General features: G+C 63.3%; 55 protein-coding genes and 1 tRNA gene (2 of these 56 running past the window's edge). 8 read left to right on the forward strand and 48 right to left on the reverse strand.

Going from position 1 to position 55,142, the window contains the following annotated elements:
• The 4 genes in view from LW136_RS00565 to LW136_RS00580 are tightly spaced (at most 16 nt apart) and all read left to right on the forward strand, a layout consistent with a single transcriptional unit that may run on beyond the window.
• A protein-coding gene (locus tag LW136_RS00565) for a BufA1 family periplasmic bufferin-type metallophore (RefSeq protein ID WP_014818595.1) crosses the window boundary here: on the forward strand, window positions 1–181 show its 3' portion. Its footprint begins 92 nt before the window's first position; 181 of the gene's 273 nt are visible here — the last part of the coding sequence; its start codon lies off the left edge, out of view; its stop codon occupies window positions 179–181.
• Between the two features lie 16 nt (window positions 182–197).
• Window positions 198–1,025, forward strand: a complete 828-nt coding sequence (gene bufB / locus LW136_RS00570) for an MNIO family bufferin maturase (RefSeq protein WP_234174408.1) — start codon at window positions 198–200, stop codon at window positions 1,023–1,025.
• Window positions 1,022–1,810: an HvfC/BufC N-terminal domain-containing protein gene (locus LW136_RS00575; protein ID WP_234174409.1), complete on the forward strand. Its 789-nt coding sequence runs from the start codon at window positions 1,022–1,024 to the stop codon at window positions 1,808–1,810. The genes bufB and LW136_RS00575 overlap by 4 nt, the downstream gene beginning before the upstream one ends.
• Complete coding sequence (locus LW136_RS00580; protein ID WP_234174410.1) at window positions 1,810–2,271, forward strand: DoxX family protein; 462 nt, start codon at window positions 1,810–1,812, stop codon at window positions 2,269–2,271. The genes LW136_RS00575 and LW136_RS00580 overlap by 1 nt, the downstream gene beginning before the upstream one ends.
• A gap of 21 nt (window positions 2,272–2,292) precedes the next feature.
• Here LW136_RS00580 and LW136_RS00585 read toward each other — a convergent pair whose 3' ends face one another.
• The 48 genes from LW136_RS00585 to LW136_RS00820 all read right to left on the reverse strand — a co-directional run bounded on the left by LW136_RS00585 (window position 2,293) and on the right by LW136_RS00820 (window position 52,912).
• Window positions 2,293–2,499: a hypothetical protein gene (locus LW136_RS00585; protein ID WP_015275145.1), complete on the reverse strand. Its 207-nt coding sequence runs from the start codon at window positions 2,497–2,499 to the stop codon at window positions 2,293–2,295.
• Window positions 2,500–3,089: 590 nt separating this feature from the next.
• Window positions 3,090–4,337: a LysM peptidoglycan-binding domain-containing protein gene (locus tag LW136_RS00590; RefSeq protein WP_102820036.1), complete on the reverse strand. Its 1,248-nt coding sequence runs from the start codon at window positions 4,335–4,337 to the stop codon at window positions 3,090–3,092.
• Window positions 4,338–4,342: 5 nt separating this feature from the next.
• The gene (locus LW136_RS00595; RefSeq protein WP_234174411.1) at window positions 4,343–5,197 is read right to left on the reverse strand and encodes a DUF4123 domain-containing protein; all 855 of its coding nucleotides are present in this window, start codon (window positions 5,195–5,197) and stop codon (window positions 4,343–4,345) included.
• The gene (locus LW136_RS00600) at window positions 5,170–7,269 is read right to left on the reverse strand and encodes a type VI secretion system Vgr family protein (protein ID WP_234174412.1); all 2,100 of its coding nucleotides are present in this window, start codon (window positions 7,267–7,269) and stop codon (window positions 5,170–5,172) included. Before LW136_RS00600 ends, LW136_RS00595 begins: the two co-directional genes overlap by 28 nt.
• Before the next feature lie 15 nt (window positions 7,270–7,284).
• Window positions 7,285–8,793 carry a sigma-54 interaction domain-containing protein gene (locus LW136_RS00605; protein WP_102820033.1) on the reverse strand — a complete coding sequence of 503 codons (1,509 nt, stop codon included), beginning with the start codon at window positions 8,791–8,793 and terminating at the stop codon, window positions 7,285–7,287.
• A gap of 10 nt (window positions 8,794–8,803) precedes the next feature.
• Window positions 8,804–11,395, reverse strand: a complete 2,592-nt coding sequence (gene tssH, locus LW136_RS00610; protein ID WP_234174413.1) for a type VI secretion system ATPase TssH — start codon at window positions 11,393–11,395, stop codon at window positions 8,804–8,806.
• Between the two features lie 12 nt (window positions 11,396–11,407).
• The gene (gene tssG / locus LW136_RS00615) at window positions 11,408–12,415 is read right to left on the reverse strand and encodes a type VI secretion system baseplate subunit TssG (protein ID WP_234174414.1); all 1,008 of its coding nucleotides are present in this window, start codon (window positions 12,413–12,415) and stop codon (window positions 11,408–11,410) included.
• Window positions 12,379–14,169, reverse strand: a complete 1,791-nt coding sequence (tssF, locus tag LW136_RS00620) for a type VI secretion system baseplate subunit TssF (protein ID WP_234174415.1) — start codon at window positions 14,167–14,169, stop codon at window positions 12,379–12,381. Before tssF ends, tssG begins: the two co-directional genes overlap by 37 nt.
• A 54-nt stretch (window positions 14,170–14,223) precedes the next feature.
• The gene (locus tag LW136_RS00625) at window positions 14,224–14,586 is read right to left on the reverse strand and encodes a hypothetical protein (RefSeq protein ID WP_234174417.1); all 363 of its coding nucleotides are present in this window, start codon (window positions 14,584–14,586) and stop codon (window positions 14,224–14,226) included.
• Complete coding sequence (locus LW136_RS00630; RefSeq protein ID WP_101275408.1) at window positions 14,573–15,208, reverse strand: DUF2931 family protein; 636 nt, start codon at window positions 15,206–15,208, stop codon at window positions 14,573–14,575. The genes LW136_RS00625 and LW136_RS00630 overlap by 14 nt, the downstream gene beginning before the upstream one ends.
• Window positions 15,205–17,124, reverse strand: a complete 1,920-nt coding sequence (locus LW136_RS00635; protein WP_234174419.1) for a PAAR domain-containing protein — start codon at window positions 17,122–17,124, stop codon at window positions 15,205–15,207. The genes LW136_RS00630 and LW136_RS00635 overlap by 4 nt, the downstream gene beginning before the upstream one ends.
• Before the next feature lie 11 nt (window positions 17,125–17,135).
• Complete coding sequence (gene tssE / locus LW136_RS00640; RefSeq protein WP_003303358.1) at window positions 17,136–17,543, reverse strand: type VI secretion system baseplate subunit TssE; 408 nt, start codon at window positions 17,541–17,543, stop codon at window positions 17,136–17,138.
• Between the two features lie 4 nt (window positions 17,544–17,547).
• Entirely contained in the window at window positions 17,548–19,026 is a 1,479-nt protein-coding gene (tssC, locus tag LW136_RS00645) for a type VI secretion system contractile sheath large subunit (RefSeq protein WP_023444045.1), read from the reverse strand.
• A gap of 26 nt (window positions 19,027–19,052) precedes the next feature.
• The gene (gene tssB, locus LW136_RS00650) at window positions 19,053–19,559 is read right to left on the reverse strand and encodes a type VI secretion system contractile sheath small subunit (protein WP_234174421.1); all 507 of its coding nucleotides are present in this window, start codon (window positions 19,557–19,559) and stop codon (window positions 19,053–19,055) included.
• A gap of 17 nt (window positions 19,560–19,576) precedes the next feature.
• A complete protein-coding gene (gene tssA, locus LW136_RS00655; protein ID WP_042927626.1) occupies window positions 19,577–21,139 on the reverse strand; it encodes a type VI secretion system protein TssA in 1,563 nt (520 codons plus the stop codon).
• A gap of 359 nt (window positions 21,140–21,498) precedes the next feature.
• Window positions 21,499–22,401, reverse strand: coding sequence for a D-hexose-6-phosphate mutarotase (locus LW136_RS00660; protein WP_234174423.1), 903 nt, complete (start codon window positions 22,399–22,401; stop codon window positions 21,499–21,501).
• A gap of 100 nt (window positions 22,402–22,501) precedes the next feature.
• The gene (locus tag LW136_RS00665; RefSeq protein WP_046617413.1) at window positions 22,502–23,191 is read right to left on the reverse strand and encodes an ABC transporter permease; all 690 of its coding nucleotides are present in this window, start codon (window positions 23,189–23,191) and stop codon (window positions 22,502–22,504) included.
• Window positions 23,188–23,883: an ABC transporter permease gene (locus tag LW136_RS00670; protein ID WP_046617414.1), complete on the reverse strand. Its 696-nt coding sequence runs from the start codon at window positions 23,881–23,883 to the stop codon at window positions 23,188–23,190. The genes LW136_RS00665 and LW136_RS00670 overlap by 4 nt, the downstream gene beginning before the upstream one ends.
• Before the next feature lie 63 nt (window positions 23,884–23,946).
• Window positions 23,947–24,702 (reverse strand): ABC transporter substrate-binding protein, encoded by a 756-nt coding sequence (locus LW136_RS00675; protein ID WP_023444040.1) that lies wholly within the window; start codon window positions 24,700–24,702, stop codon window positions 23,947–23,949.
• A gap of 14 nt (window positions 24,703–24,716) precedes the next feature.
• A complete protein-coding gene (locus LW136_RS00680; protein ID WP_221103598.1) occupies window positions 24,717–25,490 on the reverse strand; it encodes an ABC transporter ATP-binding protein in 774 nt (257 codons plus the stop codon).
• Window positions 25,491–25,779: 289 nt separating this feature from the next.
• Window positions 25,780–27,837 carry a BCCT family transporter gene (locus LW136_RS00685; protein ID WP_045665975.1) on the reverse strand — a complete coding sequence of 686 codons (2,058 nt, stop codon included), beginning with the start codon at window positions 27,835–27,837 and terminating at the stop codon, window positions 25,780–25,782.
• A 156-nt stretch (window positions 27,838–27,993) separates the two neighbouring features.
• Complete coding sequence (locus LW136_RS00690) at window positions 27,994–28,761, reverse strand: substrate-binding periplasmic protein (protein ID WP_234174425.1); 768 nt, start codon at window positions 28,759–28,761, stop codon at window positions 27,994–27,996.
• An 88-nt stretch (window positions 28,762–28,849) separates the two neighbouring features.
• Window positions 28,850–29,152 carry a DUF3325 domain-containing protein gene (locus LW136_RS00695; RefSeq protein ID WP_048512713.1) on the reverse strand — a complete coding sequence of 101 codons (303 nt, stop codon included), beginning with the start codon at window positions 29,150–29,152 and terminating at the stop codon, window positions 28,850–28,852.
• Window positions 29,145–30,662: a PepSY-associated TM helix domain-containing protein gene (locus tag LW136_RS00700; protein WP_234174426.1), complete on the reverse strand. Its 1,518-nt coding sequence runs from the start codon at window positions 30,660–30,662 to the stop codon at window positions 29,145–29,147. The genes LW136_RS00695 and LW136_RS00700 overlap by 8 nt, the downstream gene beginning before the upstream one ends.
• A gap of 2 nt (window positions 30,663–30,664) precedes the next feature.
• Entirely contained in the window at window positions 30,665–30,976 is a 312-nt protein-coding gene (locus LW136_RS00705) for a hypothetical protein (RefSeq protein WP_045665971.1), read from the reverse strand.
• A gap of 42 nt (window positions 30,977–31,018) precedes the next feature.
• Window positions 31,019–33,127: a TonB-dependent receptor gene (locus LW136_RS00710; protein ID WP_234174428.1), complete on the reverse strand. Its 2,109-nt coding sequence runs from the start codon at window positions 33,125–33,127 to the stop codon at window positions 31,019–31,021.
• Window positions 33,128–33,290: 163 nt separating this feature from the next.
• Window positions 33,291–33,770 (reverse strand): thermonuclease family protein, encoded by a 480-nt coding sequence (locus tag LW136_RS00715; RefSeq protein WP_234174430.1) that lies wholly within the window; start codon window positions 33,768–33,770, stop codon window positions 33,291–33,293.
• Window positions 33,771–33,931: 161 nt separating this feature from the next.
• The gene (locus LW136_RS00720; RefSeq protein ID WP_023444032.1) at window positions 33,932–34,711 is read right to left on the reverse strand and encodes a substrate-binding periplasmic protein; all 780 of its coding nucleotides are present in this window, start codon (window positions 34,709–34,711) and stop codon (window positions 33,932–33,934) included.
• Between the two features lie 1,493 nt (window positions 34,712–36,204).
• The gene (locus LW136_RS00725) at window positions 36,205–36,807 is read right to left on the reverse strand and encodes a hypothetical protein (RefSeq protein WP_234174432.1); all 603 of its coding nucleotides are present in this window, start codon (window positions 36,805–36,807) and stop codon (window positions 36,205–36,207) included.
• Window positions 36,804–37,193 carry a hypothetical protein gene (locus LW136_RS00730; RefSeq protein WP_234174433.1) on the reverse strand — a complete coding sequence of 130 codons (390 nt, stop codon included), beginning with the start codon at window positions 37,191–37,193 and terminating at the stop codon, window positions 36,804–36,806. The genes LW136_RS00725 and LW136_RS00730 overlap by 4 nt, the downstream gene beginning before the upstream one ends.
• Window positions 37,193–38,713, reverse strand: a complete 1,521-nt coding sequence (locus LW136_RS00735; protein WP_234174434.1) for a DUF3631 domain-containing protein — start codon at window positions 38,711–38,713, stop codon at window positions 37,193–37,195. The genes LW136_RS00730 and LW136_RS00735 overlap by 1 nt, the downstream gene beginning before the upstream one ends.
• Window positions 38,710–39,630, reverse strand: a complete 921-nt coding sequence (locus tag LW136_RS00740) for a toprim domain-containing protein (protein WP_234174435.1) — start codon at window positions 39,628–39,630, stop codon at window positions 38,710–38,712. The genes LW136_RS00735 and LW136_RS00740 overlap by 4 nt, the downstream gene beginning before the upstream one ends.
• A 4-nt stretch (window positions 39,631–39,634) precedes the next feature.
• Window positions 39,635–39,952: a hypothetical protein gene (locus tag LW136_RS00745; protein ID WP_234174436.1), complete on the reverse strand. Its 318-nt coding sequence runs from the start codon at window positions 39,950–39,952 to the stop codon at window positions 39,635–39,637.
• Window positions 39,949–40,221, reverse strand: coding sequence for a hypothetical protein (locus LW136_RS00750; RefSeq protein WP_234174437.1), 273 nt, complete (start codon window positions 40,219–40,221; stop codon window positions 39,949–39,951). Before LW136_RS00750 ends, LW136_RS00745 begins: the two co-directional genes overlap by 4 nt.
• Window positions 40,218–40,679, reverse strand: coding sequence for a hypothetical protein (locus LW136_RS00755; protein WP_234175302.1), 462 nt, complete (start codon window positions 40,677–40,679; stop codon window positions 40,218–40,220). Before LW136_RS00755 ends, LW136_RS00750 begins: the two co-directional genes overlap by 4 nt.
• On the reverse strand, window positions 40,676–41,005 hold the full coding sequence (locus LW136_RS00760) for a hypothetical protein (RefSeq protein ID WP_234174438.1): 330 nt from the start codon (window positions 41,003–41,005) through the stop codon (window positions 40,676–40,678). Before LW136_RS00760 ends, LW136_RS00755 begins: the two co-directional genes overlap by 4 nt.
• A 1-nt stretch (window position 41,006) precedes the next feature.
• Window positions 41,007–41,225, reverse strand: a complete 219-nt coding sequence (locus LW136_RS00765) for a helix-turn-helix transcriptional regulator (protein ID WP_234174439.1) — start codon at window positions 41,223–41,225, stop codon at window positions 41,007–41,009.
• A gap of 99 nt (window positions 41,226–41,324) precedes the next feature.
• Window positions 41,325–42,308 carry a hypothetical protein gene (locus LW136_RS00770; protein WP_234174440.1) on the reverse strand — a complete coding sequence of 328 codons (984 nt, stop codon included), beginning with the start codon at window positions 42,306–42,308 and terminating at the stop codon, window positions 41,325–41,327.
• A 99-nt stretch (window positions 42,309–42,407) separates the two neighbouring features.
• Window positions 42,408–43,616, reverse strand: a complete 1,209-nt coding sequence (locus LW136_RS00775; protein WP_234174441.1) for a tyrosine-type recombinase/integrase — start codon at window positions 43,614–43,616, stop codon at window positions 42,408–42,410.
• 209 nt (window positions 43,617–43,825) lie between these two features.
• Window positions 43,826–43,901 (reverse strand) — tRNA-Phe (locus LW136_RS00780).
• 92 nt (window positions 43,902–43,993) lie between these two features.
• Window positions 43,994–44,266, reverse strand: coding sequence for an oxidative damage protection protein (locus LW136_RS00785; protein WP_003280779.1), 273 nt, complete (start codon window positions 44,264–44,266; stop codon window positions 43,994–43,996).
• Window positions 44,263–45,330: an A/G-specific adenine glycosylase gene (gene mutY, locus LW136_RS00790; RefSeq protein ID WP_042927514.1), complete on the reverse strand. Its 1,068-nt coding sequence runs from the start codon at window positions 45,328–45,330 to the stop codon at window positions 44,263–44,265. The genes LW136_RS00785 and mutY overlap by 4 nt, the downstream gene beginning before the upstream one ends.
• Window positions 45,327–47,549, reverse strand: coding sequence for an AsmA family protein (locus LW136_RS00795; protein ID WP_234174442.1), 2,223 nt, complete (start codon window positions 47,547–47,549; stop codon window positions 45,327–45,329). The genes mutY and LW136_RS00795 overlap by 4 nt, the downstream gene beginning before the upstream one ends.
• A 185-nt stretch (window positions 47,550–47,734) precedes the next feature.
• The gene (gene panM, locus LW136_RS00800; RefSeq protein ID WP_041015118.1) at window positions 47,735–48,133 is read right to left on the reverse strand and encodes an aspartate 1-decarboxylase autocleavage activator PanM; all 399 of its coding nucleotides are present in this window, start codon (window positions 48,131–48,133) and stop codon (window positions 47,735–47,737) included.
• An 89-nt stretch (window positions 48,134–48,222) separates the two neighbouring features.
• Window positions 48,223–49,005 carry an ABC transporter ATP-binding protein gene (locus LW136_RS00805; protein WP_003296263.1) on the reverse strand — a complete coding sequence of 261 codons (783 nt, stop codon included), beginning with the start codon at window positions 49,003–49,005 and terminating at the stop codon, window positions 48,223–48,225.
• 11 nt (window positions 49,006–49,016) lie between these two features.
• Window positions 49,017–49,886 (reverse strand): nitrate ABC transporter permease, encoded by an 870-nt coding sequence (ntrB, locus tag LW136_RS00810; RefSeq protein ID WP_041015038.1) that lies wholly within the window; start codon window positions 49,884–49,886, stop codon window positions 49,017–49,019.
• A 26-nt stretch (window positions 49,887–49,912) separates the two neighbouring features.
• A complete protein-coding gene (locus LW136_RS00815) occupies window positions 49,913–51,244 on the reverse strand; it encodes a CmpA/NrtA family ABC transporter substrate-binding protein (RefSeq protein ID WP_234174443.1) in 1,332 nt (443 codons plus the stop codon).
• A 357-nt stretch (window positions 51,245–51,601) separates the two neighbouring features.
• Window positions 51,602–52,912, reverse strand: coding sequence for a nitrate regulatory protein (locus tag LW136_RS00820; protein WP_234174444.1), 1,311 nt, complete (start codon window positions 52,910–52,912; stop codon window positions 51,602–51,604).
• Window positions 52,913–53,041: 129 nt separating this feature from the next.
• On the opposite strand from LW136_RS00820, the gene hisB reads away from it, so the two are divergent.
• The 4 genes in view from hisB to hisA are tightly spaced (at most 36 nt apart) and all read left to right on the forward strand, a layout consistent with a single transcriptional unit that may run on beyond the window.
• The gene (gene hisB / locus LW136_RS00825) at window positions 53,042–53,635 is read left to right on the forward strand and encodes an imidazoleglycerol-phosphate dehydratase HisB (RefSeq protein WP_003282885.1); all 594 of its coding nucleotides are present in this window, start codon (window positions 53,042–53,044) and stop codon (window positions 53,633–53,635) included.
• Complete coding sequence (hisH, locus tag LW136_RS00830) at window positions 53,635–54,273, forward strand: imidazole glycerol phosphate synthase subunit HisH (RefSeq protein WP_015275172.1); 639 nt, start codon at window positions 53,635–53,637, stop codon at window positions 54,271–54,273. The genes hisB and hisH overlap by 1 nt, the downstream gene beginning before the upstream one ends.
• Window positions 54,274–54,534, forward strand: coding sequence for a DUF2164 domain-containing protein (locus LW136_RS00835; protein ID WP_041108768.1), 261 nt, complete (start codon window positions 54,274–54,276; stop codon window positions 54,532–54,534).
• A 36-nt stretch (window positions 54,535–54,570) separates the two neighbouring features.
• Window positions 54,571–55,142, forward strand: partial view of a 1-(5-phosphoribosyl)-5-[(5-phosphoribosylamino)methylideneamino]imidazole-4-carboxamide isomerase gene (gene hisA, locus LW136_RS00840; RefSeq protein ID WP_234174446.1) — the 5' portion only. The gene runs 172 nt beyond the window's last position; 572 of the gene's 744 nt are visible here — the first part of the coding sequence; the start codon lies at window positions 54,571–54,573; its stop codon lies off the right edge, out of view.

The following is a 55,142-nucleotide window of genomic DNA, read 5'->3' on the forward strand; positions in this document are numbered from 1 at the left end:
GAAATGCTACGGCGTCGCGCTGGCCGGGCAGAACGATTGCAAGGCCGGTGCCGGCACCAGCTGCGCCGGCAGTTCCAAGCGCGATTACCAGGGCAACGCCTGGAAACTGGTGCCCGCCGGCACCTGCACCTCGATCGAGACGCCCAAGGGGATGGGCTCGCTGACGCCGGTCGAGCGCTGAGCGTAGCGTGCCGGCCATGCAGATTCTCGGAGCCGGACTAGGGCTAAAACCCGAGCATTACACGGACGCCTGCGCCTGCGTGTCGGACGGGCTGTGGTTCGAGGTCCATCCGGAAAACTACATGGTCGGCGGTGGCCCGCGGCTCGACTGGCTGGAGGCAGTGGGCGCGCGGCACCCGCTGTCGCTGCACGGTGTGTCGCTGTCGCTGGCTGCCGACTGTGCGCCGGACGAGACGCACCTGCAGCGACTCAAGGCGCTGGCCGAGCGTGTGCGGCCGGCGCTGATCTCCGAACACCTGGCCTGGTCGAGCTGGCGCGGCAACTACCATCCCGACCTGCTGCCATTTCCGCGGACAACCGCGGCATTGAGGCGAATCGCGGCAAACATCGAGCGCACCCAGGAGATGCTTGGGCAGCGCATCGCCATCGAGAATCCCAGCCATTACCTGCGCTTCGAGCAACATGAGTGGGACGAGATCGACTTTCTCGTCGAGCTCAGCCAGCGCACCGGCTGCGGCCTGCTGCTGGACGTCAACAACGTGCAGGTCAGCGCACACAACCTGGGTTTCGATGCCGACGCCTACCTGCGGCGTTTTCCCGCCGCGCCAATCATGGAGGTCCACCTGGCCGGGCACAGCCAGGATGACGCATCCTCGCTGCTGATCGACTCCCACGATGCACCGGTGGACGCGGCGGTCTGGGCGCTCTATCGGCACCTGATCGAGCGTATCGGCCCGCGCCCGACGCTGATCGAGCGCGACGACAAGCTGCCGGCCTTCGAGACGCTGCTGGCCGAGCGCACCCGCGCCCAGCGGGTGCTCGATGAAGTGAGGGCCTGGCAATGAATGGCTCGCTGGCGGCATTTCAGGACGCCTTCGTCGCGGCGCTGTCAGGCGCGCCAGCTAGTGCGGGGGGCGAGGTCGCTGCGCTGGTCGGGCAGCCGGGTTTCGCGGTCTACCGCAATACGCTGGCCAAGGGCTGTGTCGATGCGCTGCGCGCCAGTTTCCCTGCCGTCGAACGACTGGTGGGGGAGGAGTGGTTTGCCGCCGTCGCGACGCTGTACGCGCGCGAGATGCCACCGCGCAGTGGCCCGTTGCTTGAGTACGGTGAGGATTTTCCGGCCTTCCTGCAGGATTTCGAAGCGGCGCGCGCGCTTCCCTATCTGACTGGCGTCGCGCAGCTGGACCTGCTCTGGCTCGAGGTTTTCAGCGCCGTGGAACAACCGGTCCTTGCGCTCGCAGCCTTGGCGGCACAAAGCCCGGAGCAGCTTGCCCGGCAGACCCTTATTCCGCGCGCTGCGCTGCGCTGGCGGTGGTTCGCTGAGCTACCGGTGTACAGCATCTGGAGCTGCACCCGCGAGCAGCGCGAGGTGTCGCCGATGCTGGTCTGGCAGGGTGAAGGGGCGCTGCTGAGCCGAAGCGCCGGCCGCATCGGCTGCCAGCCACTCGAGCGCGGCGGCTGCGTATTTCTCGATGCCTGTGCCGCTGGCCGGTCGCTGGAGCAGGCCTCGGAACTGGCGCTAGCGGCCCAGCCGCAACTCGACTTCAACGACCTGCTCGGCCGACTGCTGGCGGCGGGCGCGTTCGCCGCGCTGATGCCGACAACGCAATCCACATTGAGGAAACCGTGATGGACGCCATGCACAACCTGCCGCTGCGTCTGCGTCAGCAATGGAACGCGGTCGCGCAGCGGTTGCAGCAACTGCTCGGCGATTCGCTGCTGAATCTGCTGGCACGCTTGGCCATTGCGGCGATCTTCCTGCTCTCCGGGCGCACCAAGGTGAGCGGGGTGCTGGACATAACCCCGGGCACGTTCGAGCTGTTTCGCAGCGAATACGCATTGCCTTTGCTGCCACCGTCTATCGCGGCGCATCTGGCGACCTATGCCGAGCACCTGTTCCCGCTGTTGCTGGTGCTCGGCCTGTTCACGCGGCTGTCGGCGTTGGCACTGCTGCTGATGACGCTGGTGATCCAGCTGTTCGTCTACCCCGACGCCTGGTCGACTCACCTGAGCTGGGCGGCGCTGCTGCTACTGCTGATCGGCCGTGGCGCCGGCCGACTCTCGCTCGATCACCTGTGGGGGATTCGCTAGCGCCAGCCTGGAGTCGCCACGTCAGGCAGGCACGACGTCTTCATCCTCGGGAATCTCATCGGTGACAAACACGGTGGCGTGATCGCTTAGCGCGTCGTCGATGCGCAGGCCGAAGTAAAGGGCATCATTGGCGTCCCAGAACGCCTCGACCTGCTCAAGCGAGGCCTGCTCCAGCAGGACCTGGCCGGTGTGTTCGAGGATGATGGAATAGCGTCGATTGGCGGACATGAAAGTGACTCTGATCATCGGAAGGGCTGCACCCGCAGCTGTGATGTCATTTTGTCACTTCAGCAGGCTTAATCCCTGCCCGTTCATCGGCCGCCAGTGTTTGGCTGCCGAACGGTTGTCTCGTCTCGTCGGCTGGTTCTCAACCGCGTGGATATTGGCTTACTGAAAAAGACGTATGCTAGATCTGGATGCATATGTAGATCCGTTAAAGCGCTGGCTACGGGAAGTTTCTTATAAAGACCTAGCTATGAGAGTGGGCCGATTTTGAAGTATTTTCCAGCTGCTGCCAGGCCTAAGCTGACCCATATGCAGGCAAGGCTAAAGCTAGAAAAATACAACCAAAGCGAGATAGCCTTATTAACTTTTGGGCGATTTATCCCAAATGAATATAGAAAGCTGTATTTGTGGAGCCGATATAAGCTCTCAAATGGGCTATTGGATTCCCAGTTAGGATCATGTTTTTTTGAAAAATAACGATCTAACCTATGTATCGCAAAAAAAGATACGTACAGGTTGTTAACGGTGCCGAGTGTCAATATGGAAAATAATGCATATAGCATTATTGCTTTGAGGGAGATTGCAGTGGGCATTTATTGCACCCCTTCGTAAATTACTTCGCCTAGCATTTCGCCGAGTTCGCCTCCTTCACTCCCACCATAATAGGCGCCAAGACCGGCACCAGCTAACCCCACTACGAGTAAAACTGGTGCTCCTACAGTTACGCCGAGAGCTAATGCAATGCCACCAACAATGGCTGTGGCTGCTTGTGCAGTTAGAAAGCCGCCTATCCCTCCGACACTTGCGCTACCAACGAACCCGCCGATTTGTTTAAAGCTGACTTGCTTGCAGCTGCCGCTATCCTCTAATGAACAGGCGTCGTGGATTCTGTTCAACCGAACGCCGCCGTCGATGGCGATGCCCAAATAGCCTAAGCGGCTAGCACCCTTCGCCCAATTTGAAACCGTATTGATCCGGTGCCCAAGCTGCGGCACCTCGCCTCTTTCAGTAATCGCAGAAGCGTTATGCAGGATCGATTTTGTAGATAGGCCGAGCGTGGTCTTGATGCTGTCGTAATTACGGATATTGACAGTTGAGAGGGTCAGACGGCCAAGGGAATGATTCAGCTGGCCGAACAGCTGCTGACGCTTCGCATAGAACTCCGGCGAAAATCGGTTGGGGTTTCCGGTGCGGCTCAGCTCGTCGACATACGCGACGTTGATCTTTTCCAGCGTGCTCTTTACGTCTCCTAGCTGTCGTCCGGCTGCGGCACTCAGTACACCCAGCGCGGTGCTCTGGTGGGATGCAACGGTTTCCAGCGAGACGTAGTCCAGAACTTCCAGGTGTCGCTTGACCGTCATGGCTTCGGCGGGTGTCAGCTGTTGGATGCCTTCACTTGCAAGCCGCGCCTGTTCCCTGAGGGCTTCCAGGCGTTGTCGGTCGGCGTCGGTGCGCGGCATGTTGGAGATGATCACGATCTCGCCAGGCAGTACCGTCTCGTTGAGATGCTCGTTGTTACGCTGGAACAACGAGCGGTGGAGGAAGTGCATTTCACGTCCGTAGATCGCCTCATAGATCGCCTGGCGGCTCTGCACGTCTTCGTTCCAGTAGAAGGCGACGTCGAATGCAGCCCCGCTGCATTGGCTGTCCTGCATGATCTGACCCGCGGTGCAGCCGGGGCGTGCCGGGCTGCTCGTTGCAGGCATGCGTAACATCTGGCCAGCCTGGATCTGGTTGGGGTCTTCAATCTGCGGGTTCAGGCGTAGCAGGCTGCTGACGGTGGTGCCGTGATCGCTGGCGATCCGGGTCAGGGTGTCGCCCCTCTGTATCGTGTATTCCATTCGCTTTATCCATGCAGTCCAAGCAAGCCGGCTTCGATTCGCGCCAGCCGGTGCTCGGCAGGTTCTTCCATGTTGGCCAGTCCGGTGTGTATCTCAGGACTGTCGATGGCCTCAGGAAATTGCAGCGCCAACTCAACGTAGGCGAACAGCTGCTGCTCGGAGCTGATGCTGAGCGTCTCAGCTTCCGCTACGCGCTGATCAACGATCACTTCCAGTTCCGAGGCCGACTTTCCATGAAAGTCGTCTGCAGAGAAGTGGTTTACCAGGCGCTGGTTGAAGCGCTGTCGCTCCTGTTGTTGCCAATGAGCGAGGTGCTCGGGATGGATCGAAAACCAGCCCTCGTCGTCAGCAGTTCTGCCGGGAGAAATCTGGTTTGTGGTGAAACCTCGCCATTCGCTCTGCTCGGTGGTCAGTAAGATGCCGCTGACAGGGCCGAGCCAAGCGCTCAGCTCCTCTTGCGTGAGGCTGTCGAAGAAGCGTTCGCTCAAGGCCGGGTCGTAGAATCGGCAGAACGCCAGTTCACCGGAGGGCAGACTGACGCTCAGCAGGCTGCGCAAATGGTTCGCCAGGTCATTGATGCTTGCGGCGCTTTCCAACAGTAGCCCTGCCGATTGCCAGCGCTCCCGGTTCTGCCACATCAGATGCTGCCCCGCGAGGCTGTACAGGACGGGGCTGCATTCCAGCATGGACTCATGGCGCGTACCTCGGTACAGCGGCTCCAGGCGGGGTTCGTCGTCGTGCTGGTAGATGATCTGCAGAGCCGGTAATGCGGCACCATCGAGCAGCAGGTAGAGGTCGTCTCGCTCGATATCCGGTTCTTCTACAGCCTGCATCAGGCGGTGCTCGCGTTCTTGCCGCATGGGCAAACCTCCAACTGGCATGAGCCATCGGCTTGCATTCCGCACTGCTTGACCAACAGCAGTTTGGCGGCCGCGGCCTGTTTGAGTTGCCGCGACATGTTGATCAGGGCAGGCAAGGTGAGGCTGCCGGCAACGGCGCTGGTTGCCAGCCATGGCATTACCGGCGCCAGAATCTTCAGCCCCGAGCCCTTTCCGGCAGCGCCACCCGAATTCATCCGGATCGTCGCACCGCTCAGCGTCACGCCGCTGGGGTCGAGCTTGAGAAAACTGCCGCCGCCGGAGGCGGTGAGCTCCATGCCGGCGTCGATGACGACCTTGCTGCCGGCGTAGTAGTGGATCTCGTTGCCCGCCTCGATGAATTGCCCAGTGCCGATCTTCAGGTGCTGGCTGTTGCCGACGGTGAGGTGGTCGTTGGCGCGGATTTCTGTCTTGCGGTCGGCGTGGGTGGTGCGGTGTTCTTCGGCGCGGAATTCGCTATAGCTGTTGGCTTCCACCGTATCGTGGCGTTCGTGGCCGACGCGGATCTTCTGGTCGTGCTCGATGTTCTCGTCCCAGTCGCGCTGGGCGTGAATGTAGATCTGCTCGGCGCCCTTGCGGTCTTCGATGCGCAGTTCGTTGTAGCCGCCACCGCCCGGGCTGCTCAGGGTCTTGAACACCGTGCGGGTCTTGTTCGCCGGCAGGTCGTAGGGGACCTGATGCTCCTTGTGGTAGAGGCAGCCGGTCACCAGCGGTTGGTCGGGGTCGCCTTCGAGAAAGGTCACCAGCACTTCCATGCCAACGCGCGGGATGGCGATGCCGCCGTAGCGGTCGCCGGCCCAGCTGGACGACACGCGCAGCCAGCAGCTGGTCTTGTCGTCGGCCTGGCCTTCACGGTCCCAGTGGAACTGGACCTTCACCCGTCCGTACTCGTCGCAGTGGATCTCTTCGCCAGCGGGGCCGGTGACCACGGCGGTCTGGCTGCCGAGCACCTTCGGTTTCGGATGGCGAAGCGCCGGGCGGAAGGGGCTGTCCCAGGGGGTGGCGCTGAAGCGGTTGCGGTAGCCCTGGACGAAGCCGTCACCGCTATCGACATGTCTGGTGATGGGCTCCTCCAACACCTGCGGCTGTTTGCCTTCGTGCAGCACTTCGTTGAGTAGCCAGAGCTGGTTCCAGTCGCTGCGGGGGTGTTCGCCGAGCGGAAGGAAGTGCCCGCTCGCCAGCCGCGGCTGGTCGCTTTCGCCTTCGGCCAGTTCGTAGTCGTGGCGGTGGCGCTCCAGGGTGCGTTGCGACAGGTGCTTGCCGCGGGCGCGCTCGGTGAAGCGGCCGGGGTAATCGTAATCTTCAAGGTCGGGCTGGAAGTCGCTGTGGAACGCGGCCTCCATGGTCAGGCGTGGCTTCTCGAAATCGTAATCGCGGCGCGTGACGCGGCTGGTGCGGGTTTCCAGGCGCAGGCCGAAGCGTTTGATCACCGGCTGGTCGGCGACCAGACCGCTGTCCTGCTGATAGGCGGTGGCCGCGAGCCTGGGGAAGACGGTCTGGTCATCGCCGAAGACCAGCACATGACCGCTCGCACCGTGCTGGAAGTGATAGTGGATGCCCTCTTCCTCGCACAAACGCTGGATGAAATGCAGGTCCGATTCGTCGTACTGAACGCAATATTCGCGCGGCGGGTAAATCACCGGGCCGAGCTGGAAGCGGTAGGCATCGGCCTGGATGCCATGCTCCTCGAGCACCTGGGCGACGATCTGCGGCACGCTCAGGTGCTGGAAGATGCGCTGGTTGGTGCGATGGGCAAGGTAGGCCAGCTGCGGCACTAGCGTGAGCCGATAGCGGGTCAGGCGCTGGCCGGACTCACCCTGGGCGGCCTGATGCACCAGCCCGTGAACACCACTGCCATCCGGCGCGAAGGTGAGGAAAGCCGGACGATGCAGCAGGCTTTCCAGATCCAGATCGGGGCGCTCGCTGACCAGTTCCAGGTCGAAGCGATAGGGCTGGCTGATGGCCTCGCGGCCCTGGAATTCGAGCACCTTGAAGTCGTGCTCGATGCCTTCGAGAGAAAGCGTGAAGTGGGCCTGGTTGGCGGGGTTGAACATGGCGTCTTTCCTTCCTTAGAGATCGGCCGGGCTGATATTCAGCCGTTCCATGCGATACAGCAGCGTGCGCCGTGGCAGGCCTAGTTCGCGGGCGGCCTGGCTCTGGTTGCCGCCGTTCTTGCGCAGGCAATCCATGAGCAGGCTGCGTTCGACCCGCTCCATGCGCTCGCGCAGGTTCAGGCTGCTGTCCAGGCTCGCTTCGACATGCAGGTTGAAGTGTTCCGGCAGCAGCTCACCGCCCTCGCAGAGCAGCACGGCGCGCTCCACCAGACCCTTCAATTCCCGCACGTTGCCGGGGAAGGCATAGCCTGCCAGACGTTCGAGCGCGGCGTCGGACCAGCGACACAGATCGCGCTGGAGGAAGGCGCAGGCCTTGTCGGCGAAATGCCGGGCCAGGCGCAGGATGTCCTCTTCACGCTCGCGCAGCGGCGGCAGTTCGATGGGGAAGTGCGAGAGGCGGTAGAACAGATCCTCGCGAAACAGGCCGTTCTCCACCTGGCTGCGCAGGTCACGGTGGGTGGCGGCAACGACGCGCACGTCGACCTTGTGGGTTTCGGTGGAGCCCAGCGGGCGCACTTCGCCTTCCTGCAGCACGCGCAGCAGCTTGGCCTGCAGCAGCAATGGCATGTCACCGATTTCGTCGAGAAACAGCGTGCCGCCGTTCGCCGCATCGAGCAGGCCGCTGCGGTCGCGGTCGGCGCCGGTGAAAGCGCCCTTGCGGTAGCCGAACAGTTCGCTTTCCAAGAGCTGCTCAGGCAGCGAAGCGCAGTTCTGCACGATGAAGGGCTTGCTACGGCGGAAACCGCAGTCATGGATGGCGCGCGCCACCAGTTCCTTGCCGGTGCCGGTTTCTCCGGTGAGCAGCACGTTGACCGGGCTGTGCAGCACCTTGCCGATCAGCTGGTAGACCGTGCGCATGCGCGGGCTGTCGCCGATCAGGCCGTAACCGCTGGCGCAGGGGCTGACCGGTGCGGCGGGCGGCGCGGTGCTGCCGGGTGAACGCAGGCGCTGGAGCAGATGCAGCTGGGCGAGGCCGAAGGCGCCGAGTTGGGCCAGCGAGCCGCTGAAACCGTGCAGCTCGCGCGACTCGGTACTGGCCGTGAGCAGCAGGCCGGCGACGCGCTGTTGCTCGTCCTGCAGCGGCAGGCAGAGCAGGCTACGCCACGGTTTCGGGCTATCCGGCAGGAAACCCGAAGCATGCAGGCTGCTATCCAGTTCGCTGAGGCAAAGGGTCTGGTTCTGGCACAGGCAGTATTGCAGCAGCTGCTCACCGTCATAATCGCTCGGCAGACTGGTGGCTTCGCGTGGCTGCAACAGGCCGTTGTGCCACTCGGCCGAGAGCGTCAGGCGGGTATGGGTGGCGTCCAGCAGATAGAGCTGGCTGAGCTGGCAGTCGCTCAGCTGCGCCGCGGTTTCCACCAGCCCACCGAGCAGGCTGTCGGCGTTCGCCGCGCGCGCCAGTTCGGCGAAGCGGCCCAGCAGGGCCTCGGCATAGCGCAGCGGCTGTGGCACCTGATTGAACATTGCGGACATCTCAGGCGAACTCACAGACCAGCGCGCCGTCGCCATCCAGCGTGGCATGCACCCGCTGCAGCGGCTCGCCACTGGCCATGGCATCGAGCAGGCGGTCCACCACCAGTGGTTGCAGGTGCTGCTCGATCAGATGGTCGATCAGGCGCGCACCGCTGTCGCTATCGCAGCAGCGCTCGGAGAGGTGCGTGACCAGCGCCGGGCAGTGGCTGAGCTGCAGCTGGCGACGCTGCAGGCGCTCACCGAAGCGTGCCAGCTTGAGCGCAACCAGCTCGTCGAGCACCTCACCAGCGATCGGGTAATAGGGCACCACGCGCATGCGCCCGAGCAGGGCCGGCTTGAAGTGCTGCGACAGCTGCGGACGGATGGCCAGTTCCAGGTCCTCGGCCGTCGGCCGCTGCCCGGCGCTGCAGAAACTGGCGATGCGCTCGCTGGCGAGGTTGCTGGTCATCAGGATCAGGGTGTTGCGGAAGTTGATCTCGCGGCCTTCGCCGTCATTCGCCACGCCCTTGTCGAAGATCTGATAGAAGACGTTCATCACGTCTGGATCCGCCTTCTCCACCTCGTCGAGCAGGATCACCGAGTAGGGTTTCTGCCGCGCCGCTTCGGTGAGCATGCCGCCTTCGCCGTAGCCGACGTAACCCGGAGGTGCGCCGATCAGGCGGGAAACGCTGTGTTTCTCTTGGAACTCGGACATGTTGATCACGGTGAGGAAGCGCTCGCCGCCGTACAGCAAGTCGGCCAGGGCCAAGGCAGTTTCGGTCTTGCCGACGCCGCTGGGGCCGACCAGCAGGAACACGCCCACCGGAGCGTCGGGCTTGTTCAACCCGGCCGCTGCCGCGCGCATGGCACGATCCAGCGCTTCCACGGCCTGCTCCTGCCCGCGCACCCGGGCGCGCAGATCAGCGGCGAAGTTGGCGACCTGTGTGCTGTGCTCCCGGGCCAGCTGCGCCAGCGGCACGCCGGTCCAGTGGCTGATCACCTCGGCCACCAGGCGCGGACAGACCTCATGGCTGACCAGTCGCTGCTCGGCCTGGGCTGCGGCGAGTTCGGACTGCACGGCGCGCAGCTCGGCCTCCAGCTCATCGAGCGATGTGGCCACGTCGTCCTCGATCGCAGCGCCGCGGGCTTCGGCCGTGCGCTTGCGCAGGTCGAGCAGGCGCTCGGCGAGCTGGCGCTGCTTGGACCAGCGAGATTCGAGCAGCTCGATCTCGCCCCCCGCCACGATCAGGCGTTGCTCCAGCCGCTCCAGGGCAGCCGTGTCGACCGGCAGGCCGGCGGCCAGATCACGGCGCATGGCTTCACGCTGGCGCTCGCCTTCAGCGATTTCGCCACGCAGACGTTCCAGCGCCTCGGGCGCGGCGGCGAGGCTGATGCGCACCCGCGCGCAGGCGGTATCCAGCACATCGACGGCCTTGTCCGGCAGCTGCCGGCCGGCCAGGTAGCGTGCCGACAGTTCGGCGGCGGCCGTGACCGCATCGTCGCGCAGGTAGATGCCGTGGCTCTTTTCATAGACCGGCGCCAACCCGCGCAGGATGGTGACGGCTTCCGGAACGCTCGGCTCGTGCAGTTGCACCGGCTGGAAGCGCCGGGCCAGCGCCGGGTCCTTCTCGAAGTATTTCTTGTATTCGCTCCAGGTTGTCGCCGCGATGGTGCGCAGCTCGCCGCGTGCCAGGGCCGGCTTGAGCAGGTTGGCCGCATCGCCACTGCCGGCCTGGCCACCGGCGCCGATCAGCGTGTGCGCCTCATCGATGAACAGGATGATCGGCTTGGGCGAGCCTTTCACCTCGTCGATCACGCCCTGCAGACGGCGTTCGAATTCGCCCTTCACGCTGGCGCCGGCCTGCAGCAGGCCGAGGTCGAGGCACAGCAGCTCGACGCCCTTGAGTGCCGCCGGCACTTCGCCGGCGGCGATGCGCAGTGCCAGGCCTTCGACGATGGCAGTCTTGCCGACCCCGGCCTCGCCTACCACGATCGGATTGTTCTTCCGCCGCCGGGCAAGGATGTCGATCATCTGGCGGATCGCCGAGTCGCGGCAGAGCACCGGATCGAGCTTGCCGTCGCGGGCCTGCTGGGTGAAGTTGTGGGTAAAGCGCGCCAAATTGGATTCGCCACTGGCTGCCGGCTTGCCGTTCGCAGTCTGCGGCTGCTGGCTGAGGGCGAACTCGCGCAGGCGCTCGGCATCCAGCCGGGCCAGCGATGGCTGGTAATGACTGCCGGCATAGCGCAGCGGATTGCGCAGCAGCGCGAGAATCAGCGCGGCCTGGTCGATCTGACTCTGGCCGAGTTCCAGGCTGGCCACCAGCAGGGCATCCTGCAGCCATTGCACCAGCTCGGTGGAAAAGACCGGGTTGCGCGACTCGCTGTGCTCACCTCGCGGTTGCAGCGCCTGCGCCAGTGCGCCGGCGTCCACCTCGGCATCCAGCAAGGCTCGCTTGAGCAATCCATCGGGACGCTCGAGCAGGCCGAACAGCAGATCCTCGACGAGAATCTTGCTGCCGCCACGTACCACGCAGCGTTCGGCGGCGCCTTCCAGATCGTGCTTGGTCTCGGCGTCCAGCGCCTGTACCAGCTGTTGCAGATCGACATTGATCATTTTTCATCTTCCTTAATGGGCCTGGCTGCCGAGAGTGACCAGGCCGTCGGCGCATTCGCGTCCGAGCCAGCTGGTCCAGCCGAGGCGGCAGTTGTTGTCGGCGCCGATGCGCAGTTCACGGATCTCGTCCGGGCGAAGCTCCAGGCGCAGGTCGTAATCCAGCGGATCGCGCAGGGTGAAGCGCACCAGCGCACAGAGCGGCTGGTAGCCGCTGCCGATGGGCAGGAATTCGTGGAAGCGATTCCAGTCCAGCTGGCGGATATGGATGCGGAACTTGCCGCCGCGGTCGCGGACCCGCTCGCCGAGCACCAGGCTCTCGCCCAGCTGGCTGTTGGCCTGGCTGAGGCGGTTGCGTTGTTCGCCGAGGATTTCCACCTGGCGCTCCAGGCATTGTTCGATGTTCAGCTCGGCGTGCTTGAAGTAGTAGCGCAGCACCGATTCGATCAATGCCGCCGAGTGCGCGCGCAGGCTGAGCAGGCCGAGATAGGGCAGCAGGCGCTTCCAGTTCAGCTCCGGCGCGTTGCGGATGGCCTCGCCGCTGAGTCCGACCAGAGCGAACAGCTGCTCCGAGAAAGGGTCATGGGCGCCGCTGGTGAAGCGGGCCCGGTAGCGGTATTTCTGCCAGATCGGCAACAGCAGGCGCTGCAGGCGGTTGTTGAACAGGTCGAGAAAGTCGCGGGTCGGGTTACCGTCCTCGCTGTCGCCAAGTGCCTGTTCACCGTAGAAGGCCGGTAGCGGCGAGCCGGCGCCGAACAGGCTGACCAGGTTGATGCGCAGGCGCGCGCGCCACTCGCCGTGCTCCTGGAAGAACTGCACCTGCTCGATATCACTGCCGGGAAAGCCCAGGCTCGGGTTGGCCTGGAACTCCAGGCGCTCGTAGAGCGACTCTTCGTCCAGGCCAGGGTTGAGCTGGCGCAGGCGATCGAGCACCAGCAGCACGCCCTGGAACAGGCTGTACTCGCGGATGCCGCGGTTGAGCGGTCTCAGAGCAGCGGTTGCTGACCCATGCGCGGCGTCCATTGGTACACCTCTCCCTGTGTGCTCTGCACGCGCAGCTCGTGATACGAGTTGAGGCTGGCGTAGAGGGCGAAGAATTCGTTGAGCACCGAGGCGAAGAGGAACAGGTCGCCCTCACCGATGAAGCCGTCCTGGTTCATGGTCAGTTCGGTACGTACGCCGCGCACCGGCAGCCCGCGATGCAGGCGATCGACGTGCTGGTGGGCGATGTGAGTCAGGCCGCCGAGGCGCCGCCGGCTGACGTTCTCGGCGTGCTTGTCGTAATAGCGCGGCAGGTCGTAGGTCTCGAGGATCACCTTGAGCGCCTCGACGTTGGCCAGCGACAGGTAGTTCAGCGACATGTTGCTGATCAGCTTCCACAGATAGTCACGCTGCAGCGGCGGCGCGTAGCTCGGGGTGACCGCCGAGATGTTGCGGAAGCTGAGGAATTCCGGCGTGTCTTCGCAGGGCTTGCAGATGTCGCCGAGCTTCAGCTGGCGCGGCAGGTTCTGGTTGGTACAGGTCAGCTCGATGGACAGCGTCTCGTGCTGGTCGAGGTTGCGCAGTCCGAAGCTGAGCCAGGTTTCCTGTCCTTCTCCGAGCAGCGAAGGTTGCTGGCGCACGCTGTAATGCGGCCGCGCCACCGGCACATCGAAGCTGGCGTCGTGCTCGAAGGATTCGAACGGCACGTATTCCTCGTAGCCCATGCCGCCGGGTTTCCAGCCGGTCACCCGATCCACCGAGAACACACCGCACTGCTGCGAATCGTACTCGGCGGGTAACAGCAGGTACTGGTCCTGCTTGCCGTCCAGGCGGATCGGGATGGCATCGTGCGGGAACAGGTTGACCACCGGCGTGCAGTACAGGCACACGTTTTCCAGCGTCGGACGTATGCGCTGCACGCCGGCCTTGTGAATGTCGAAGCGCAGCTCCAGGCCGCGGGCCTGCTTGAGCAAATCCTCGGGGATGCGCTGGATGACCTCCAGACCCTTGAGGTCGACGAAGAGAAATTTGTCCGGGAAGGCGAAATATTCCTGCAGGTAGCGATAGCCGCGGAATGTATTGAGCGGGTAGGGGATCAGCGCCTCATCCTCGGCGAATCCCACCGGCTCGACCTGCTTGGCGTTGAGCTGCAAGGGCGTCAGCGGCCGGCCATCGGAGCCGGTCAACGGTTTGCCCTGGTCGTCCAGCGGCACCAGCTCGATGCCACCCAAGTGGCGCAAAAGGCTGAGGTAGAGCAGTTGACTGATGTAGGGCTCGCCCGCCAGGTGCAGGCGCAGATGACTGAGGCCGATCTCGCCGAGATGGCCATCGGCGCTCATCTGCAGGCGCAGGCTGAGCAGCGCACCGGTGCCCTTGACCGAATACTCCAGCGCCTGCAGCGCCAGAGGCAGCACCTCGGTGGCGTAGGCGGTACGAAAGCAGCAGCTGACGCCCTGCACCGGATTGGATTCCACCGGCGTATTGCGCGGCACCGTCAGCGCCGGGCCGGGGCGCTTCAGCGGATCGAACTGCAGCATGCTGAACGCAGGCAGCGGGCGCATGTAATTCGGCCACAGCAGATGCATCAGCGAGTGAGTCAGCTCCGGCAGCTCGTCATCGAGCTTCTGCCGCAGCCGCCCGGTGAGAAACGCGAAGCCTTCGAGCAGCCGCTCGACATCCGGATCGCGCCCGGCCTGCCCGAGGAACGGCGCCAGCGCCGGGCTGCGCTCGGCGAAACGCTTGCCCAGCTGGCGCAGGGCAGTGAGCTCGCTCTGGTAGTAATGGTTGAAAGACATGTCTAACGATTCATCCTTGTCGTTTCGTGTCCGGCGCGCTTGCGCGGCGGTCTCCTAGCGTCGGCGGTAGCATCCCGTGGAGGTGTCCATGTTCACGAGCAGACAGTTGCCGTGTGGCTTCAGCCTCATCTTGTCGAAGAAGGCCCTCGGCCCTCGTTCGCGCAATTCGACTTGCCCGTCCACCATTACCCAGCGCCCTCGACCCTGGATGTCGAGGCTGCCGTAGTAGAGCACCGCCTCGAACGTGCCTTGCTCATGGAGCAGCAGCTGCGAGCCCATTTCCACCACGCCGACCAGTTCGTAGCGCCCGGCCAGTTCGCGCAGCGGCGGGGAAGTGTTGGTGCAGGCGGCCAATATCAGCGCGAGGGCCGCGAGCGCCAGGCGGGCGCAGCGTGAGGAGGGTTTACCACGAGCCATAGGGCACCCCGTGTTGCTCGATATAGGCCTTGGCTTTGTCCGAGAGTGGACGATGTTCTCCGTTGGATTTCCCGCCGTACGGCCCGACCTTGCTGATGGCCGCTTCGAAGCGACCTATTTCGATGGATTGCAGGCAGGGTCCGCCTACCCAGGCCTTGGCGATGCCTCCAGGGGCCACGCCGATGGTTATAACCCTGCGATACATCCCTTCGACGACTCTTTTCTCGCCACGGCAGTAAGGAGCCTGAGGCTTGAGCATCTCCTCACGCACCCATTCGGGAACATTGATGCGCACGTTATAGGTCTGCGGTTCGACCAGTGATTGCCAGCGCACAAAAATGATCTCCGGTAGGTCGATGCCACGTAGGCCCTTCCCGGCGGTTCCGGCCGGATGCGATGGCCATCCGGTTACGACGCTTGCATAGGATGGCACGCCGCCACCGACTCTTTCGTAAGCCAGCCCACGGCGGTCGATTACATCCACGCTCTCCACCCAGACTTCCATATGGTCGGGTGCGATAACGCCTGCATACCAAGTGTCAAACGGCAGTCTGGGTTGGGCTTGGCTGCTCGCGCATCCACTGAGCAGGACGAATGCGCAGGCGAGAAAGAGACTCTTCATTCGGGATAGCCTTGCTGTGGCTGGTTGTTGTAGATCAGACGGACGTTGGGTGCTGGCTTGCTGATAAGCAGACCGCCAGAGGGCTTCCAGTTCGCTGACAGGTGGATGTAGTTTCTCCGAAGCAAGCGTTCTTCATTTTTATCCAGGCCGTAACGGCCTCCTTTGGAAAAAGCCATCAGCTTATCGGCAATTTTCTGAAGCTCCTCGGGCAGTGCGGTTGCTCTTTCTCTTTCATCGATGAAGTCGAAAGGAACTCCTTGCTGCACTGCTAGTTCCCGCATCACACGCAAATACACCAGCGCCAACTCGCCGCGTATCTGACGGTCAATAGTTACCAGGCCTAATACCCAGTCCTCCGGTGGATGGTTGACGCCGCGGGGGTTGAGTTTGCGGATGCGGCGAACCTCTTTTTTAAGCTGATCTTCCGGTAGCCCGAGAGCCATCCACTTCTCGTATTGACGGCTGGTTTCACGCCAGGCGTGCGTGTTTTCAATAGACGTCCCAGCGGGCACCGTGGAGCTGACAGGACGACTCAAGATCAGCTTTTCCCGGGCAATCGGAAGATAGCCACCACCGATATCCGAGTGCGCGCCGGGAAGGGCTATCTCCTGGTGATGCGGAGCCACGCTATTGAGCGCGAAGTTCCAGCGCATCTCATCACGAGCCGTGAGCTGGACTACCTTGCGTGCGCAACCCGGAGGCAGGTACAGGTTGACGCCTGGATTTAGGTGGTCCGCAGGGCTGAAGTCCCACCTCATTGGGTCGGCCACGGCTGCTACCGTATCGAACAGCCCGATAAAGTTGATGCAGGCGTGGCCGCTCCATTCGAAGTCTTCTGACAGCCCGAACTGGCCTGGGCGCAGGAGGCCAGCCAGCACCCCACCGTTGGCTTTGAGCAATTCATTGGCGAAATGGCGAGCTGCTGCTGCGCCGCGGCTGAATCCGAAGATATCGAATTCCAACGCGTCGACCTGCACTTCGGGATTGCTTTCCGTAAATAGGCCCAGCTGTAGGCTGATCGTGTTGGGGCTCTGCATCACCCGGGCTACTACGCCGGTATCGCCCATCCCAGTAGCTTGCCCGTATACCGAATCTTCCTCGCCGCTGCTGGTGCCGATGCCTTCGAGATACGCCTTGATGCTGGCGCTACGCTCGTCCTTAGCCAGGCTCCGGGTCGCATCGTCCTGGTACAGGTCGAACAACCGCGCTACGTTGCTCGGCGCGTTGCCGTAGCTGTTGTCCGGTGTCTGGGTAAAGAAGCCGTTGCCTTCGCTACCGCCGAAACCATGCGCCCTACAATACTCGACGACCTCCCCGAGGGTGCGCTCGTCCAGCAGGGTCAGGTCGTCCTGACGACACTTTTCGGTCACGGCAGCATTAGCCAGGTTGTTGCCGGTGCCATCGAAGAACACGCCGATTCGCAGGGTGATGCCCTGGCGCGCCTGTTGCTGCGGCTGATCGACCAGCTCCTCTTCTTCGTCTTCTTCTTCCAGGCCCAAAGGCGCTAGGTCCCCCGGCTCTTCCTGCCAGGCGCGGGCCACCGGTGCAGATGAGCGAAAGGCCTCGGCGGCAGCGGCCGCTGCAGTAACTGTCTTGGCAACTCCAAGGACGGCAGGCGCGAGGAAGGGCGCCGCGCTATGGCTGCTGCCGATGACCACCGTACCCGAACCGGCGGTGACGACATTGCCGTGGTTACCCACACTGCCCACCACCGCCGCCGGCTTGCCGTCGATCAGCACATTGGGAATCACGGCGCTGGCCATTGCGCCGCCGCAGGCGGAGGCGTCGCCCATGCGTGCGGCCGGCAGGCCGTCGAACAGCACGTCGGGTGAGCCGACGGCGATGGGGTTGGTGCCGTGGCCCGTCTTCGGGCAGGCGGTAGGATCGCCGAGGCGGGCTGCGGGTTTGCCGGACATCCGTTGTCTCCTTACTGGACCTTGACCTGTCCGCTGCCATCCAGGCTGGCGGAAAAGCTGACCTGGCGCTTGAGGCCATCCACTTCCAGCAGGCCTTCGATGGTGAAGGCGAGGGTCAGTGGATCGTGGGTGCGCGGCAGCGACAGCACGCGCACCTGGGTCAACCTGGGTTCGTACGCTTCGATGAAACGTTCGATGGCGATACGCGCCTGCTGCAGCGAGTCGTGCAGCGACAGGCGCATATCGTTGAGATCGGGCAACCCGTAGTCGGGCAGCGTCTGCACGCTGCCCGCTCGGGTGCTGAGCATCTTGGCCAGATGGGCAGCCACCGAGGCCATCGCCGCGACTTCGCGGCTCCAGCCAGAGCGCCGTGCGGCGTCACCGCCGAGGCGTTCGAAGAGGCTGCCGTATCCGTTCAAGTGCTTATTCCTTGTCCAGCTTGCCGACCAGCGACAGGGTGAAATCCGCGCCCATGTATTTGAAGTGCGGACGCACGCTGAGGCTGACGCGGTACCAGCCCGGTTCGCCCTCGACGTCGCTGACGTTGACCTGGGCGGCGCGCAGCGGACGACGGCTGCGTACTTCGGAGCTCGGATTCTCCTGGTCGGCGACGAACTGGCGGATCCACTTGTTGAGTTCCAGTTCGAGGTCGGTGCGCTCCTTCCATGCACCGATCTGCTCGCGCTGCAGCACCTTCAGGTAGTGCGCCAGGCGGTTGACGATGAACAGGTAGGGCAGCTGGGTGCCGAGCTTGTAGTTCAGCTCGGCGGTCTTGCCTTCCTCGCTATTACCGAAGAACTTGGGCTTCTGCGCCGAGTTGGCGGAGAAGAACGCGGCGTTGTCGCTGCCCTTGCGCATGGTCAGGGCGATAAAGCCTTCCTCGGCCAGCTCGTACTCGCGACGGTCGGAAACCAGCACTTCGGTTGGGATCTTGGTCTCGATCTCGCCCATGCTTTCGAAATGGTGCAGCGGCAGGTCTTCCACTGCTCCGCCGCTCTGCGGGCCGATGATGTTCGGGCACCAGCGGAACTTGGCGAAGCTGTCGGTCAGGCGGCTGGCGAAGGCGTAGGCGGTGTTGCCCCACAGGTAGTGTTCGTGGCTGCCGGCGACGTTTTCCTTGTAGACGAAGCTCTTCACCGGGTTGTCTTCCGGATCGTAGGGGTTGCGCAGCAGGAAGCGCGGGACGGTCAGGCCGACGTAGCGGGCATCTTCCTGTTCGCGGAAGCTCTGCCACTTGGTGAACTGCGGGCCCTCGAAGTGATCCTTCAGGTCCTTCAGGTCCGGCAGGCCGGTGAAGCTTTCCAGACCGAAGAACTTCGGGCCGGCAGCGGCAATGAATGGCGCGTGGGACATGCTGGCGACGCTGGCAACGTACTGCATGGTCTTGACGTCGGGTGCGCTGGGATCGAAGAAGTAGTTGGCGATCAGCGCACCGACCGGCTGGCCGCCGAACTGGCCGTACTCGGCGGTGTAGATGTGCTTGTACAGGCCGGACTGAACGATCTCAGGGCTGTCTTCGAAGTCGTCGAGCAGGTCCTGCTTGGAGGCGTTGAGCAGCTCGAGCTTGATGTTCTCGCGGAAGTTGGTGCGATCGACCAGCAGCTTCAGGCCGCGCCAAGAGGACTCCAGGGCCTGGAACTGCGGGTGGTGAAGGATCTCGTCCATCTGCTGGCTGAGCTTGGCGTCGATCTCCGCGATCATGCGGTCGACCATGGCCTTCTTCACCGGCTCGTTTTCGTTCTGCGGCTTGAGCAGTTCTTCGATGAAGGCCGAGACGCCGCGCTTGGCGATGTCGTAGGCCTCGTCGTCCGGGGTCAGGCGGGTTTCGGCGATGATGCGGTCGAGGATGCCGCCTTCGGCGAGGTGGTTGCCGTGCTCGACGGCGGCTGCGCTAGTGGTCATGTAGATGTGCTTCCTTGTCGGTGATATCAGGCGTCCAGCTTCTCTTTGGCCGCCAGGCCCAGTTCGCCGAGTACGCGGTCACGCGAATCGTCGTCGGCGAGTACGCTTTCGATGGCCTTGCGGAAGGCCGGGGCGTTGCCCAGCGGGCCTTTCAGGGCGACCAGGGCGTCGCGCAGTTCCATCAGTTTCTTCAGCTCCGGGACCTGCTCGACCAGATTGGCCGGGTTGAAGTCCTTCATCGAATTGATGCGCAGCTGCACGGCCAGCTCGTCATCGGTCTGCTCGTCCTGCAGACGGTTCGGCACGCCGAAGGTCAGGTTCAGCTCCTGCTTGGCCAGGACCTCGTCGAAGCTGTTCTTGTCGATGGCGATGGGCTTGCGGTCGTCGATCTTGCGATCGTCGGCGCGCTGGGTGAAATCGCCCAGAACCATCAGCTTGAGGGGCAGCTCGACCTCTTCCTGAGCATTGCCGGTGGCCGGCTTGAACGTGACGTTGATGCGTTCCTTGGGTGCAACCGAGCCTTCTTTGGCCATGGTGTTCTCCTTTGCGGTTAATCCAGCACCACTTCGAGATCGAGGTGGCACAGCCTGCGGTAAATCTCATCCTTGCTTTCACGCACGGCGTGGTTCTGCGGCAGCAGCTCGCAACAGCTGTGCAGCAGGCGCAGTACCTCGAGGGCGAGATCGGGTTCCCAGCTGCCCAGGCCACTGGCTTCGAGCTGCTGGTCGAGTGCTTCGAGCTGGGTTTTGGCCAGCTCGTATTTCTTGGCCTGGTAGCACAGGCGGGCGAGGCTCAGCTGCCAGAAGAAGCGCTCGCGGCCACCACGGGCGCGCGCCAGGCCCTGTTTGAGCTGTTGCACTGCGGGCTTGAGGCCGTCCTTGCGCAGTAGCGGCACAGCTTCCTGCAGCGCGAGCTCCCAGCTCGGTTGCAGGGTGCCGGCTACGGGCGGCTCCTCCTGTCTGGCGGCCGTTGTCGGCTGCACATGGGGCATGACCTGGCCACTGATCCAGGCACGGGTTTCGGCATCGGCAAACGGCGTACCATCGTGAAAGCACAGCTCTTCCAGACGCGGTACGCGTTGCAGGAACAGCGCGAGCTGGATCTCCACTTCGCGCATGGCCTGCGCGGCGTCCAGCTCCTGCAGGCACTCCCAGGCCAGGCGCTGGCCGTCCAGCCAGAACGGCGCGCGCGCGGTGCTGTTTTCCAGGTCCACCAGCAGGTCGGCGTACTGCCCTTGAGCGAAGCGTTCGCGGTAGCTGGCGAGCTTGTCGGCGGGTACGCCACGTAGCGCGGTAATCTGCTCGCTGTTGTGCTCCGGCAGGCTGTCGATGCTCAGCCAGAGCAGGGTTCGCGCGAGGCGCAGGGGGCGCAGATCGCTGGTGCGCTGCTTGAGCCACCAGGCGGTCAGTGGGCGCGCCTGCTCCTGCAGGTTGCGCACGGCCTTGAGCGCTTCCTTGTCGTTCTCTATCGGCGAGCCGGGAGCGAAGACCTGGCTGGCGACCTGCTTGACCTGGGCAATGGCCGCCCCCACCGTACCTGGCTGCGCCTGTCCCTGACTGGCGCGTTTGACCATGCCGTCGAGCTGGCGGCACAGCGGCAGCAGCAGCGGTGCGTCTTCGCCCAGATGGCCGGACAGGCACTGCTCCAGCGCATGCAATTGCTCGGCGAGGCTGCGAAACAGTGGCAGCTGTTCGCCAACCGGCACGTCTTCGGAAAAGGTCTGCTCCAGGCGCGGCAGCAACCAGTTGATCGCGGCGGCGCGGGTGCGTGGCTTGCGTGGATGCAGTTCGGCCCAGTGATTGCTGCACAGGTACTGCAGCAAATTCAGCCCCGCCTGTAGCCCGGCGAACGACTCGCGCTGGAACAGGCTCCATGTGAGCCAGGCGGCGGCGCGCAGATCCTTGGACAGCGAAGCGAGCAGCACTTCGCTGCCTTCGCGGACCTTCTGCCAGTCGATGCCGGTGGTCTGATGCAGTGCCCCGGCCTTGGCAAGTTCAGCCTCGAGCAATTCGAATTCGCTGCTGTAGCGAATGTCGTCGCCAGCGAAATTGCTGTCATTGACCGGCTTTCTGGCAAGTTCCAGATAATGCTTGCTGAGTGCGCTGGCGTGCATTGGGTCTTCCGTGACGCTCAAGTTCGATCCGTGAACTTTGAAACATGCCGCCAATATCAAAAGCGGAACGTTTCCGAGAAAAGGGGTGCGCAACTTCTTGCACACCGTCCTTGCGCAACAAATTGAACAGGGCCTTATGGGGTGGGCATCCTAGACGTGGGGTATGTGTCGTTCAAGGCGAGAAGTGTGATCTCCGTTGCAGCTGGGAATATTAAGCAGCTGGCGACGGAACTAATTCAAAACGGGGGATTAAGTTGCCTTTGTATAACAACTTACTTCGTAGGAAATATACCGGTTGCTTGTAAGAGAATACTTACGTGCAACTTTCTACCCGGTCACAGAATTGGGAGTGATTAATGTTATAGGCCGCTGGAAGTTGCCGATATGGACACAGCCAGGGTGTGGCGCTGACCCGGCTGGAGCACCACCGCGTCGTCCAGCACATTGGCCGTCTCGATGCACAGCATCCGCTGCCAGGCATCGTCGGCGAAGCTCGTCAGACGCTGTGCCTTGTCGATCCACGGATTCCATAACACGGCGGACATCGACCCGCTGGTGGTCAGTCGGATGCGCCGCTGCCACGCCGGATCGACAAGATTCAGGGTGGCCGGCAGCTGCTGGTAGACACGATCGGTTTCGCCGCTGAAATGCAGGTCGTCCTGTTGCTGGCATTCTTTCCAGCTCAGCAGCGTGTCGATGTATGGGCAGCCGGCGAGGCCCTCCACACGCACCTGATGGATGTCGCTGACGGCGAAGTAGCTGTGCAGCGCCTGACTGATGGCAACGCTTTCGTCGCCGTCGTTGCGGCTGCTGAGGCTGAGCTGGAGATCATCGGCGAGGCGAATCCGCAACGTCAATTCGACCCGGTGCGGCCAGCCCGGCAGTGCGTCGAGCGCCTGCGGGCAGTGGAACTCGAGAGTCGCCGTATCGCCTTCGCCGTGCTGCTTCCGCAATTGCCAGGGCAGGGCGCGCACCAAGCCGTGGAAGGGCGCGGGTTGCTCGCCGTGGTAGCTCGCCTGGACCTCTTGTGGGTTGCGCGCCAGATCGCCGAACCACGGCCAACACACGGGTACGCCTCCGCGTACCGATTGGCCCTGTTCGAAGGCGGCCTCCTCGCTGAGCCAGATGATCGGCGGCGCATCGCCCTGGCGATAGCTGAGGATCTGCGCGCCCTGTTCGGCGATCAGCAGTTCGTCCTCACCGCGGCGTACTCGCCAGCAGGCGAGCTGGTTCATTTCGATGCGTTGGATATCGACAGGCATGGGGAATCTCGTAAGGGTTCGGGATCTGCGTCTGACCGCAGAGTGAAGGCGGGATTCAGAAAGGGTCACTGCCTCCTTGCGCAAGGAGGCAGTGCGGGAATCAGCGTCCCTGGCAGGCGTCGACCCGCAGCCAGCGCTCCAGCAGTTTGAAGCCCTGCATCAGCACGAAGGCGATCAGCAGATAGATCAGGCCGGCGGTGAGGAACATTTCCTCGTGCAGGTAGGTGCGGGCGGCGATCTTGCGCGCCATGCCGGTCAGTTCCAGCAGCGTGATGGTGCTGGCCAGGGCGCTGGCCTTGAGCATCAGGATCACTTCGTTGCTGTAGGCCGGCAGGCCGATGCGCGTCGCGCGCGGCAGGATGATGTGCAGCAGAGCCTGCGCCCGTGACATGCCCAGCGCCCGTGCGGCTTCGACTTCACCCGGCGGCACGTTCTGGATCGCTCCGCGGATGATCTCGGCGATATAGGCGGCGGTGTGCAGGGTCATGGTGATGATCGCGCACCAGTACGGGTCACGCAGGTACGGCCAGAGCGCGCTTTGGCGCACGATTTCGAACTGCGCCATGCCGTAGTAGACCAGGAACAGTTGCACCAGCAGCGGGGTGCCGCGGAAGAAGAAGATGTAGCCATAGGGCAGCGCGCGTATGGCCAGCAGGCGGGAGGAGCGGGCAATGCCCAGCGGCACGGCGAGGATCAGCCCGGCGACGACCGAAACACCGACCAGTTGCAGCGTCAGCCAGGCGCCTTCGATGAAGCTCGGCAGCCACTTGATGAAGATTTCCCAGGTCATGCTGCGCTCCGCACGAAGCCACGGCCGGCACGTTTTTCGAGGAAGTGCATGCCGATCATGGCGACGATGGTCAGGCACAGGTAGATGAAGGCCGCGACCAGGAAGAAGGTGAAAGGCTCCTTGCTGGCGGTCACGGCGATCTGCGAGCGGCGCATGATCTCTTCCAGGCCGATGACGGATACCAGTGCCGTGTCCTTCATCAGGATCATGAACAGATTGCCCAGACCCGGCAGCGCCAGGCGCCACATCTGCGGCAGGATCAGCCGCGTGAAGATCTGCCGTTTGCCCAGCCCCAGGGCCAGGCCAGCCTCACGGTGTCCCTTAGGAATGGCCAGCAGCGCCCCGCGGAAGACTTCGGTGGCGTAGGCGCCGAAGCACAAACCAAGGGCGATGGTGCCGGCGGCGAACGGGCTGAGGGCCAGGTTCTCGATGCCGAACAGCTCGCCGATACCGCGAATCAGGCTGATGGTGCCGAAATAGATCAGCAGTACCCAGAGCAGTTCGGGTACGCCGCGCACAATCGTCGAATAGGTGCCGCCGAGCCAGCGCAGCGCGCTGTAGGGCGAGGTCTTGGCGAGAGCGCCGAGCAGACCGAGCACCAGCCCCAGCGCCAGGGAGGCGAGGGCCAGTTGAATGGTCATCCAGGTGCCGGCGATAAGCGCCGGACCGAATCCGTGAAGGTCAGGAATCATAGAAGCTCAAACACCGAAGCCCGGTCGGCCAGTTTCAGGCGACCGGGCTTCGGCTCGGTTGGATCAGTAAATGCTGAACGGGAAGTACTTGTCGTTGATCTGCTTGTAGGTGCCGTCAGCGATTATCTCGGCCAGCGCCTTGTTCAGCTTCTCACGCAGCTCGTCGTTGCCCTTGCGCACGGCGATGGCGATCTTGTCGTCATCGAATACCGGCTCGCCCTTGAACTCGAAGCCCTTGCCAGCATCGCTCTTGAGCCATTCCCACTGCACGAAGGTGTCGGCCAGGATGCCGTCGACGCGGCCGGAGGCCAGGTCCAGATAGGCGTTTTCCTGAGTGTCGTAGAGCTTGATGTCGACCACGCCGTCCAGGTTGTCTTCCAGCCAGGTACCGGCGATGGTCGCGCGCTGGGCGCCGATGACCTTGCCGTCCAGGTAGTCCTTGTCGGTCTTGAAGTCGGTGGACTTGGGCGCCACGAACTGCAGCTTGTTGGTGTAGTAGTGGTCGGTGAAATCGACGGCGTTCTTGCGCTCTTCGGTCACCGACATCGAGGCGGCAAGGAAGTCGAACTTGCCGGCATTCAGCGCCGGGATGATGCCGTCCCAGTCCGAGGTGACCACTTCGCACTCGGTCTGCATCTTGGCGCAGAGGGCGTGGGCAATGTCGAGGTCGAAACCGACCACCTTGCCGCTGGCATCGATCAGGTTGAAGGGCGGGTAGGCGCCTTCGGTACCAATCCGTAGTTTTTCCGCGGCGAATGCCTGGGTGCCGATGATCAACGATGCAGCAGCGGTCAGCAGGATCTTCTTATAGCTCTTCATGCGGTGTTGCTCCATTAGCGATGGCTGGACATGAATTGTTTACAGCGCGCCGATTGAGGATTGTCAAATACCTGCTCGGGCGTTCCTTGCTCCTCGACCAGGCCCTGGTGGAGGAATACCACTTCGCTGGATACCTGCTTGGCGAAATTCATCTCATGGGTGACGAGCAGCATGGTGCGGCCTTCTTCGGCGAGCGACCGGATCACTGCAAGCACTTCTTGTACCATTTCCGGATCGAGCGCCGAGGTGGGCTCGTCGAAGAGGATCACTTTTGGCTGCATCGCCAGCGTCCGCGCAATGGCCGCGCGCTGCTGTTGACCGCCGGACAGCTGGTTGGGATAGACGTGGCGCTTGTCGTCGATACCGACCTTGGCCAACAGCGCCTCGGCCACTTCGGTGGCTTCGGCCTTGCTCTGGCCGAGCACGCGGCGCGGCGCCTCGATGATATTGTCGAGGATGGTCATGTGCGGCCAGAGGTTGAAGTTCTGGAACACGAAACCCAGTTCGCTGCGAATCCGATTGAGCTGCTTGCCGTCGGCGGCGACCAGGTCGCCCTGCTTGTCGCGCTTGAGCTTGAGCTGCTCGCCGGCCACCAGAATCTCGCCCTCATGGGGGTTTTCCAGCAGGTTGATGCAGCGCAGAAAGGTGGATTTTCCGGAGCCTGAAGAGCCGAGGATGGAAATCACATCGCCATCGCGGGCGGTCAGCGAAATGCCTTTGAGAACTTCCAGATCGCCGTAGCGCTTGTGCAGGTTGCGGATTTCCAGTGCAGGGATGGCCTCGGCCATGAGGGGTCCTCTTACAGACCGGCGAAGGCCGCCATGGTCTAGATATCTGATGGTGCGCTCCGCGCGAACTGCTCGCCGTCCTGGCGAGGCGCAAACCTAGCATGCGATGCGGCATGCGCCAAGCGCGATGCGGCGTTGAGCACTGTGACCGATCGGTCACGTTTCGCTGGCCACCGATGCGCCCCTATCTATATAGATGAAATCGGCGCTGTACGCGCAGGCACACTCCGGTGCCTTGCGTAAACGGCAGGCTTGGTCCGCTTCCGTGCGGCGCGAAGCGGCCACGGTCTCAGCTCGCTTCCGGCTTGGGCGTGTTTTGGTCGTCGGAGAGCATTTCGTCGTGCTCGGCCATCTTCCACGGCAAGCTGCCCGGCGAGATGTGCAGGAAGTGCAGGTACTTTTCGAACTGGTCGAGTATGTCGCTGATGATGTCCGCCTGGTCGTATCCGTAGACGTCGTAATGCTGGCCGCCGCGGCGCAGGAACACTTCGGCGCGGTAGTACTGCTCGTCGGCCTCCGGCCCTTCGGTCAGCGCGAACGCCGGCATGGCGTAACCGACCGCACGGATCTCGTAGATGAAGTCCACCTGGTCGTCCTTGATGACCTCCAGGTAGAGCCGCGAGTGGGCTTCATCGGTGTGCACTTCGGCAGCCCATTCCTGGCCACTGAGTTCGCGCTGCACGCGGCGCATGGCCTTGAGCACCGTGGTGCTCATGAAGCTGTCGACTTCTTCCCGACTGGGAAAGCTGACCATCCCCGCCAGGCGCTTCTTCCACAGGCCGGGACCGGCGTTGCTCGCCAGCCGGCTGCCCTGCATGTGGCTTTGCAGGCTGGTTTCGTGGTGGCCTTCGATCACCAGAGCGCGCCACATGCCCAGCGCGGCGATCATCATGATGATCGCGAAGGGCAGCGCGCTGGCGATGGTCATGGTCTGCAGCGCGCTGAGGCCGCCGGCCAGGAGCAGGGCGGACGCAACTACGCCCTCGATGCTGGCCCAGAACACACGCTGCCAGACCGGCGTGTGCAGCGCGCCGCCGGCGGCCAGCGAGTCGATGACCAGGGAGCCGGAGTCCGACGAGGTGACGAAGAAGGTGATGATCAGCACCACCGCCAGGAACGAGGCGATGGACGTCATCGGCAGCAGTTCGAACAGTTTGAACAGCGCGATGGCGTTGTCCGCCTGCACATCCGAGATCAGCGAGGTGTAGCCTTCGACCATGATCATGTGCAGCGCGGTGTCGCCGAATACCGAAAACCAGAGGAAGGTGAAGATGGTCGGCACGAACATCACGCCGAAGACGAACTGGCGAATGGTCCTGCCGCGGCTGATCTTGGCGATAAACAGGCCGACGAAGGGCGACCAGGCGATGGTCCAGCCGAAGATGAACAGCGTCCAGTTGCCGATCCAGTCGCTGCGGCTGTAGGCCTGCAGGTTGAAGGTGCGCTCGATGATGTTGTTCAGATAGCTGCCGGTGTTCTGCAGAAACGTTTCGAGGATGAAAATGGTAGGCCCGACCAGAAACACGAAGAGCATCAGGCCGATCGCCAGGATCATGTTCAACAGCGACAGGTTTTTCACGCCCTTGTCGAGGCCGGCGACCACCGAGCAGATCGCCAGGCCGGTGATGATCGCGATGGCGATGATCTGCACGTTGATGCTGATCGGTATCGACGGCCAGAGGTAGTTGATGCCCGCGTTGATCTGGGTGACGGACAGGCCCAGCGTGGTGGCAATGCCGAACAGCGTGCCGAGAATCGCGAAGACATCCACCACATGGCCGATCGGCCCGTAGATGCGTTCGCCGATGATCGGGTACAGCGCCGAGCGCATCGACAGCGGCAGGCCGTGGCGGAACGAGAAGTACGCCAGCACCAGACCGGTCAGTCCGTAGATGGCCCAGATATGAAAGCCCCAGTGGAAGAAGGCGATCTGCATGGCCTGCTTGGCCGCGTCGACGGTTTCCCCCGCACCGGCGGGCGGCGAGGCGTAGTGCAGTACGGGTTCGGCCACGCCGAAGAACAGCAGGGCAATGCCGTAGCCGGCGGAAAAGAGCATGGCGAACCAGGCCGGGAAGCTGTACTGCGGCTCGGCGTGATCCGGGCCCAGCTTGATGCTGCCCCAGGGCGTCATCGCGATGCCGACGATGAACACCAGGAAAAAGGCTACCGAGAGCATGTAGAACCAGCCGAAGTTGGTCGTGATGAACGCCAGCGTCGAGCTGAACACCTCACCGGCCAGCTCCGGATTGCTGATGGTCCCGATCACCAGCAGCAGCGTGACGATCACGGCTGGAATGAACACGGGGAACAGGATGATGGCCTTGGGCATTTTCTTGGCGGCGTCCATGGGCGGTCAGCCTCCCTTTGCGAATGGGTGATGAGCGGGATGTACGCGGCGAAACCTCCGGAGAGCCCGAACGCTGCCTCTGGGGTAGACGGCCCGAAGCACCGAATGATTCAGCGAAAAGATGGGTTGGGTGTCGATTGATCTATAGTGCCGGTGCTAGAACGCGGGCTCCAGGCCATGGCGCCGCAGAATGGCCGCAACGCTGCCGTCGGCGATCAGCGCTTCGAGCGCGTCGTTGAAACGTTCGAATTCGGCTTCGCCGACCGCGGCGCGGGAAAGGCCGATCGCGTAGGAAACTCGTTGCAGCTCACCCGCCTCGTGAATGTCGGAATGCCTTTCATGATCGATCAGGTGCCAGGCGACGTCCTGATTGACCACGGCGACGCCCTGTTCGCCGAACCTGCCGGCCTCCAGCATGCGCAGCAGCCGCCGGTTATCCGCCTCCAGGATCAGCGTCACGTCGCCGACCTCGGCCAGATGCTGGCCGAGCACGAAGGAGGTTCCGGAGGGCCCGTACACGGCGACGCTGCGTCCGGCCAGGTCCTCGGGGCGATGGAAGACGAAGCGGCTCGCCGAACGCGCATAGACCCCATAGCGGGAGGTGACCAGCATGCGAGTGAGGTGAAACGCGCGCTCGCGATCCGGTGAGCGGATCACTGTGAAGATCCCCTGCGCTTCACCGTCCTCGGCCAGCGCCAGTGCGCGTCGCCAGGGCAGCAGCTGCACCGGACAGTCGATCCGAAGTCGCGCGCAGACGGCTGCAACGATCTCGACGAAAGGCCCGGCTGCACGGTCCTCGGTGCCGGTGGCCGTCGTGGCATAGCTGAACGGCGGGAAGTCCTCGGTTACGAAGCGCAGCTCATCGGCCTGGCAATTGCCCATGAGTGCCAGGCCGACGACTATCGCAATCCATCGAGTGGGCATGCTGCAAGCTCCAGGCGATCGGCAGAGCGGCAATACGCTCCACGCCCTTGCAGGCTAGCGTGTCGCCGTCCGCGGCGCGACCCCCGAATCAGGGTAGCCCGCGCAGCAAGCCCGGTCGCCAGGTGAGGGTAAGGCTGACCGCTATAGCGGCGGCCGCCATCAGCAAGAACCAGAGCAGTACAGCAAAGCCTGGCCCCTCCACCGTCATCAGGGCCGTGGGCGCGCCGGCGAAGGAAATCGCGGCGACGCTTCGGCGTAGCCATCGCTCGCGTGCGGGCGCAGGTGCAGCTGATCGCCAGACCTTCTGGCGATGAGATTGCTGCAGCAGCGCGAGCTGGGCGAACGCCAGGTAACACAGGATAAAGACGCCCAACTGCGTGACTTCAGGCATTGGTAATGCGCCGGTTCAGGCGTCGTGCTGCAGCCAGCGTCAGAAGCGCCAGCAACATGAGCAACAGATCCATGCCGGCAACCGCATAGCGCCCTTGCTGGAGGCTGTGCAGCAGATGATCGCCCGTGGTCAGCCAGTTCAGCAGCACCGCTGCCGGTGCGGCGACGCCGATGGCCAGCAATTGTCCGTGCCAGGCACCCGCGCCACGGATCAGCGCATGGACCAGAGTCGACGCCCAGATCAGAAAGAACGCCCAGCCTTCGAGGGCGGCGCGGTCTATCTCGAAGCGGCCAACGTCGGTCGGCAACGCGCGATTGGCGATGAAGAAGCCAAGCGTGGCGAGGATCAGACCGCTGCAGCTGCAAACACAGATCGCGTCCAGCAGGTGCGCGCCGGTATGCCCGTGCCGCTGATGTCGGGCGCGGCGGGCGCCGGTCCAGAACAGCAGGCCGGTGGCGATCATTATCCAGCCGGACAACCCGCCCAGAAAATACAGCCAGCGCAGCGTCCAGTGTTCGAACTGAACGAAATGCAGGCCGCTGAAGAATCGCTGGATGGCGGCCACCGGCCCGGTCCGGTGATCGAGCAGGAGGGCTCCACTGCTGCCGTCAAAGGTCATGCGATCGACGTTCATGGTCACCTCGCGGGCAAAGCTGCGGCGAACCTCCACGTATGCCTGGGCGTCTCCGGGATGCCATATCCGCAGCATGTAGGGCTCATCACCCCAGGCTCCGCGTGCACGGTCGCGCATGGCGTCCAGTGAGGCCAGCGTCGCGGGCTCGGTGGATGCCTGCCGTGTGTAGTTGCCGAATGCCTCGGTGCTGAAGGCAGCCGGATTGCCTGGGTAGATTCGTTCGATGACCGTCGGAAAGTAGATGGCAAAGAAGATGATCAGACCGGATAGGCTGATCAGAAAATGAAACGGCAATGCGACGACGCCGGTCAGGTTGTGCAGATCCAGCGTGGCGCGTTGCGTGCTCTTGTGCGGCCTGAAGGTGAAGAACTCGCGAATAATCTTGCGATGGATCACCACGCCGGACATCAGCAACAGCAGCATGCCCATGCCGGCGATGCCCAGCAGCCAGTAGCCGACATTGCGCCAGCGCAGATGCAGGCTGTAGTGGAACGGAAAGAGGAACCCGGTGGCTGCCCAGCTGCCATGGTCCGGTAGCAGCTCGCCGCTGGCAGGATCGATGAAGCGGCGCGTCGATACGCCCTCGGCATTCGGGAACTCCAACTGGATGACCGGTGTGCGCTCGCTGGGCAGAGTGATGCTCCAGCGCGCCGCCGTGCCGGCCAGCCGCTGGGCATGCGGCACGACCAGGCGATCCAGGGAAAGGTCGACAGGTGGTGAGCCGAGCCGCGTCGAAGGCAGCATCCAGCGGTCGATCTCGCGATCGAAGACCACCAGGCTGCCGGACCAGAAAACCGCCAGCAGCAGGCCGCCGAGCAGCACGCCGGCCCAGGTGTGCAGCCAGCTCAGCGAAGCACGAAATCCGTTCCCGGGCATCGTCAACCTGCACCAGCGATAAGCGGCCGCGCTGCCAGCGGGCCGAACTGCAGCGCCAGGTCGCTGGCGATGCCTAGCAGCAATAGCAGGCAGAGACGCCACAGCCGTGGTTCGACGAACGCCCAGAGCAGCAGGCCGAGGTAGATGACGAAACCCAGCATGCAGGCGATCAGCACCGCCTCGTGACCGGCCAGCCCGATTAGCTGCACCAACAACCGGGCGCTGGCCGAAGCCAGCGCTACGGTACAGGCGAAGCCGCCGCCGATGCCCGCAAGAACCCGCAGCGCGAGACTGGCGTGGTGGCGCCAGTCCATTTGGTGCTGTTGCCGCCCCTGATTGGCCGCTGAGTGCATGTCTTAGAAGCTGACCTGATAGCCAAGGGTGAACGTCCGTCCACGACCATTGAAGACGCGGCCATTGCGGGTTGCGGGTGCGCCGGTGTTGGCGGCCTGCGAGTAATAGGTCAGATAGTCCTCGTTGAACAGGTTCTCGATCCCCAGGCGGGCTTCGCCGACCGGCAGGCGATAACCGAGCGAGGCATCGACCAGGGTGTAGCCGTCGAAATCCAGGCCCGGCTGGTCAAAGCCCCGGCTGGCATAGTGGTTGGCCTGCAGCAGGCTGTGCAGCTTGTCGTTCCAGTTAGCCTGCCAGCTGATGCCGTAACGATCCGGCGAGATGTTCGCGCCATCGAGGTCGGTATCGACCTTGCCGTCGTCGTCTGTGTCGGACTGGCCGTTGACCTGGGCATACATCAGCTTCAGGCGGTGCGCCTTGTTGATCTGCCAGCCGCCGGTGAACTCGATGCCATCGATTTCGGTGCGCTCGCGGCGAACCTGATAGACCCCGCCCACGCTGTCCAGACGCGAGCCGAGGTCGGCATCCGACTCGTAGTAACTGATCTCCGCGTCGAACGGCCCGTGATTCAGGCGAAGGCCGATCTCGCGGTTTTCAGTAACCACCGGTTGCAGGTCGAGGAAGTTGTCGACGCTGGTGCCCGGCGTGCCGATGCCCCGCAGCACGCGACCGACATCCGGCATGCCGAATCCTTCCGAGTAGTTGGCGAACAGTTGCGCCCAGTCATTCATCTGCCAGACCAGGCCGGCGTTGTAGAGCGTTTCCTCGAACGTCGGGTTGCCGCCTTCCACATCGACGCTACCCACCGGTTTGGTCGAGGCAATGGTGCGGAAGCTGTCGACGTCGAGATCGGCGAACTCATGCCGCACACCGGCATGCAAGGTCAGCTGGTCGAGCGCGCGGATCTCGGCCTGGAGGAACGGCGCATAGTTGCGGAACACCGTTTCTGGCACCCATTCCCGATCAGTGAGAATCAGCTGCTGGCTGGTGGTGTCCTGCAGCACATCGAGTCCGCCGGTGAGCATCAGACGGTTGTCGAGCATGCCATCGCGGCTGATCGTCAGCTTGCCGCCGATCTTGTCCGACTCGTTCTGCGACTGATCGAACAGCGTTCCCGCCGGCGCGATGCTGGGGTCCTGGAAGGTGGCATTGGTGCCGCCACCGAAGCGGCCGCGGAATCGCTGGGTATAGAGCTGCAGGCCCAGCTCGTTGCCATACAGATCGGCATGCTTGTAGGACAGGCTGGTCGCGAGTACTTCATTCTGCGGTGCCTTGCCCTGCGGGTCGCCCTTGCGCGAGGTCGCGGGTATCTCCGCGTCGGCGTCACCCGGCACGTTGACGTACTCGTGTTCGCCTTCGACTTCGTAGCGATTGACCATCAAACCGATGTTCTGATTGTCGTCCAGCCAGTAACCGAGCTTGAGCAGCAGATCGGTGCCGGTCGAATCCATCACGTCGCCCTGGGTGTCGTCGACGCCGATCAGATCGCCGTTGGCATCGTAGAACATGCCCTGGGTCTGCCAACTGGCGGCGGCGAGGTAATCGAGGTCACCCTGGGTGCCTTCCACCCGGTAATCGAGCTTGTAGCCCAGTCCCTCGGACTCGTAGTCGCCCGGCGCGGTGAAGCTGACGCCCGCGTGCTGACGCAGCTCGCCGCTTTCAGGACGGCGGGTGACATAGTTGATGATGCCGCCGGTAGCGCCCAGGCCGTGCTCGGCACTGGCGCCATGGATGACTTCGATGCGCTCGACCATCGACAGGTCGATCACATAACCGTCGCGCTGGCTGTCCCGAAGCGGCGTGGACTGTGGCACGCCGTCGATGAGGATCAGTGCCGAGCGGCCGCGAAAGGTCTCGCCGGCGCTGCTCATCTTCTGCCGGCTTGGCGAGTACGAGGGGATCAGGTTGCTCAGGATCGCGCCATGGTCCGAGGTGATCGCCAGTTGCTGCTCGATTTGCTCGCGGCTGATCACCGTGATTTTCTGTGGCGTCTTGCCCGCTTCGCTTCTGGCCCGTGTCGCACTGATCGTGACTGCTTCGAGCTCCGTCGCTTCATCTGCCGCATTGGCCGGCAGGGACGAGAGGGAAAGGGATGCAAGAGAGATAGACAAGCACAGGCTGGTTCTGCGAAACACGTGAAAGCTCCCGGTGTTGGATTTGTTCAGGGAGCGCGAATGTAAACTAAATGTAAATTACTTTCATTAAGCTTTGGCTGTTTTCCGCCGGTTATGGCCGCTCCGCCCGTTACCCACAGGGCTGAGCCTGCGGGCCGGGCTAGCGGCTCTTGCGCATCTGCTCGCGCCATTCCCATGGCGGTTGCTGTTCGGTCTTGTGCAATGACCACAGGCCGCGCCGGAACTCCCGGGCGACCGCCTCCAGACCGAGCAGCGAGCGGTCGTCAAGGTGACCGCGATACGCCCAGGCTGCGCCAGACCTGACCATCTCCGAATTGACGTCGATGTTGCCAACGCCGACTCTCGCCAGGGTCCGTCCCAGGTCATCGCGGCCCTTGACTACGAGCGTCACGTTCTTGCCGAAGATGTGGTCGGAGAGCGCTTGCCGGGCCTGGCTGCCGTAGGGTTGCTTGAGCTCCGGGGTGTCGATTTCCGCCAGCCGGACCCTGAACCGTTCACCCACGTTGGTCCGGCAGCTGAAGGTGTTGCCATCGGCGATGCCGATCACCCGGCAGTCGAATGATTCGGCAGAGGCAGGCATGGCAGTTATGAGCAGGGCGGCAAGCAGGTAGCGCAGCATGAGGGCATCCATGCGGTTCGGGGCGGGCGAGGGTAGCAGGCCGGTCGCTGCCCTGATCGGCGCCAGGTCTCAGATGAACCGTCAGCGTTGACGAAATGGCGGCCGATCACGCATGCCGAGAAATACGCCGAACCGCCGCCTTGCCATGGCGCGCTTAACGCTCAGAAGGCGGCTTCGAGTTGATGCCGGCGCAGGATCTTTGGCACCGTGCCATCGGCTATTGCCGCGTCCAGCGCCTGCTCGAACGCTTCGAACTGTGCCGCGCTCACCGTCTTGCGCGAAAGACCGATGCCATAGCTGATCGGGCCCATTTCGCCAGCCTCGCGCACATCGGCAAGTCGCTCTTCCTCGATCAGGTGCCAGGCAACATCCTGATTGAGCACCGCCAGGCCGTCCACACCGAAGCGCCCGGACTGCAGCATGCGCAGCAGTCGGCGATTGTCGGTAGTCAGGTGCAGGCGTACGTCGGGCACCGACTTGAGGCGCTCGGACAGCACGTAAGAGGTGCCGGATGGGCCATAGACGCCAACCAGCCGGCCCGCCACATCACCTGGTTGGTTGAAGACGAAGCTGCTCTCGGCCTGGGCGAAAACACTGTAGCGAGAAGTGACCAGCATCCGGCTGATGTGGAACATCTGCTCGCGCTGCGGTGAAGGTGTCAGTGTGAATATTCCGTCCACCTGTCCCTGTTCGGCCAGGCGGAATGCGCGCTGCCAGGGATACAGGGTGATCGTGCATTGGTGCTGCAAGCGTGCGCAGATCGCATGTACCACCTCTACAAACGGGCCGGCCGCACCAACGCCTGCGGTTTCGCTGGCCGGGGCGTCAGCCGGATAGGTGAACGGCGGGAAGTCTTCGGTCACGAAACGCCACTGCGCCGCGCCGGCCGGGGCGGCGTTCGACAACAGCCATATCAGCAGAATCGAGAGAATCCTGTGCACCGTTCGGCTCCTTGCGCTGTGCGGCATTCCTTGGCAGTTCACGCGGCCGGGCAACATCCGGCTCTGGCCCGCCCAGTTAGCAGCAGCCTAGCGCAGAATGAAGTCGGAGCGATGAAGTGATAAGGCCTGGCCGTGCATGCGTGGCTTGCGGTTGTCCCGCGTGGCGTGGCGTGGCTGCCGCTCGGTATCCGAGCTTCAGCCGGTGAGCGGCTTGCGGAAGATCACAGGATGCCAGCGATGCTGGGAGGATGCTTCCGTGTGAATGCCGTCAAGCCATTCCGGAAGGCGGGGCTGGAGCGCAGCGCGCCGCTGGCACAAATCGCAGGCAATAAAAAACCCCAAGGAGGTTAATTTCGCTTGGGGTTTTTCGGTATTAGTGGTGCCAGGGACGGAACCGAACCGTGCGCTGAAAGTGGCGCTATATAAGGCTTTCGGTAGTGTGCGGTAAATTATCTACGCACAAATCTACCCGCTTTTTCTTTTGCTGCCCCTGTTTTGGGGTTTCTGGTCGCTGTTGTGCCTTGGTGTTTTCTTAGCGTGCTCCGGCCTGCTGTCAGGGGATTGGAATCTAAACCTGTCTACTTTGGAAACCGTGCCGGGGTGCCTGAAATCCATTGATTGTTTTTCAGTCTCCCCCTTGGGGCAACCTTGGGGTTCCTCCCCGTAATCGCCCCGTTACCCTTACCGTGACCTTACCGTATCGCCTTGCGGTGATCTTGGGGTTACCTCGCCCTAATCTCGTCCCGTCCTACCGCTGCGACTGGTCACCGCGAATGGTCACTGACCGGTCACCCTTGCACTAACCTTGCCGTAATCTTGCCGTTCGCCTCACCCTGATATCACCCTTCCTGCCTCGCGTGCGTGCGCGTACTGGTCACTAAACCGGCTTTCATGGGGTTGATTCCCCGAAACGGGGTGCTGCGTGGAAAGTGCGCGTGAAAAATGCGTGCTTTCCGTGCGTACCAGCTTGCGTACCAGCTTGCGCACCAGGACTGCGAACCAATAGCGCGAACATTGCGAACCGCTGCCACGGTCGTCTTATCGGGTCATGCGGGAAATGCGAATTTTGGGGAAACAAGAATGTAGCTCCCTCTATCGTTCGGGAAAGCAAAGCGATGAACTTTCAACCCACCCCTCCCCGCACCGGGTCCTTTCGGTAGGGCGGCACGGGTGCGGGTATTTCGTGCCGTGATCGTTCGCTATATACGGCGCTGGCTGGCGGGTTGGTTGTTGTTTCGTTGTCACGCTCCAGGCTTCGCAGGCCGGGCGCTGGTGCCGGGTGATAGGCCAACTGGTGCCAGGGCGTTTCCGCATTGCTGGTGGCCGCTGCGGCGTGCTGGCGGGGCTTTCGGGGGAAAGCGGAACCGGAAGCGGGGGCAGCCCCAAAAAATCCGTATGAAGCGAAAGGGCGGGGCCCGAATCACCCGTGATGGGGGTGGGGTGGGGAAGGACCCAAAGGGGGGAGGGGGTAGCGCCGTCCGTGGCGCTGGCGATCAGACCACGCGCAGCACGGGCGGCAGCTTCGGTCCGAAGGGTGCGCCGGGTGCGAACGGATCGGGTAGCGCGTCCTCTGGTGCGTTGCGGATGAAGTCAGCCATTGCCAGCAGGCAGGCTTGATACAGCGGCCAGCCATCGCCCCAGACTAAGCCGCGCTCTGTTGCGCTGTCCTCCAGGCAGGCAATAAAGACCAGCGCTGCTATGTTGGTGTCACCGTCGCGGATCGCTTGCGCTCGATGCGCCGGGTTCACGCTCAGCAGATCGCACAGCCGGTCGAAGCCAAGTGCCGCCGTGGTGCTGGCGCTTTGCAGAATGACGGCGCGGCCTATGCCGATCAGCGCCCGGTTCATACCTTCCAGCGATTCGGCTAGATGGTCGCTGGCTTGCTGCTCCAGGTCTGCAACGGCTGCGGCAGTGAATGGCAGAAAGGCTTTCAGCTTCGCCGCTTTGCGTCTCAATGCGCGGCGCTCTTGGTGGATCGTTGCGCGCTCATGACAAAAAAGGCGACATATCCGGCGCGTGGCGATCAGTTGCGCACTCACGCTGGCGTCTGGCTTGTCGGCTATGTTGGCGAGTGCTCGAATCTGGCTGGCGTTCATGGGTTCGGCTCCATTGGCGTTCGGTCGTATTGCGCGCGCAGCTCGGCACCAGCAGCGCAGTAACGGGCTGTCGGGGCGTAGCAGGCGCGACAGGCCATTAGGTGGCTTATGTACTGGTCACGGCTCTGGCGCCATTCAGGCGAAGCGGTGGCGGCTGTGAGAACGTGCCGGGTCGGGTAGGTGGCGGACTGCTCGGTTGGGGCTGGTGCCGCTGGTGGGTGTGTCGAGTCATTGGCCGCGCTCAGTTCGGCCAGCAGCTCGGTAACGTGCTCCCTTATGAACTGGCGCATGGGGTCGGTGATGCGATCAACCGGCGAGACGCGCAGCCGGTCGGCCACGCTCTCGACAGTCAGACCAGCCCGGCGCAGGTGGTCCAGGGCGGCCATTATCCGAAGTACTCCGCGTTGTCTTCGGTCTGTACCCTGTCTTTGTCCGTAACATCGTCACAAGCCGCGCCATTGCTTGCTTTCAGCCTGTTTTTATCCGTAACGATGGGCGCTTGCGTTACGCCTTTAAAACCGCTGTAAGCCGCGTGGTTGCTGGCTTGTGACGGTGTTACGGCTGTCGCGGGGGTGTCAGCGGACAGATACCGTTTGAACGCTTCGGTGAACTGCTCCCGCTTGTAACCCTTGGCAACCTTGTAGCCGATGCGGTGGGTGCTCGGCTTGATCCCAAACTCAGAAAGTCGCTTGGAAAGCTGGTGCGGTGTCATGGGTTTGCCTCGGTTCCACGCAGCCCACGGCGCTTCCTCATCTTCGGCCAGTGCCTCCAATAGATCGGCGGTCGCCAGACGCTCGGCGCGGCGGGTGTCGAAAGCGTCGCGGATCGAAGCCAGCAACTCCGCGCCGATGCTGGGGGTGTCTTCCTCCAGGCCGTGAAGTGTCGCGGCAGCATTACGGGCTATGCGCGGCCAGTTGCCCCCGGCCACTTCCGCGACGGCTAGCAGCGGTTCCCAGCAGTCGTTGGCGCGGTCATTCAGGCCGTCCACTTCGGCGGGTCTGGCTGTGCGGACGGCCTCTCGGTTGTCGATAGCGAAGCGTGCCAGCTTGCTCACAAGCTCGGCGAAGGCGGCGGGGTCGGCGTGACGAATCTTTACCGTACGCTCCCCCGGTAGCTTGCGGCGCAGGCGTAGCTGAATGCTCCGGTCGGACAGGGTGTCGGCAATCTTCCCGATACCGCATAGCGCCTTTGCGCCCCACACATTGAACCGGGTGGGCATGTGGTCATCGCCAACGCAGCGAATCACGAAAGCGGAGTCACGCGTAAACCCGGCATTGAGTATGCCTCGTGCTTCCTCGTGTTCGGCCAAGAAGGCGTCCACCTCGTCAATCAACAGGGTTGGCGTCCACAGCTCCAGGGCGCGGAACAACGCAGCCGGGGCGATGTTGGAGACGGCCAGCGAGCGGCAGGCTAGACGTGCCAGCACGCCAAGCATTACCGTCTTGCCGCAACGCTTCTCCGGGGCGGTGATGTTGGCAATCGGTGCCACGTTCACCACGTCCACAAACCATGTAAAAGCGGTCCACAGCGCAGCGGCGTGAACGGTGGCCGGGTCGGCTATCACATGGCGGCGAATGATCGCGGCCAATGCTTCCAGCAGCTCGGCAACGTCCACTAGATCAGGCCATAGCGTGACCTCGGGGAATAGCTCATCGGTGCCCCCGGCAGCTTCGTTGGCTGGGCTGGTCAGCTTGTCCAAGTCGACCATGCTTACCGTCTTGGCTTCCTTCACCGCGTGACGAACGCGTGCCCAGCGAGCAGGGTCGGCGTCTCTCACCTGGCGCAGCAGGGCCAGCACTTCGGGTTCGAAGATCGCTCCGGGATCTTGCTTGCTCCTGGCGAGTGCGTCCGCGATCGGGTCGGGTGCCGGTACGGGTTCGGGGATCAGTTCGGCAAGGTTGCTCATTGATTCGCCTCCCGCCATTGGCGCAGGTCGTTGAAGTCGGAAAGGCTCGGCGGCTCGGCTCCGCTCCAGGGCGGCAGGACCAGCCCACATTCCAGCGCGGCGGCGGCTTGGGTGGCTGCGGTGCGTCCGGGGTTGCCCTCGGTCTGGCGGTCATCGTCACCCGCGATAATCAAAGTGCTGTCCGGGTAGTGCCGCTGTAGGTGGCGCCCGACTTCCAGCAGATTGCCCGCATTCATTGCGCAGGCGACGGCGGCGCCTTTGGCTTCGTGGATAGTGGCGCCAGTTGCCCAACCTTCGCAGATGTACAGCGGCTGGCCTGGCTCCAGTGTGCCGATTGGTGAATAGCAACCCTTCACCCGGCCACCAGACAGAAACCGCTTGTCGCCGTCCGCTGCGATGCGTTGCAGGTTGACCAGCACGCGCCATAGGTAGAGCGGAACCAACAGGACTTCGCCACGCTGGCGCAGCCCATGGGAATTGCAGCCCTTGGCGCTCAGGTATGGGTGTCGCGGGTCAGCCGGGGCGCTGGTGTTCCATAGCCGTTGCGCCTCGATGGCTGCGGCTTGCTGGCGCTGGTGCTGCTCCGCTTCGCGCTGGTGGCGTGCCTGCTCGATGCGCTGGCGGATCAATTCGGTTTCCATCGGGTCGGCTGGTTTGCGGCTGCTCCAGGTGCTTGAGCCTCCCGCCTTCCAGCTGCCGAACGCACCCGATGCGATGCCGTCCAGGTGTAGGACGTACCAGCCGTTGAGCGATCCGGGCTTGTCGTCTGGCACGCGGAAACGGTGAATGGTGCCGTCTGCTACAGGTAGCCAATCCAGCGGCCCGAACGTGGCTTGCAGCGCGTCGCGGAAGGCCAGTTCGGCTTTCTCCAGACAAGCCGGTCCCCTCGGCGTATGGACGCCGTTTTGAATGGTCATCGTGCTAGCCCTCTGCGGTCGGGTGGGGTGCGTTGGCCTTGCGGCGCTCCAGCTCGTACTCGGCGCCGTTCGCAACGTCCACGAGCCTGCCGGATAGCGTGCCCAGCGAGTTGATAAGCCAGCCGATGTTGCGGGCTACATCTTTATCCAGCTCGCCAGCGTCGGCAGTCCAGGCCAGCAGCTCACCGATAGCGGAAATGCCGTGCGCCACGGTCAGCGCCTCGCATTCAGCTGTGCGCTCGATGGCGTCCAGATCATCAGTGGACAGACGGCCCATGCGCAAAGGATCGGGCAGCAGGTGACTCCAGCAGACGGCGCTCATTGGGCACCCCCTACGGCGTCGGCCTTCTCTTGCAGCTCACTGGCGCGGCAATCCATGTAGTTAGCCAGATCGTCGGCCAGGTACTGCCCCAAGCTGGCCAAATCCTGCACACGGCTTGCGCGTGCCTCCAGCAGGGCGGGGCTTGGCTCAAGCTCCCGGTGAATCGCAGTCATCAGCGCGGCAAGCCAGCGGGCGTGCTCCTTCGCGTAACGGACCTGCTCGATTGCGTCGTCTGCGATGCTGGCCATATCGGCGATGCGAGTACTCATTGCACACCCCCTACGGTTTCCAGGGAACGGGCGCGGGCCATCGCTTCGTTGTAGCGGCGCAGGCGGACGGACAGGGACGAATCAGAACGCAGCGCAGCGAAGGCGCGGGCCTTCCAGGCGGCGGCATGGGTGGACGGATTGCGGGTGGTTTTCATGGGTGGTGCTCCAAGTTTTATTGAGGAGCTGCCACCTACCTTCTCACGGGTAAGGGTGGCAGACCGTGCCGGGGTGAGAAACCGGGAAACTTGGAACCCGGCCAGGCCAAAGCCTGCCCAGCACGGCCCGCCATAAAGCGACATTGCGGGCACAAAAAATGCGCCTGCAATGGTATGGGGGCGCATGTGCGCCAAGTTTTCCAGAAGGGTTCTCACGCCCTGAGTCGCAGACTTGGCTGCGACCTGCGGCGAACCATAGCGCCGCTGGTGCTGGCTGGCAAGGGTGGGGAAGGTAATCATCATTCGGCCCCCTTCTTGCGCTGCTCCAGTCTCACCAGAACGTCACGGGCGTGGCGGCGGTGGCCTTCGGTGATGCTGTAGCGGGTGACGGGATTGCGAGCGTGCGAAACCTTCTCCGGGGTGCGCTTGATGCTCAGCCCGTACTTGTTCGCCAGATCGGAAATGGTGCTGTGCAAACTCCAGTCGCCCAACTGCTTGGCGGCTTCGTACTTGTTCAGCGATCCATCGAAAATCAGGTACGCCAGCACGGACGCCAGCAAGGTGGGGGAGGTGTTATGCTGGCCTTGCGACTGGCTGCTCAGTTCTTCGGAACGGGTGGCCTTTTTCATTTCAGGCCACCTCGCGCTGTGAGGCCATCTGATCGCACCAGGCCAATACTTCCGATTCGACGAAACAGCTTGATTTCGGCCCCAGCTTTACCTGTTTCGGGAAGGTTCCGGCAGCAATGCGCCGGTAAATTTCGGATGTGGAAAGGCTGGTGTAGTCCTTCACCTTGGCCAGCTTGATAAAGCGGCGGGGTGCTGCGGTGGGAGTAGTTTGCATTGCCATCGCTAGTGTCTCCTTGGGTTATGTGGGGAGCGATGGCTGCAATGCTGCGGGGTGGGGTGGGGGTGACAGCTAGGGGTGACTTGGTGTCCAGTCGCCCTGTCACCCTGTTGTGTCCGGCCATGAGTCTGGCCTGATAGCAGTCGCAAGCGCTTTCGTTTTGCGTGGTGGATCGCCGTTCTTGTCCATTTTTAGGCCCAAGGCGTCGCATAGCGCTTTCTGTATTGAAAGTTGAGTTGGCTGGCGTTTATCAGGTGTTAGGTTAGCCCAGTGCTCTGAGGCCACTTTACGCATGGCCTCCAGCTCCTTTGTGCTGTAGGGAAACTGCAATCCGTTGACCGGATCGGCTGACGGTTCCGTCAGTCCGGTGGCCAAGTGGTTTCGGTACGCTTCACCTGCCCTGTATTCCTCATCGGCTTTTTGTGCGTGATAGGTGGCTTCCATCTCTTGCCGCAACTTGGCGGCAGCAGCTTCGGCTTTCTTCGCTCGTCTCTCAGCCGACAGCCTTGCTTCACGCTCCGCACCGAGTTCGTCTCGGAGGTCAAGTATCTCGCCTTCCGCTACATATCGCCCCGCGCTTTCTAGCTCCAACTGCTTACGCAGGTTTTCCGCCTCGGCGGGGAGTTTAGTGCCACCGTTCATCTTGTCCGACAGAGACTCAATATCTGTGGTCTTAAAGTGAACGATATGAGAGTTGGGTGGCAGCGCGCTCCAATGTTGAGATAAGTGTTCTTTTGCTCCGGCGGCGCATCGAGTAACTACTGGACCTTCAAGTTCTATCCACTGAGTCGGAGCAACATACAAAAGAGGCTGTCCCTTTTCGTCGTCACTGAGAGTCAGCGGTTTCAAAACTGCTGGTTGTAAAATTCTGCTGTAGCCAGTCCCGCTCACTGGGTAGCCAATACCAGGCTCATCGCTTTTGATAAAACCTTCTAGGCCTCGGCAGTCCAGGTATACGGGGCACTTCTCAGCCAAGCAAATTGCTCTTAACAGGCTAGGCGTGAAAGGTGTTCCGGTCAGAGCTTCTAACCAATCTATAACTTGTGCAGAGTCAAGCCAGTCTAATAGTCGATAGACCTTATCCATTATTCGCCCTCCCAGGCGCCCCACTTCCTGAATCAATCGGCTGGCCAGGCGGGTGGGAAATCCGCTTTTCGCTCCGTCGAGCTAGGCCAGCCAAAACTCTTAAGCCTTGCGCTTGATACTCACCACGTTGGCGCCGCCGCATTGCGCGTCTGTCGAATCGGCCCAGGCTTGCATCATTTCCCGGCGCTGCTCCAGATAGGTTGCATGGTTGTAAGTGTCGCGGATTTCGTCGTTGTCGCCGTGTGCTAGCTGGCGTTCGATCCAGTCGCGGTTATAGCCGCGCCCGTTTAGTTCGGTGCTCAGCAAGTGACGGAAGCCGTGGCCGGTCTGGCGCCCTTCGTAGCCCATCAGGCGCAGCGCCTTATTAATGGTGTTCTCGCTCATTGGCCGGTCGGGGTTTTGCTGGCCTGCAAACACTAGCGGGTAATCGCCCGTGATTTCCTTGAGCTGGCGCAGGATGGCAACGGCTTGGCGGGGCAGGGGCACTACATGTGGACGGCGGGCTTTCATGCGCGCTTTCGGAATGGTCCAGGTGGCGCCGTCCAGATCGAACTCCGACCACGGCGCCTGTCTCAGCTCACCAGGGCGAACGGCTGTCAGCACCAGCAAACGAATGGCGCAGCGGGTTAGGGTGTTGATGTTGGTCGTGTCGATCTTGCCCAGCAACTCGGGCAGTTCGGCAAAGGCAACGTGAGGATGATGGCGGGTCGCTTTTGGCGGTGCGGCTACCACGTCCAGATCGGTGGCGGGGTTGGTTTCGACTACGCCACTGGCCAGACCGAAGCGGAATATCTGGTGTAGCCATTGGCGAATCTTGCCAGCGGCATTCAGCGTGCCCCGCGCTTCGACCTTGCGCACCAGCTCGACCAGATCGGGGCGGGTGATGGCTTTGACCGGGCGGGCACCGATGCCGGGTATCAGGTCATTTTCCAAATACAGCTTGGCTTTGTAGGCGGTGCTTTCGGCCCAGCGTGGCGCGTTGTAGGCATACCACTCCCGCGCCAGCGTCTCGAATGTCACGCCATCGGCCCGCTGCGCTTGTCTGGCGGCTTTTCTCTGCTCGCCGGGGTCGGTGCCCTCGGTTAGCAGCTGGCGTGCCTCGTCGCGCTTCTGGCGGGCTTTCTGGAGCGTGACGGCAGGATAGGTGCCAAGCGCCAGCATCTTTGCCTTGCCGTCGAAGCGGTAGCGATAGCGCCACAGCTTGGAGCCGGTCGGCGCCACTTCCAGGCATAACCCGTTGGCGTCCGTCAGCCGGTAGATCTTTTCCTTCGGCTTGGCGGTGCGGATGGTGGTATCGGATAAGGCCATTGCAATTCCCTCGCAAGCCGCGCCATTCGGGCGCCCCATTGTGTCGCTGTGAGTAGATTTTTAGACCGAACCGGCTCTACTCACGAATCTACGCACAATTGTTTGGGCTTACAAGGGAAGGGTAGGGAAGTGCAGACAACAAAAAACCCGCACTAGGCGGGCTTCTTGTGGGCTTTCGGGTGGTTTTGGCACCACCTGAAATTAATAGATGGTGCCCAGGGACGGAATCGAACCGCCGACACGGGGATTTTCAATCCCCTGCTCTACCGACTGAGCTACCTGGGCAACGGGGCGCTATTAGACGGATTTGGCTTTTACCTGTCAAGCGTGGTCCGGAAAAATATTTAATCCGGACGGGCGCTTAGCGCAGCCGACGGTCATTCGCTCGGCGGCACGTAGCCTTCGGCCTTGGCGTAATCTTCGCCGGAGAAGAACTTGTCCATCTCGCCCTGAAGGAACTTGCGGTCTTCGGCGTTCATCATGTTCAGCCGGCGTTCGTTGATCAGCATGGTCTGGTGCTTCTGCCAGTCGTCCCAGGCCTGTTTGGAAATGTTGTTGTAGATGTCCTCGCCTTTCTGGCCTGGAAACGGCGGGCGCTCGAGGCCGGGGAGTTCTTCGTTGTACTTGCGGCAGTTCACGGTGCGGGTCATGAGGTTTCTCCTGCATTCAATTCAGCTGCGGCGCGCTTGAGCAGTGTCTTTACTGGCGCGGCAAGGCCGAGGCGCGGCGGGGTGGCGAGGTTATACCAGAGCCAGTCGGCCTCGGCCACGGCGTCGGGCGCGGACTTGACCCTGATCAGCCAGGGCTCGATGGCCAGCTGAAAATGGCTGAACGTGTGGGTCAGCCCCTGCAGCTCGCAGCGCTCCTCGAGCTGCAGGGCATGCCGCGCGGCCAATGGGTCGAGGGCCGCGAGGTCGTCCAGTTCCGGCAGGCTCCAGAGCCCGCCCCACAGGCCCGTCGACGGGCGCCGATAGAGCAGGATGGCGCCGTCGCGATTGGCCAGCAACGGCATTAGAGTACGCTTTTGCGGCAGCGCCTTGCGTGGCTTGGGCACCGGGAAGTCGGTTTCGCGCCCGAGCAGATGGGCGCGGCAGCCGTCCTTGAGTGGACAGAGCAGGCAGCTCGGGCGGCTGCGGGTGCACAGCGTGGCGCCGAGATCCATCATCGCCTGGGTGTAATGGTTGACGCGCTGCTGCGGGGTGAAACGCTCGGCCACCTCCCACAGCTGGCGGGCCACCTTCGGCTCGCCGGGATAGCCATCCTGCGCAACGTAGCGGGCCAGCACGCGCTTGACGTTGCCGTCGAGGATCGGCGCGCGCAGGCCCAGGCTGATGCTGGCAATGGCGCCGGCCGTGGAGCGACCAATTCCAGGCAGTTCGGCGAGCTTGTCGACGTCGGCCGGAAAAACGCCGCCATGTTCGGCGACGATCAGCTTGGCGGTCTTGTGCAGATTGCGTGCGCGGCTGTAGTACCCGAGGCCGGTCCACAGGTGCAGGACTTCATCTTCCTCAGCGGCGGCGAGCGCCTCGACGCTGGGCAGCGCATCCATGAAACGGTCGAAATAGCCGAGCACGGTGCTGACCTGGGTCTGCTGCAGCATGATTTCAGACACCCACACCCGATACGGCGTGATGCCCTGCTGCCAGGGCAGATCCTTGCGGCCGTGGCGGTCGAACCAGTCGAGGACCGCCGCGCCGAACTGCTCGGGGCTCATCGGTTGAACAGGCCTTTGAGCGCGTCCTTGAGCTCGGGGCTGACCTTGTCGCCGAGCTTCTCTTCGATCTTCTCGTTGAGCTTCTCGCCGGCCAGCCGCGCTGCGACCTTGCCCAGGGCGTCGTTGTCGAAGCGGCAGGCCTTGGCGCCCAGCTCCAGCGGGCCGCGGCAGCGCAGCGGCCATTCGATGCCGACGTAGCGCTCGTTGACCTGGCAGGCCGGGTCCGGCATGGCGCCCTTGTCTCCTTCGATGACGATGCCGACGCGGTAGTCCATGCCCAGTACGCGCAGATCGACATCGCCGTTACCGTTGACGGTCAGGCCCGGAATGCTGGCCTTGAGGTCGGGGTTGCTGGCCACGCCGTTGCGCAGCGTCAGGTTGCCTTTGAGTTCGCGGAACGGCGTGTCCTTGCTGCGTGGGTCGCTGGCGAGCGGCTTGCGATTGAGCGTGGCGATGGCGCGGCACAGCTGCTGCTCGAGGTTGGCATCGACCAGCACGCCGTTGTCGATGATGAAGCCGACCTTGCCGTTGAGGTTGTCGATCCAGGCCTTCTCGCTGTTGCCCTGGGTGCGCAGGTCGGCATCCAGGTTGAGCAGCCCCTTGACCACGACGTCCTCGCCCTGGCTTTCCAGCAGGCGCTCGACCGGTACGCCATTGAAACGGTTCTGCACGGTCAGCAATGGCAGTGCCGGGCGTACGTCGAGGCTGGCCGAGCCATCCAGGCGTCCGCCATACAGCCCGCCGCGCACTTCCTGAAGGGTCAGCAGGCCGTTGCGGGTACGAGCCTTGAGGTTGAAGCCGTCCAGCGGGATCTTCATTGCGGTCAGGCTGCCGATGGCCAGGCTGACCTCGGTGTCGAGCTTGCGCAGCTGATCCAGCGGCAACACCGAAGCTTCGCTCCAGGCCTGCTGGGTCGGCGCGTTGGGCAGTGGTGTGGTGCCGCTGCCGATTGCGCTGGCCTGGGTGCTCTTGACCTCGCTCTTGCGCGCTGCCTCGGCCGCCTGCTCCTCGCTCGGCGGCGGCAGGTAGCGATCCAGATTGAAGCGGTCGCCCTTGAGGTCGACACGCAGCGCCTGGCGGGAGAAGTCACTGACGGCGAGGCGGCCGGTGAAGGTGCTGTCGTCGAGCTTCAGGGTCAGTTCTTCCAGCGCCAGGCTGTTCGGCGTACCGCTCAGGCGACTGACCAGTTCGGCCTTGCTCAGTGCGGCAGCGTCAGCCATGGCCGGCAGCTGCTGGCCGGTGCCCTGAAGGAATTCACGCAGGTTGAACTGCGCGACGCTCAGCGCGCCGCTGATCTTCGGTTCCTTGTCCAGATCGCGTGCCTTCAGCTCGCCCAGCCCGCGCAGTTGGTTGGCGGTGAACTTGAGGCTGTTCCATTCGGCGATCTGCGCGGCGAGATCGACCAGCAGCTGGCCCTGGGCGCTGAAGGTCAGTGTCTGCCCTTGCAGCGGCTCGCCGGAAGCTTCGCCGGACAGGCGCATGTCTTCGAACTGGTAGCGCTTGAGCTGGTTGTCGAAACGCAGCGCGCCCTGCAGTTCGGTGCGCGCGCGCATCACCGGCTTGTTGCTGCCGAAGAAGGCGTTGAGCTTGAGCGGGATCGGGCTGCCTTCGCGGATCGCGCCGGTCGTGAGCTCGATGCTTTCGGCGCTGTACTGCTGGCCGGTCTTGGCGTCGCTGTAGTTAACGCGGGCATCGCTGACGGTCAGGCTGTCGATGTCCAGGGTCAGTGGCTTGCTGCGCGAAGCGGGGCTTGCATCCGGTTCGGCCGGTGGTTCGCTGGCCTCGGCGGCTGGCGCGGGTTGTTCGGCCTGCCTGGCCGGCTGGCCAACGCCCTCCCAGTTGCCACGGCCCTGTTCGTCACGGCTCAGGGTCAGGTTGAGGCCGTTGACGGTGATGTCGCTCATCTGCACTTCGCGGCTCAGCAGCGGCATTACCCGCACCGACAGGCCGAGCATGCGCAGGTCGGCGAACGGCTGCTCAGGTGTCTGTGCGCTGGCCAGGGTGGTCTCGTGCAGCTCCAGGCCGAGCCAGGGGAACAGGCTCCAGCCGATGTCACCTTTGATGTCCAGTTCGAGGCCGGCCTTGCTGCGTGCCAGGTCGCGGATCTCGTCCTTGTAGTCGTTGGGATCGAATAGGTGGGTCAGGGCGAAGCCCGCCGCCACGACGATCAGCAACAGCCCGAGAAAGACCAGACCCAGGATTTTGCCGAGCGATTTCATGGACGAGTCCTTGTAGATGAACGATCTGAAAAGTGCCGAGTATAGCCCCGTGCCTGCACTTGTCGGGAACGCGGTCGGCGTTGGAGTGCCGTTGCGGGTGCGGGTTCCACAGATGGCCGCGGCGGGGCGGCAAGCGCGCCCCGTCGGCGGATCAGGCAGGGCGCAGCGGATATCGCGTGGGCGACTTAGAGCGAATCCAGCGGCAGATGCGTTCGCGCGGCCAGGGCGCTGGCTTCCAGATGACCGGCGGGTGCGGCAAGGCGCAACGGCTTGCCGGCTTCACTGGCCAGCCGTTGGGTTTCTTCCAGCAGCCGGCGGCCGACGCCGCGTTTGCGGGTGACCTTGCGTACGCACAGGTGTGACAGGCGCCAGGCTTCGTCGCCGCGCCGCAGCAGGGCGGCGCCGAGCAGACGGTCATTGAAGCGGCCTGCGATCAGGCTGCCATCGGCCAGCGCCGCCTCGATCAGCGCTTCGGCGCTGGCATAGGGCGTCAGCAGCCATTCGGGGGCGTCGGCGTAGATTTTCGCCAGATCGGTTAAATCCTGCGGGCTGGGCTGGGTGACGGATTCGACGTAGACGGGCATGGCGACCTTGCGACGGCTGAGCAGAAGTGCCGGCAAGGATACGCCGAACCGCCGCCAGCGCACGAGACGGCGGCGGTTGGCGCGTTCGCTCAGTGCAGGCGATGGCGCTCGTGAAGGAAGCTCAGCACCGCACGGCGATAGTGGTTGTACTCCGGGTCGTCGGCCAGGGCGATGCGGTCGCGCGGGCGCGGCAGTTTCACCTCGAGGATTTCGCCGATGGTCGCCGAGGGGCCGTTGGTCATCATCACGATGCGGTCGGAGAGCAGCACGGCCTCGTCGACGTCGTGGGTGATCATCATCATGGTGTTGCCCAGGTCCTTCTGGATCTTCATCACCTCGTCCTGCAGGTGCGCGCGGGTCAGTGCATCCAGCGCGCCGAACGGTTCGTCGAGCAACAGCACCTTGGGCTTCATCGCCAGCGCGCGGGCGATGCCGACGCGCTGCTTCATGCCGCCGGAGATTTCCTGCGGATACTTGTTCAGTGCGTGGCCCATGTTCACCAGCGCCAGGTTGTGCTCGATCCAGTCGCGCCGTTCGCGCTTGTTCATGCTGCGCTTGAACAGCTTGTTCACTGCCACTTCGACGTTCTCGTAGACGGTCAGCCAGGGCAGCAGCGAGTGGTTCTGGAACACCATGCTGCGGTCCGGGCCTGGGCCGCGGACCTCCTTGCCGTCGAGGATCACGCCGCCGAGGCTGGGGTCGAGCAGCCCGGCGACGATGTTCAGCACCGTCGACTTGCCGCAACCGGAGTGACCGATGATGGAGATGAACTCGCCCTTGGCGATGTTCAGGTTGATGTCCTTGAGCACCTGCGAGGCAAGGTTGCCGCGCACGAAACTCTTGTCCAGGTGTTCGATGGAGAGATAGCTCATGGCGTTGCTCCTCAGTTGGCCGGAATGCCGCGGGTGATGCGCTGGCCGACGAAGGCCACCAGGCGATCGAGCACGAAGCCGACCACGCCGATGTAGACGAGCGCGAGGATGATGTCGCTGATGCGCGATGCGTTCCACGCATCCCAGATGAAGAAGCCGATACCGACGCCGCCGATGAGCATTTCCGCGGCGATGATCGCCAGCCACGACAGGCCGACGCCGATGCGCAGGCCGGTGAAGATGTAGGGCGCAGCGGCCGGCAGCATGATGGTCTTGAAGTACTCGAAGCCGTTGAGCTGCAGCACCTGGGCGACGTTGCGGTAGTCCTGCGGGATGTTGCGGATGCCCACCGCGGTATTGATGATGATCGGCCAGATCGCGGTGATGAAGATGACGAACAGCGCCGAGGGGTGGCTGTCCTGGAAACCCGCCAGCGACAGCGGCAGCCAGGCTAGCGGCGGCACGGTGCGCAGCACCTGGAAGATCGGGTCGAGGCCGCGCATGGCCCAGTCCGACTGGCCGATCAGCACGCCGAGGCCGACCCCGGCGACCACCGCCAGCATATAACCCACCGCAACCCGCTGCAGGCTCGCCAGCAGCTGCCAGGCCAGGCCCACGTCATTGCCGCCGTTGTCGTAGAACGGATCGATGATCAGCTCCCAGGTTTCCGCGACCACCTGCGAGGGCGGCGGCAGCGCGGCGTCTGCGCCGGAGCAGAGCATCTCCCAGATCAAGCCGAGCAGCAGCAGGATCACCAGCGGTGGCACCAGCTGCTGCACCGCGTAGCGGCCGCTGCGCCGAGCCAGTGCGGCGAGCCGGGAAGGGCGGACGATGGATACCGGCTCGGCGGTGGCGGGCTGCAGTTTGACGTTGGCATTCATGGGCTTTTCCTCGCGGGTTGCGGTTATCAGGCCATGGCCTTGATGGTCAGGTTGTCCAGATAGGCTTGCGGGTTCTCGGGGTCGAACACCTTGCCGTCGAAGAATTTCTCGACCCCGCGGGAAGTGGAGGTCGGGATCAGCTCGGCGGGCAGGTTCAGCTCGCCGGCGGCGGCACGCCAGATGTCTTCGCGGTTGACCTTGGCGATCAACGCCTGGCTGTCGAAGTCGGCCGGCAGGTAGCCCCAGCGCTTGTTCTCGGTGAGGAACCAGAGGTCGTGGCTCTGGAACGGGTAGGAGGCGTGGTCGTCCCAGTAGCGCATCTGCTCGGGATGGTTCTCGATGACCTTGCCGGTGCCGTAGGCGAAGTTGCCCTTCATGCGGTCGACGATGTCCTTGTAGGGCGCGCCGATCCACTTGCGCTGCGAGCAGATCTTCGCCACTTCCTCCTTGTTCTCCGGCTTCTCGCAGAACTGCTGGGCTTCCATGATCGCCATGGTCAGCGCCTTGGCCGCGTTGGGGTTGGTTGCCACGTAGTCGCTGCGCAGGGCGAAGGCCTTTTCCGGGTGGTTGTGCCACAGCTCGCCGGTGGTGTTGGCGGTGTAGCCGATCTTCTGGTTGATCAGCTGGGCGTTCCACGGCTCGCATACGCAGAAGGTGTCCATGCTGCCGACCTTCATGTTGGCGACCATCTGCGCCGGCGGCACGACGATGGTGTTGATATCGGCATTCGGGTCGATGCCGCCGGCCGCCAGCCAGTAGCGCATCCACAGGTCATGGGTGCCGCCGGGGAAGGTCATCGCTGCGCTGACTTTCTTGCCGCTGGCCTTCTTCGCCTCCAGCGCGGCCTTGAACGGGGTGCTGTCGAGGCCGATCTTCAGGTCGCGATATTCCTCGCCGACCGAGATGCACTGGCCGGACAGGTTCAGCCGCGCGAGGATCGACATGGGTACCGGCTGGTTGTTCGGCGTGACGATGCCGGCGCTGATCAGGTAGGGCATCGGCGTGAGGATGTGCGCGCCATCGATGCCGTTCTTCGCCGAGCCGAGCACCAGGTTGTCGCGGGTGGTGCCCCAGGACGACTGCTTGAGTACCTCGACCTCGGTCATCCCGTATTTGGCGAAGAAGCCCTTCTCGGCGGCGACGAACAGCGGCGCGGCGTCGGTCAGGGCTATAAAGCCGAGCTTGGCCTTGCTCGTCTCCACATCCCCGCCCGCCGCCCAGGCGGCCGAACGCATGCCCAGGGACATGCCGCCGAACAGGGCGACGCCGCTGGCGGCAATGATCGAGTGCTTGAGAAAGCTGCGGCGCGAGGCCAGCGTTACGCTGCTGGGCTGGTCGTTGTTCGGCTTGTCGGTCATGGTCGGGTTTTCCTTTGGGCGAAAAAAAACGGCGCCACACTGCCCGGCTGGAGCCGGAGAGCGTGGACACCGTTGTCCTGATGAGGAGTTGTGAAAGCCGAAGGATCCGGCCTTGCCTGAGCTTTGCGAAAGCTGTGCCAGAACTGCTCAGGTGGCGCGGAACGGGTGCTGCCGCGGCATCGAATCGCCGGGAGGTTTCCATCGAATCAAGCACTTGCGGCGGGGCGCAAACAGAGCGCGACCAGTTCCGTGATTGGCTTGCTCGAGATGAATTGCGCTTGGCGATCCTGCGGGACTGGCGGCGCATGCACATCCGCGGGGCAGGCATGCTGTGCTGATGGTGCGGCGTGCCTGTTTTCAGTGCCTGGAGCGCTGGCCCAGGGTGCGGGCCGGGGCGCGCTCGGCGGGCTGTGCCAGTGCCAGCAGGCGCTGGGCGACCTCCTCCAGGCGCAGGCCCTGATTCATTGCCACCTGACGCAGCCAGCCGTAGGCCTCGCCTTCGGAGAAGCCCTGCTGGCGCATCAGCTGCTGCTTGGCCCGCTCCACCTGTTTGCGCTCGTCCAGCGCCTGACGCGCCTCGCGCAATTCTTCATTGAGACCCTGCAGGCGCACGCTCTGGGTTAGCAAGAGTTCCAGGGTCGAGCGCGCCACCATCGCGGTCATGCCGTCCGGCGGTGGCGCGTCGAGATCGCTGGCCTGCACACTGAACAGCTTGGCCTGCTCGGCGGCGGCGTGCATGTCGGCGATGCCGTCGAGCAGCTTGCGATGGCTCTGCAGATCCTTGCGGATACGCTCGATGCTGTACCGGCACTGTTGCAACAGATCCTGCTCCAGACGCGTCTCGACCTGCTTCATCGCGTCGATGCGGTGCGTGTGCAGCTCGAACCAGAGCTCGCACAGCTGCGGTTCGACCGCCGCGCCGGGGCTGGTACGGCGGGCGATGTCACGCAGGCGGCAGGCGTTGATGTTCGTCTCGCTGGCGCACAGCGCTTGCCATAGCGCCTGCGCTGCCGGGCTGGCGAAGCGGCTGAAGATGGCGAAGCAGCGCTCCTGGCCTTCGAGCAGGTGCTCCAGACGCTCCAGCATGTCCGCGCGGAAATAGCCGCTGGCGAAGCCGACCACACCGAGCGCGCGCTCCTGGCCGGCCAGTTCCTTGCCCTGCATGAAATTGAATAGCGCCACCAGGCAGCGGGTGATGTCCGGGTCGGCGGCGGTGTCGGCCGCTTCGAACACCACTGCCAGCAGCCCGCCGATCAGCCGCACCAGTGTTGCCGTGGCGTCCTGCATGCTGATGGCGTGCTCGCGGATGCGCCGGCGCAGCGCCGGCAGCTCGTCGAGGCTGTGCAGGGCATAGGCGATGCGAGTGAACAGGCGGGTCTTGTCCGCAGTGCTGACGGCATCCAGATCGATGCGATCCAGATCCAGGCGCACCTCGCGCTCCAGCGCCTCGGCTTCCAGGCTGAGCACGTCCAGCTGCTGCCGCTGATGGGGGGCGTTGCCGCTGAGGTAGATGTTCGAGTAGCCGCGCTCTTTCTGCAGCGCGTGCACCAGCTGGCTGATGCGGGTGACCAGTTCGCAGGTGCGCGCCAGATCTTCCAGACCGAGCAGCTCGCTGCGCCGGGACGCCAGCATGAAGCGCAGGGTCGCAGGCATTTTCCGTCCGTGCATGGGCGGCACCTCCGCGGGTTGACGCACAGGTTCCTGCAAGATGCAGTCCAGTAAGCCCGGCGCGTATCCGTGCTGCGGCGTTTGCGCCTATAATGTGCCCCTTTTCGCCCACGATCAGCGGAGCTGTTGATGTCCGAACGTACGGCTTACGTAGAGCGCAACACCCTGGAAACCCAGGTCAAGGTCACCATCAATCTGGATGGCACCGGCAAGGCGCGCTTCGCCATCGGCGTGCCCTTCCTGGAGCACATGCTCGACCAGATCGCCCGTCACGGGCTGATCGACCTGGATATAGAGTGCAACGGCGACCTGCACATCGATGACCACCACACCGTCGAGGACGTCGGCATCACCCTCGGCCAGGCCTTCACCAAAGCCATCGGCGACAAGAAGGGCATGACCCGCTACGGGCATTCCTACGTACCGCTGGACGAGGCGCTGTCGCGCGTGGTGATCGACTTCTCCGGGCGCCCGGGGCTGACCATGAACGTGCCCTACACCCGCGCGGTGGTCGGCAAGTTCGACGTCGATCTGTTCCAGGAATTCTTCCAGGGCTTCGTCAATCACGCCCTGGTGACCCTGCACATCGACAACCTGCGCGGCATCAACACCCACCACCAGATCGAAACCGTGTTCAAGGCCTTCGGCCGCGCGCTGCGCATGGCTGTCGAACTCGATCCGCGCATGGCCGGGCAGATGCCGTCCACCAAAGGGTGCCTGTAATGCAGACCGTTGCCGTCATCGACTACGGCATGGGCAACCTGCACTCGGTGGCCAAGGCGCTGGAACACGTCGGCGCTGGCCGCGTGCTGATCACCAGCGATGCGCAGGTCATCCGTGAGGCCGACCGCGTGGTGTTTCCCGGCGTCGGCGCGATTCGCGACTGCATGGCCGAGATCCGCCGGCTGGGCTTCGACGAACTGGTTCGCGAAGTCAGCCAGGATCGCCCGTTCCTCGGTATCTGCGTCGGCATGCAGGCGCTGATGGAGCGCAGCGAGGAGAACGAAGGTGTCGATTGCATCGGTCTGTTCCCCGGCCAGGTGCGCTTCTTCGGCAAGGACCTGCACGAGGACGGCGAGCATCTGAAGGTGCCGCACATGGGCTGGAACGAGGTCAAGCAGGTGGTCGACCACCCGCTCTGGCACGCGATTCCGGACAATGGGCGCTTCTATTTCGTGCACAGCTACTACATCGAGGCCGGCAATCCGCGCCAGGTGGTCGGTCGCGGCCATTACGGCAACGACTTCGCCGCCGCGCTGGCCGATGGCTCGCGCTTCGCCGTGCAGTTCCATCCGGAGAAGAGCCACACCCACGGCCTGCAGCTCCTGCAGAACTTCGCCGCCTGGGATGGTCGCTGGTAAATGAGCCGGGCCAAGCTCAAGCCGCCGGTTTTGACGCTGGATGCCGCTCAGGAGCAGGCGGCGCAACAGGTCATCAAGCGCTTTCTGCAAGACCGCTTCGAACTCGAGCTGGGCTCGTTCGAGGCGCAGGAAGTGCTCGATCTGTTCGCCCGGGAAATCGCGCCGCTGTATTACAACAAGGCGATCTTCGACGTGCAGAGCCACCTGAAGGAACGGTTCGAGAGCATCGAAAGCGACTTGTGGGCGCTCGAGAAGAGCTGACCCTTAACCGACACTTGATTTGAACAGGTTCAAGCCATGCTGATTATTCCCGCTATCGATCTGAAGGACGGTGCCTGCGTGCGTCTGCGCCAGGGCCTGATGGACGATGCCACGGTGTTTTCCGACGACCCGGTGGCCATGGCCGCCAAGTGGGTCGAGGCCGGCTGCCGTCGCCTGCACCTGGTCGACCTCAACGGCGCCTTCGAAGGCCAGCCGGTCAACGGCGAGGTGGTCACCGCCATCGCCAAGCGCTACCCGGACCTGCCGATCCAGATCGGTGGCGGCATCCGCACCCTGGAAACCATCGAGCACTACGTGCGCGCCGGCGTCAGCTACGTGATCATCGGTACCAAGGCGGTCAAAGAGCCGGAGTTCGTTACCGAGGCCTGCCGCGCCTTTCCGGGCAAGGTCATCGTTGGCCTGGATGCGAAGGACGGCTTCGTCGCCACCGATGGCTGGGCCGAAGTCTCCAGCGTGCAGGCCGTCGACCTGGCGCGCCGCTTCGAGGCCGATGGCGTCGCGGCGATCGTCTATACCGACATCGCCAAGGACGGCATGATGCAGGGCTGCAACGTCGAGGCGACCGTGGCGCTGGCCAACGCCAGCCG

It is taken from the genome of Stutzerimonas kunmingensis (assembly GCF_021432085.1).
In the GTDB taxonomy this organism is placed as follows: Bacteria; Pseudomonadota; Gammaproteobacteria; order Pseudomonadales; family Pseudomonadaceae; genus Stutzerimonas.

What these genes read in the sequence shown, in the direction of transcription:
- bufB (WP_234174408.1), top strand. Translation starts at nt 198, where the DNA reads ATGCAGATTCTCGGAGCCGGACTAGGGCTAAAACCCGAGCATTACACG.
- LW136_RS00575 (WP_234174409.1), top strand. Translation starts at nt 1,022, where the DNA reads ATGAATGGCTCGCTGGCGGCATTTCAGGACGCCTTCGTCGCGGCGCTG.
- LW136_RS00580 (WP_234174410.1), top strand. Translation starts at nt 1,810, where the DNA reads ATGGACGCCATGCACAACCTGCCGCTGCGTCTGCGTCAGCAATGGAAC.
- LW136_RS00585 (WP_015275145.1), bottom strand. Translation starts at nt 2,499, where the DNA reads ATGTCCGCCAATCGACGCTATTCCATCATCCTCGAACACACCGGCCAG.
- LW136_RS00590 (WP_102820036.1), bottom strand. Translation starts at nt 4,337, where the DNA reads ATGGAATACACGATACAGAGGGGCGACACCCTGACCCGGATCGCCAGC.
- LW136_RS00595 (WP_234174411.1), bottom strand. Translation starts at nt 5,197, where the DNA reads ATGCGGCAAGAACGCGAGCACCGCCTGATGCAGGCTGTAGAAGAACCG.
- LW136_RS00600 (WP_234174412.1), bottom strand. Translation starts at nt 7,269, where the DNA reads ATGTTCAACCCCGCCAACCAGGCCCACTTCACGCTTTCTCTCGAAGGC.
- LW136_RS00605 (WP_102820033.1), bottom strand. Translation starts at nt 8,793, where the DNA reads ATGTTCAATCAGGTGCCACAGCCGCTGCGCTATGCCGAGGCCCTGCTG.
- tssH (WP_234174413.1), bottom strand. Translation starts at nt 11,395, where the DNA reads ATGATCAATGTCGATCTGCAACAGCTGGTACAGGCGCTGGACGCCGAG.
- tssG (WP_234174414.1), bottom strand. Translation starts at nt 12,415, where the DNA reads ATGGACGCCGCGCATGGGTCAGCAACCGCTGCTCTGAGACCGCTCAAC.
- tssF (WP_234174415.1), bottom strand. Translation starts at nt 14,169, where the DNA reads ATGTCTTTCAACCATTACTACCAGAGCGAGCTCACTGCCCTGCGCCAG.
- LW136_RS00625 (WP_234174417.1), bottom strand. Translation starts at nt 14,586, where the DNA reads ATGGCTCGTGGTAAACCCTCCTCACGCTGCGCCCGCCTGGCGCTCGCG.
- LW136_RS00630 (WP_101275408.1), bottom strand. Translation starts at nt 15,208, where the DNA reads ATGAAGAGTCTCTTTCTCGCCTGCGCATTCGTCCTGCTCAGTGGATGC.
- LW136_RS00635 (WP_234174419.1), bottom strand. Translation starts at nt 17,124, where the DNA reads ATGTCCGGCAAACCCGCAGCCCGCCTCGGCGATCCTACCGCCTGCCCG.
- tssC (WP_023444045.1), bottom strand. Translation starts at nt 19,026, where the DNA reads ATGACCACTAGCGCAGCCGCCGTCGAGCACGGCAACCACCTCGCCGAA.
- tssB (WP_234174421.1), bottom strand. Translation starts at nt 19,559, where the DNA reads ATGGCCAAAGAAGGCTCGGTTGCACCCAAGGAACGCATCAACGTCACG.
- tssA (WP_042927626.1), bottom strand. Translation starts at nt 21,139, where the DNA reads ATGCACGCCAGCGCACTCAGCAAGCATTATCTGGAACTTGCCAGAAAG.
- LW136_RS00660 (WP_234174423.1), bottom strand. Translation starts at nt 22,401, where the DNA reads ATGCCTGTCGATATCCAACGCATCGAAATGAACCAGCTCGCCTGCTGG.
- LW136_RS00665 (WP_046617413.1), bottom strand. Translation starts at nt 23,191, where the DNA reads ATGACCTGGGAAATCTTCATCAAGTGGCTGCCGAGCTTCATCGAAGGC.
- LW136_RS00670 (WP_046617414.1), bottom strand. Translation starts at nt 23,883, where the DNA reads ATGATTCCTGACCTTCACGGATTCGGTCCGGCGCTTATCGCCGGCACC.
- LW136_RS00675 (WP_023444040.1), bottom strand. Translation starts at nt 24,702, where the DNA reads ATGAAGAGCTATAAGAAGATCCTGCTGACCGCTGCTGCATCGTTGATC.
- LW136_RS00680 (WP_221103598.1), bottom strand. Translation starts at nt 25,490, where the DNA reads ATGGCCGAGGCCATCCCTGCACTGGAAATCCGCAACCTGCACAAGCGC.
- LW136_RS00685 (WP_045665975.1), bottom strand. Translation starts at nt 27,837, where the DNA reads ATGGACGCCGCCAAGAAAATGCCCAAGGCCATCATCCTGTTCCCCGTG.
- LW136_RS00690 (WP_234174425.1), bottom strand. Translation starts at nt 28,761, where the DNA reads ATGCCCACTCGATGGATTGCGATAGTCGTCGGCCTGGCACTCATGGGC.
- LW136_RS00695 (WP_048512713.1), bottom strand. Translation starts at nt 29,152, where the DNA reads ATGCCTGAAGTCACGCAGTTGGGCGTCTTTATCCTGTGTTACCTGGCG.
- LW136_RS00700 (WP_234174426.1), bottom strand. Translation starts at nt 30,662, where the DNA reads ATGCCCGGGAACGGATTTCGTGCTTCGCTGAGCTGGCTGCACACCTGG.
- LW136_RS00705 (WP_045665971.1), bottom strand. Translation starts at nt 30,976, where the DNA reads ATGGACTGGCGCCACCACGCCAGTCTCGCGCTGCGGGTTCTTGCGGGC.
- LW136_RS00715 (WP_234174430.1), bottom strand. Translation starts at nt 33,770, where the DNA reads ATGCTGCGCTACCTGCTTGCCGCCCTGCTCATAACTGCCATGCCTGCC.
- LW136_RS00725 (WP_234174432.1), bottom strand. Translation starts at nt 36,807, where the DNA reads ATGAACGCCAGCCAGATTCGAGCACTCGCCAACATAGCCGACAAGCCA.
- LW136_RS00730 (WP_234174433.1), bottom strand. Translation starts at nt 37,193, where the DNA reads ATGGCCGCCCTGGACCACCTGCGCCGGGCTGGTCTGACTGTCGAGAGC.
- LW136_RS00735 (WP_234174434.1), bottom strand. Translation starts at nt 38,713, where the DNA reads ATGAGCAACCTTGCCGAACTGATCCCCGAACCCGTACCGGCACCCGAC.
- LW136_RS00740 (WP_234174435.1), bottom strand. Translation starts at nt 39,630, where the DNA reads ATGACCATTCAAAACGGCGTCCATACGCCGAGGGGACCGGCTTGTCTG.
- LW136_RS00745 (WP_234174436.1), bottom strand. Translation starts at nt 39,952, where the DNA reads ATGAGCGCCGTCTGCTGGAGTCACCTGCTGCCCGATCCTTTGCGCATG.
- LW136_RS00750 (WP_234174437.1), bottom strand. Translation starts at nt 40,221, where the DNA reads ATGAGTACTCGCATCGCCGATATGGCCAGCATCGCAGACGACGCAATC.
- LW136_RS00755 (WP_234175302.1), bottom strand. Translation starts at nt 40,679, where the DNA reads ATGATGATTACCTTCCCCACCCTTGCCAGCCAGCACCAGCGGCGCTAT.
- LW136_RS00760 (WP_234174438.1), bottom strand. Translation starts at nt 41,005, where the DNA reads ATGAAAAAGGCCACCCGTTCCGAAGAACTGAGCAGCCAGTCGCAAGGC.
- LW136_RS00765 (WP_234174439.1), bottom strand. Translation starts at nt 41,225, where the DNA reads ATGGCAATGCAAACTACTCCCACCGCAGCACCCCGCCGCTTTATCAAG.
- LW136_RS00770 (WP_234174440.1), bottom strand. Translation starts at nt 42,308, where the DNA reads ATGGATAAGGTCTATCGACTATTAGACTGGCTTGACTCTGCACAAGTT.
- LW136_RS00775 (WP_234174441.1), bottom strand. Translation starts at nt 43,616, where the DNA reads ATGGCCTTATCCGATACCACCATCCGCACCGCCAAGCCGAAGGAAAAG.
- LW136_RS00785 (WP_003280779.1), bottom strand. Translation starts at nt 44,266, where the DNA reads ATGACCCGCACCGTGAACTGCCGCAAGTACAACGAAGAACTCCCCGGC.
- mutY (WP_042927514.1), bottom strand. Translation starts at nt 45,330, where the DNA reads ATGAGCCCCGAGCAGTTCGGCGCGGCGGTCCTCGACTGGTTCGACCGC.
- LW136_RS00795 (WP_234174442.1), bottom strand. Translation starts at nt 47,549, where the DNA reads ATGAAATCGCTCGGCAAAATCCTGGGTCTGGTCTTTCTCGGGCTGTTG.
- panM (WP_041015118.1), bottom strand. Translation starts at nt 48,133, where the DNA reads ATGCCCGTCTACGTCGAATCCGTCACCCAGCCCAGCCCGCAGGATTTA.
- LW136_RS00805 (WP_003296263.1), bottom strand. Translation starts at nt 49,005, where the DNA reads ATGAGCTATCTCTCCATCGAACACCTGGACAAGAGTTTCGTGCGCGGC.
- ntrB (WP_041015038.1), bottom strand. Translation starts at nt 49,886, where the DNA reads ATGAATGCCAACGTCAAACTGCAGCCCGCCACCGCCGAGCCGGTATCC.
- LW136_RS00815 (WP_234174443.1), bottom strand. Translation starts at nt 51,244, where the DNA reads ATGACCGACAAGCCGAACAACGACCAGCCCAGCAGCGTAACGCTGGCC.
- LW136_RS00820 (WP_234174444.1), bottom strand. Translation starts at nt 52,912, where the DNA reads ATGCACGGACGGAAAATGCCTGCGACCCTGCGCTTCATGCTGGCGTCC.
- hisB (WP_003282885.1), top strand. Translation starts at nt 53,042, where the DNA reads ATGTCCGAACGTACGGCTTACGTAGAGCGCAACACCCTGGAAACCCAG.
- hisH (WP_015275172.1), top strand. Translation starts at nt 53,635, where the DNA reads ATGCAGACCGTTGCCGTCATCGACTACGGCATGGGCAACCTGCACTCG.
- LW136_RS00835 (WP_041108768.1), top strand. Translation starts at nt 54,274, where the DNA reads ATGAGCCGGGCCAAGCTCAAGCCGCCGGTTTTGACGCTGGATGCCGCT.